Origin of the sequence: Paracoccus sp. (in: a-proteobacteria) (genome assembly GCF_030604785.1) — a bacterium.
Taxonomy (GTDB): Bacteria; Pseudomonadota; Alphaproteobacteria; order Rhodobacterales; family Rhodobacteraceae; genus Paracoccus.
The window spans coordinates 1-52,973 of sequence record NZ_JAUVVF010000023.1 but is presented as its reverse complement, the minus strand read 5'-3'; the positions used below and the strand labels follow the sequence as shown (position 1 = coordinate 52,973).

General features: G+C 69.0%; 47 protein-coding genes and 2 pseudogenes. 24 read left to right on the top strand and 25 right to left on the bottom strand.

Annotated features, from left to right (window positions below; all coding sequences use genetic code 11):
• Positions 1–1,126: pseudogene (locus tag QAR72_RS09260) on the top strand (hypothetical protein); the annotation flags it as partial.
• Positions 1,127–1,132: 6 nt separating this feature from the next.
• On the opposite strand, the gene QAR72_RS09255 reads toward QAR72_RS09260, so the two are convergent.
• Complete coding sequence (locus QAR72_RS09255; RefSeq protein WP_304617086.1) at positions 1,133–2,158, bottom strand: TraB/GumN family protein; 1,026 nt, start codon at positions 2,156–2,158, stop codon at positions 1,133–1,135.
• Positions 2,159–2,340: 182 nt separating this feature from the next.
• On the opposite strand from QAR72_RS09255, the gene groES reads away from it, so the two are divergent.
• Complete coding sequence (groES, locus tag QAR72_RS09250; protein ID WP_304617088.1) at positions 2,341–2,628, top strand: co-chaperone GroES; 288 nt, start codon at positions 2,341–2,343, stop codon at positions 2,626–2,628.
• A gap of 41 nt (positions 2,629–2,669) precedes the next feature.
• Positions 2,670–4,310, top strand: coding sequence for a chaperonin GroEL (groL, locus tag QAR72_RS09245; RefSeq protein ID WP_304617085.1), 1,641 nt, complete (start codon positions 2,670–2,672; stop codon positions 4,308–4,310).
• 116 nt (positions 4,311–4,426) lie between these two features.
• Here groL and QAR72_RS09240 read toward each other — a convergent pair whose 3' ends face one another.
• From QAR72_RS09240 to QAR72_RS09215, 6 genes are all read right to left on the bottom strand, one after another.
• Positions 4,427–4,789, bottom strand: coding sequence for a DUF5368 domain-containing protein (locus tag QAR72_RS09240; protein ID WP_304617084.1), 363 nt, complete (start codon positions 4,787–4,789; stop codon positions 4,427–4,429).
• Positions 4,790–4,799: 10 nt separating this feature from the next.
• Positions 4,800–6,152 carry an NAD(P)/FAD-dependent oxidoreductase gene (locus QAR72_RS09235; protein WP_304617083.1) on the bottom strand — a complete coding sequence of 451 codons (1,353 nt, stop codon included), beginning with the start codon at positions 6,150–6,152 and terminating at the stop codon, positions 4,800–4,802.
• A 238-nt stretch (positions 6,153–6,390) separates the two neighbouring features.
• Positions 6,391–7,914: a Ppx/GppA family phosphatase gene (locus QAR72_RS09230; RefSeq protein WP_304617082.1), complete on the bottom strand. Its 1,524-nt coding sequence runs from the start codon at positions 7,912–7,914 to the stop codon at positions 6,391–6,393.
• A gap of 27 nt (positions 7,915–7,941) precedes the next feature.
• Positions 7,942–10,107 (bottom strand): RNA degradosome polyphosphate kinase, encoded by a 2,166-nt coding sequence (locus tag QAR72_RS09225; RefSeq protein WP_304617087.1) that lies wholly within the window; start codon positions 10,105–10,107, stop codon positions 7,942–7,944.
• A 27-nt stretch (positions 10,108–10,134) separates the two neighbouring features.
• Entirely contained in the window at positions 10,135–10,839 is a 705-nt protein-coding gene (locus QAR72_RS09220; RefSeq protein WP_304617081.1) for a chromosomal replication initiator DnaA, read from the bottom strand.
• Complete coding sequence (locus tag QAR72_RS09215; protein ID WP_331497650.1) at positions 10,836–11,960, bottom strand: AI-2E family transporter; 1,125 nt, start codon at positions 11,958–11,960, stop codon at positions 10,836–10,838. The genes QAR72_RS09220 and QAR72_RS09215 overlap by 4 nt, the downstream gene beginning before the upstream one ends.
• 148 nt (positions 11,961–12,108) lie before the next feature.
• On the opposite strand from QAR72_RS09215, the gene proS reads away from it, so the two are divergent.
• Positions 12,109–13,470: a proline--tRNA ligase gene (proS, locus tag QAR72_RS09210; protein ID WP_304617079.1), complete on the top strand. Its 1,362-nt coding sequence runs from the start codon at positions 12,109–12,111 to the stop codon at positions 13,468–13,470.
• Between the two features lie 114 nt (positions 13,471–13,584).
• Positions 13,585–15,756, top strand: a complete 2,172-nt coding sequence (locus tag QAR72_RS09205) for an esterase-like activity of phytase family protein (RefSeq protein WP_304617078.1) — start codon at positions 13,585–13,587, stop codon at positions 15,754–15,756.
• Between the two features lie 46 nt (positions 15,757–15,802).
• On the opposite strand, the gene QAR72_RS09200 is transcribed toward QAR72_RS09205, so the two are convergent.
• The 7 genes from QAR72_RS09200 to QAR72_RS09170 are packed head-to-tail and all read right to left on the bottom strand — an operon-like array spanning position 15,803 to position 22,423.
• Positions 15,803–16,798, bottom strand: coding sequence for a YeiH family protein (locus QAR72_RS09200; protein WP_304617077.1), 996 nt, complete (start codon positions 16,796–16,798; stop codon positions 15,803–15,805).
• A gap of 58 nt (positions 16,799–16,856) precedes the next feature.
• Positions 16,857–17,903 carry a TRAP transporter substrate-binding protein DctP gene (gene dctP, locus QAR72_RS09195; RefSeq protein WP_304617076.1) on the bottom strand — a complete coding sequence of 349 codons (1,047 nt, stop codon included), beginning with the start codon at positions 17,901–17,903 and terminating at the stop codon, positions 16,857–16,859.
• A 30-nt stretch (positions 17,904–17,933) separates the two neighbouring features.
• Positions 17,934–19,223 (bottom strand): TRAP transporter large permease, encoded by a 1,290-nt coding sequence (locus QAR72_RS09190; protein ID WP_304617075.1) that lies wholly within the window; start codon positions 19,221–19,223, stop codon positions 17,934–17,936.
• The gene (locus QAR72_RS09185) at positions 19,223–19,825 is read right to left on the bottom strand and encodes a TRAP transporter small permease (RefSeq protein ID WP_304617074.1); all 603 of its coding nucleotides are present in this window, start codon (positions 19,823–19,825) and stop codon (positions 19,223–19,225) included. Before QAR72_RS09185 ends, QAR72_RS09190 begins: the two co-directional genes overlap by 1 nt.
• A gap of 44 nt (positions 19,826–19,869) precedes the next feature.
• Entirely contained in the window at positions 19,870–20,370 is a 501-nt protein-coding gene (locus tag QAR72_RS09180; protein WP_304617073.1) for a flavin reductase family protein, read from the bottom strand.
• Between the two features lie 5 nt (positions 20,371–20,375).
• Positions 20,376–21,266 (bottom strand): aldo/keto reductase, encoded by an 891-nt coding sequence (locus QAR72_RS09175; protein ID WP_304617072.1) that lies wholly within the window; start codon positions 21,264–21,266, stop codon positions 20,376–20,378.
• Positions 21,267–21,268: 2 nt separating this feature from the next.
• Positions 21,269–22,423, bottom strand: coding sequence for an LLM class flavin-dependent oxidoreductase (locus QAR72_RS09170; RefSeq protein ID WP_304617071.1), 1,155 nt, complete (start codon positions 22,421–22,423; stop codon positions 21,269–21,271).
• 95 nt (positions 22,424–22,518) lie between these two features.
• On the opposite strand from QAR72_RS09170, the gene QAR72_RS09165 reads away from it, so the two are divergent.
• The 8 genes and pseudogenes from QAR72_RS09165 to QAR72_RS09130 all read left to right on the top strand — a co-directional run bounded on the left by QAR72_RS09165 (position 22,519) and on the right by QAR72_RS09130 (position 29,416).
• On the top strand, positions 22,519–23,229 hold the full coding sequence (locus QAR72_RS09165) for a GntR family transcriptional regulator (RefSeq protein WP_304617070.1): 711 nt from the start codon (positions 22,519–22,521) through the stop codon (positions 23,227–23,229).
• 10 nt (positions 23,230–23,239) lie between these two features.
• The gene (locus QAR72_RS09160) at positions 23,240–24,376 is read left to right on the top strand and encodes a Gfo/Idh/MocA family protein (RefSeq protein ID WP_304617069.1); all 1,137 of its coding nucleotides are present in this window, start codon (positions 23,240–23,242) and stop codon (positions 24,374–24,376) included.
• A gap of 150 nt (positions 24,377–24,526) precedes the next feature.
• Complete coding sequence (locus QAR72_RS09155; protein WP_304617068.1) at positions 24,527–24,850, top strand: ArsR/SmtB family transcription factor; 324 nt, start codon at positions 24,527–24,529, stop codon at positions 24,848–24,850.
• Positions 24,847–25,866: an ACR3 family arsenite efflux transporter gene (arsB, locus tag QAR72_RS09150; protein WP_304617067.1), complete on the top strand. Its 1,020-nt coding sequence runs from the start codon at positions 24,847–24,849 to the stop codon at positions 25,864–25,866. Before QAR72_RS09155 ends, arsB begins: the two co-directional genes overlap by 4 nt.
• Positions 25,867–26,320: 454 nt before the next feature.
• Positions 26,321–27,073 (top strand): molybdate ABC transporter substrate-binding protein, encoded by a 753-nt coding sequence (gene modA / locus QAR72_RS09145; protein WP_304617066.1) that lies wholly within the window; start codon positions 26,321–26,323, stop codon positions 27,071–27,073.
• Positions 27,070–27,780, top strand: a complete 711-nt coding sequence (modB, locus tag QAR72_RS09140; RefSeq protein ID WP_304617065.1) for a molybdate ABC transporter permease subunit — start codon at positions 27,070–27,072, stop codon at positions 27,778–27,780. The genes modA and modB overlap by 4 nt, the downstream gene beginning before the upstream one ends.
• A pseudogene (gene modC / locus QAR72_RS09135) lies at positions 27,777–28,424 on the top strand (molybdenum ABC transporter ATP-binding protein); the annotation flags it as partial. The gene modB and the pseudogene modC, both read left to right, overlap by 4 nt.
• A 221-nt stretch (positions 28,425–28,645) precedes the next feature.
• Positions 28,646–29,416: an inositol monophosphatase family protein gene (locus tag QAR72_RS09130; RefSeq protein WP_304617064.1), complete on the top strand. Its 771-nt coding sequence runs from the start codon at positions 28,646–28,648 to the stop codon at positions 29,414–29,416.
• Here the strand turns inward: QAR72_RS09130 and QAR72_RS09125 are convergent.
• Positions 29,385–30,116 carry an FkbM family methyltransferase gene (locus QAR72_RS09125; RefSeq protein ID WP_304617063.1) on the bottom strand — a complete coding sequence of 244 codons (732 nt, stop codon included), beginning with the start codon at positions 30,114–30,116 and terminating at the stop codon, positions 29,385–29,387. The two genes, QAR72_RS09130 and QAR72_RS09125, sit on opposite strands and share 32 nt — an antisense overlap.
• Positions 30,117–30,325: 209 nt before the next feature.
• Here QAR72_RS09125 and ribA point away from each other — a divergent pair, with 209 nt between their 5' ends.
• The 5 genes from ribA to QAR72_RS09100 are packed head-to-tail and all read left to right on the top strand — an operon-like array spanning position 30,326 to position 34,453.
• Positions 30,326–31,480: a GTP cyclohydrolase II gene (ribA, locus tag QAR72_RS09120; RefSeq protein ID WP_304617062.1), complete on the top strand. Its 1,155-nt coding sequence runs from the start codon at positions 30,326–30,328 to the stop codon at positions 31,478–31,480.
• On the top strand, positions 31,477–32,418 hold the full coding sequence (locus QAR72_RS09115; protein ID WP_304617061.1) for a zinc-dependent alcohol dehydrogenase: 942 nt from the start codon (positions 31,477–31,479) through the stop codon (positions 32,416–32,418). The genes ribA and QAR72_RS09115 overlap by 4 nt, the downstream gene beginning before the upstream one ends.
• A 9-nt stretch (positions 32,419–32,427) precedes the next feature.
• Positions 32,428–32,823 (top strand): 6-pyruvoyl trahydropterin synthase family protein, encoded by a 396-nt coding sequence (locus tag QAR72_RS09110; protein ID WP_304617060.1) that lies wholly within the window; start codon positions 32,428–32,430, stop codon positions 32,821–32,823.
• Position 32,824: 1 nt separating this feature from the next.
• Positions 32,825–33,613: a class I SAM-dependent methyltransferase gene (locus QAR72_RS09105; protein ID WP_304617059.1), complete on the top strand. Its 789-nt coding sequence runs from the start codon at positions 32,825–32,827 to the stop codon at positions 33,611–33,613.
• Between the two features lie 12 nt (positions 33,614–33,625).
• On the top strand, positions 33,626–34,453 hold the full coding sequence (locus tag QAR72_RS09100; RefSeq protein ID WP_304617058.1) for a RibD family protein: 828 nt from the start codon (positions 33,626–33,628) through the stop codon (positions 34,451–34,453).
• 15 nt (positions 34,454–34,468) lie between these two features.
• Here QAR72_RS09100 and QAR72_RS09095 read toward each other — a convergent pair whose 3' ends face one another.
• The 5 genes from QAR72_RS09095 to QAR72_RS09075 form a co-directional block, all read right to left on the bottom strand.
• A complete protein-coding gene (locus QAR72_RS09095) occupies positions 34,469–36,574 on the bottom strand; it encodes a hybrid sensor histidine kinase/response regulator (RefSeq protein ID WP_304617057.1) in 2,106 nt (701 codons plus the stop codon).
• 80 nt (positions 36,575–36,654) lie between these two features.
• Positions 36,655–37,812: an RsmB/NOP family class I SAM-dependent RNA methyltransferase gene (locus QAR72_RS09090; RefSeq protein WP_304617056.1), complete on the bottom strand. Its 1,158-nt coding sequence runs from the start codon at positions 37,810–37,812 to the stop codon at positions 36,655–36,657.
• A gap of 63 nt (positions 37,813–37,875) precedes the next feature.
• Positions 37,876–38,190 carry a hypothetical protein gene (locus QAR72_RS09085; RefSeq protein ID WP_304617055.1) on the bottom strand — a complete coding sequence of 105 codons (315 nt, stop codon included), beginning with the start codon at positions 38,188–38,190 and terminating at the stop codon, positions 37,876–37,878.
• Positions 38,187–40,748, bottom strand: coding sequence for a cytochrome c oxidase subunit I (gene ctaD / locus QAR72_RS09080; protein WP_304617054.1), 2,562 nt, complete (start codon positions 40,746–40,748; stop codon positions 38,187–38,189). Before ctaD ends, QAR72_RS09085 begins: the two co-directional genes overlap by 4 nt.
• The gene (locus QAR72_RS09075; RefSeq protein ID WP_304617053.1) at positions 40,745–41,536 is read right to left on the bottom strand and encodes a cytochrome c oxidase subunit II; all 792 of its coding nucleotides are present in this window, start codon (positions 41,534–41,536) and stop codon (positions 40,745–40,747) included. The genes ctaD and QAR72_RS09075 overlap by 4 nt, the downstream gene beginning before the upstream one ends.
• Here QAR72_RS09075 and QAR72_RS09070 point away from each other — a divergent pair.
• Positions 41,477–42,007 (top strand): DUF2231 domain-containing protein, encoded by a 531-nt coding sequence (locus QAR72_RS09070; protein ID WP_304617052.1) that lies wholly within the window; start codon positions 41,477–41,479, stop codon positions 42,005–42,007. The genes QAR72_RS09075 and QAR72_RS09070 overlap by 60 nt on opposite strands.
• Before the next feature lie 8 nt (positions 42,008–42,015).
• On the opposite strand, the gene QAR72_RS09065 is transcribed toward QAR72_RS09070, so the two are convergent.
• Together QAR72_RS09065 and QAR72_RS09060 are read right to left on the bottom strand one after the other, a co-directional pair.
• Positions 42,016–42,570, bottom strand: a complete 555-nt coding sequence (locus tag QAR72_RS09065) for a CopD family protein (RefSeq protein WP_304617051.1) — start codon at positions 42,568–42,570, stop codon at positions 42,016–42,018.
• The gene (locus QAR72_RS09060; RefSeq protein WP_304617050.1) at positions 42,537–43,268 is read right to left on the bottom strand and encodes a cytochrome c oxidase assembly protein; all 732 of its coding nucleotides are present in this window, start codon (positions 43,266–43,268) and stop codon (positions 42,537–42,539) included. Before QAR72_RS09060 ends, QAR72_RS09065 begins: the two co-directional genes overlap by 34 nt.
• 171 nt (positions 43,269–43,439) lie before the next feature.
• Between QAR72_RS09060 and QAR72_RS09055 the strand changes: the two genes are divergently transcribed.
• Together QAR72_RS09055 and QAR72_RS09050 are read left to right on the top strand one after the other, a co-directional pair.
• Positions 43,440–44,825: a ferredoxin reductase family protein gene (locus QAR72_RS09055; protein ID WP_304617049.1), complete on the top strand. Its 1,386-nt coding sequence runs from the start codon at positions 43,440–43,442 to the stop codon at positions 44,823–44,825.
• A 159-nt stretch (positions 44,826–44,984) separates the two neighbouring features.
• Positions 44,985–45,803 carry a sugar phosphate isomerase/epimerase family protein gene (locus tag QAR72_RS09050; RefSeq protein ID WP_304617048.1) on the top strand — a complete coding sequence of 273 codons (819 nt, stop codon included), beginning with the start codon at positions 44,985–44,987 and terminating at the stop codon, positions 45,801–45,803.
• On the opposite strand, the gene QAR72_RS09045 is transcribed toward QAR72_RS09050, so the two are convergent.
• Genes QAR72_RS09045 through QAR72_RS09035 form a run of 3 tightly spaced genes read right to left on the bottom strand, consistent with a single transcriptional unit; the run spans position 45,804 to position 48,714 of the window.
• Complete coding sequence (locus QAR72_RS09045) at positions 45,804–47,492, bottom strand: S8 family serine peptidase (RefSeq protein WP_304617047.1); 1,689 nt, start codon at positions 47,490–47,492, stop codon at positions 45,804–45,806.
• Complete coding sequence (locus QAR72_RS09040; RefSeq protein WP_304617046.1) at positions 47,489–47,668, bottom strand: hypothetical protein; 180 nt, start codon at positions 47,666–47,668, stop codon at positions 47,489–47,491. Before QAR72_RS09040 ends, QAR72_RS09045 begins: the two co-directional genes overlap by 4 nt.
• A complete protein-coding gene (locus tag QAR72_RS09035) occupies positions 47,659–48,714 on the bottom strand; it encodes a phosphatase PAP2 family protein (protein WP_304617045.1) in 1,056 nt (351 codons plus the stop codon). The genes QAR72_RS09040 and QAR72_RS09035 overlap by 10 nt, the downstream gene beginning before the upstream one ends.
• Positions 48,715–48,849: 135 nt before the next feature.
• Here QAR72_RS09035 and QAR72_RS09030 point away from each other — a divergent pair, with 135 nt between their 5' ends.
• From QAR72_RS09030 to QAR72_RS09020, 3 genes are all read left to right on the top strand, one after another.
• Positions 48,850–50,346, top strand: coding sequence for an SARP family transcriptional regulator (locus QAR72_RS09030; protein WP_304617044.1), 1,497 nt, complete (start codon positions 48,850–48,852; stop codon positions 50,344–50,346).
• A gap of 123 nt (positions 50,347–50,469) precedes the next feature.
• On the top strand, positions 50,470–52,245 hold the full coding sequence (locus tag QAR72_RS09025) for a S8 family peptidase (protein ID WP_304617043.1): 1,776 nt from the start codon (positions 50,470–50,472) through the stop codon (positions 52,243–52,245).
• 87 nt (positions 52,246–52,332) lie between these two features.
• A partial coding sequence (locus tag QAR72_RS09020) for an MvdC/MvdD family ATP grasp protein (RefSeq protein WP_304617042.1) occupies positions 52,333–52,973 on the top strand: 641 nt, incomplete at its 3' end.

Genomic DNA, 52,973 nt, shown 5'->3' with positions numbered 1-52,973 from the left:
GGATGAAGGCAGCATCCTCGACGAAGCGCCCCGGCGCCTGACCGATGCCGAGGTCGAGGATCTGCGCCGCCAGCTTCGGGACCTGCGGACCGCCCAGGCGGGCGGCGCGGGCTTTTCTGAGGCTGAACGCGATCTGGTCTTCCAGATCGCCGATGCGCGCCCTGCGCGCAAGCCGGTCTCGGTGCGCGGTCCCAGCCAGGAGGCGGTCCGCTCGGCCGTGACCGAGGCTGTCGGCACCGATCGGCCGCAGCCTCGCAGCGGCACCGATGCCGCCCCTCCGGCCCCGACGGCGCGCAGCGCGTCCTCGGGGAACCTGGCGCGGTCCACCCGCCCGCGCGCGAAGCCGCGCAGCGGAGGGGCGACCAGCATCAGCCCCGGCGCCGTGGAACAGGCGCTCGCAGCCGCAGTGGCCTCTGATCCGGTCTCGCCGGGCGCGGTCGCGCTGACCGGCCTGACCTCGTCGCCGCTGCCCCCGCGCCGCAGCGACGCCGCGCGTCCGACCGCCATCGCCTCGACGGTGACCACCAATGCGATGGCGGCCTCGTCCGCCGCCCTTGCCGCGCCGGTCGCCGCCGCCAGCGCGGCGACTGTGCCGTCGGCCGCCGAATTGCGCGCCGCAGCCGAAGCACAGGCCGCCGAGGCCGCCTTGGCCGAACAGCGTCGCCTCGACGCCGAATTGCAGGCCCAGGCCGAGGCCCGCGCCCGCGCGCAGGCCGCCGCCGATGCCCGCGCCGAGGCCGAGGCCCGCGCTCAGGCCGAAGCCCGCGCCCGCGCCCAGGCTGAGGCCGAGGCGCGGCAGGCCGCCGCCCGCAACCAGCAATACAAGCCGCAAGAGATCGACAACGAACCCGATGTCGTCGCCTCGATCCCGCAGGGCGCCATCGGCAATGCCGCCGCGACCGCCACGGTGAAGGACGGGATCCGGCTGAACAGCACGCAGATCATCGGCACGATTGGCGCGGGTCAGGCCAGCCGCGCGCTGGTGCGCCTGTCCAACGGACGCATCCTGACGCTGCGGATCGGGGACCGCGTCAATGGCGGCACGATCACCGAAATCCGCGACAGCCGCATCCTGTATAACCGTAACGGCCAGATCCAGGCGCTTGGCGTGCTGAACGGGCAATAGGCCCGCTCAGCCGTCGAGACGGGTGATCTCGAACCCTTCGGCGGCCAGAAGGTTCAGGACGCCCTCCTCCCCCGGCAGGTGCAGCGCGCCGAAGGCCGCGACGACATGGCCACCCTGCGCCGCCGCATCACCGGCCGCATCCAGCAGGGGTTCGATCCAGGCGCGATTGCGGCGCTCCATCAGCCGGTCCTGCATCAGCTCAAGCTGCGCGTCGATGACTTCCGGATCCAGTCCGGAATTGGCATGGGCGTCATGCCGGGCGAATTCCCACAGCTTCCAGACATCGCCCTCGAAATAGCTGTCGGTCAGGGTCACGGCGTAATCGTCGGCCAAGGCTGCGGCGGGCAGGTTGGCGCGGATCATGTCCAGCTCCTGATCGGGCGAGAGGTCCTCGAACAGGGTGAAGACGGTATCCCACGGCTCGAGCGACAGGACCGGCAGGCCCCGCGTTTCGGCCTCGTCGATCAGCATGTGATCGAGGCCATGCGCCACGCCGCCCGCCTCGGTCATCTGGCGCATCATGCAGGGCGAGATGCCCAGCATCATCGAGACATACCAGGGCCGCATCCGCGAGGCCATGATGGCGGGGATGCCCCGGTCCGACAGCGCCGCGGACAGGGCCGCCCATTCCTCGGGCGACAGACGCTCCGGCAGGGTCGGGCCGGTGGGGTCGACCATCAGCGTGGGGTCGGCGGTCAGCGCCTCGGTCAGGCGCGCCTGTTCGGCAGGCCCCGATTCGACCAGCAGCGTCGTGGCGCCCTCGAATTCGGGCCGCACGAGGTCCAGCGTGGCCGCGTGGCGCGGGTCGTCGAAATGGTAGGTGCCGACCAGCACCATCTGCAGATCGTCGCGCGTCGCCCGAAAGACCAGACCGCGCCGGAACGGCACGCCCTCGGTCGCGGCCTCGATGGCGGCGATATCCTCGGCGGGCATGGTCAGGAACAGGTTCTGCCCCTCGCAGGGTGTCGCCGCCTGCGCCTGAAGGCCGGTTCCCGCCACCAAGGCCAGTGCCAAGAAGATCCTTGCCGCCATGTTCCGCCCTTTCCGATCGTTGCGGCGCAACCCTGACACGATGCCCGCCCGGATGCCAGTTCGGCGGGCGCGCTGCCCGTTGACAGAACCGCGAGATTTGCCTAGATCACCGTCATTGGCACTCGCACTCGGTGAGTGCCAACAGCGAAACACTGCAACCTGAAACATCGGAGTGTTCACCAATGGCATTCAAACCGCTGCATGACCGCGTGCTCGTCCGCCGCGTCCAGTCGGAGGAAAAGACCAAGGGCGGTCTGATCATCCCCGACAGCGCCAAGGAGAAACCGGCCGAGGGCGAAGTGATCGCCGTGGGCGAAGGCGCGCGCAAGGATTCGGGCGAACTGATCGCCCCCGCCGTCAAGACCGGCGACCGCGTGCTGTTCGGCAAGTGGTCGGGCACGGAAGTGACCGTCGACGGCGAAGAGCTGCTGATCATGAAGGAAAGCGACATCCTGGGCATCATCGCCTGATCGTCCGACCCTTCCTTCAACGATAAATTCAGGAGATTCAAATGGCTGCGAAAGAAGTCAAGTTCAGCACCGACGCCCGCGACCGGATGCTGAAAGGCGTGAACATCCTTGCCGACGCCGTGAAGGTGACGCTTGGCCCGAAAGGCCGCAACGTCGTGATCGACAAGTCCTTCGGCGCCCCGCGCATCACCAAGGACGGTGTCTCGGTCGCCAAGGAGATCGAGCTGTCCGACAAGTTCGAGAACATGGGCGCCCAGATGGTCCGCGAAGTCGCTTCGCGCACCAACGATGAGGCCGGCGACGGCACCACCACCGCCACCGTTCTGGCCCAGGCCATCGTCAAAGAGGGCATGAAGGCGGTTGCCGCCGGCATGAACCCGATGGATCTGAAGCGCGGCATCGATCTGGCGACCTCGAAAGTCGTCGAGGCCATCAAGGCTGCCGCCCGCCCGGTGAACGACAGCGACGAAGTCGCCCAGGTCGGCACCATCTCGGCCAACGGCGAAGCCCAGATCGGCCGCTTCATCGCTGATGCGATGCAGAAGGTCGGCAACGAGGGTGTCATCACCGTCGAAGAGAACAAGGGGATGGAGACCGAGGTCGAAGTCGTCGAAGGCATGCAGTTCGACCGCGGCTACCTGTCGCCCTACTTCGTGACCAACCCCGACAAGATGGTCGCGGATCTGGAAGACGCCTACATCCTGCTGCACGAGAAGAAACTCTCGTCGCTGCAGCCGATGGTTCCGCTGCTGGAAGCCGTCATCCAGTCGGGCAAGCCGCTGGTCATCGTGGCCGAGGACGTCGAGGGCGAGGCTCTGGCCACGCTGGTCGTCAACAAGCTGCGCGGCGGTCTGAAGATCGCGGCCGTCAAGGCTCCGGGCTTCGGCGATCGCCGCAAGGCCATGCTGCAGGACATCGCGATCCTGACCGGCGGTCAGGTCATCAGCGAAGACCTCGGCATGAAGCTCGAGAATGTCGGCATCGACATGCTGGGCCGCGCCAAGAAGGTCTCGATCAACAAGGACAACACCACCATCGTCGATGGCGCCGGTGAGAAGGCCGAGATCGAAGCCCGCGTGTCGCAGATCCGTCAGCAGATCGAGGAAACGACCTCGGACTACGACAAGGAAAAGCTGCAAGAGCGCGTGGCGAAGCTCGCCGGCGGCGTTGCCGTGATCCGCGTCGGCGGCATGACCGAAGTCGAAGTGAAAGAGCGCAAGGACCGCGTCGATGACGCGCTGAACGCGACCCGCGCGGCCGTTCAGGAAGGCGTCGTGGTCGGCGGCGGTGTCGCTCTGGTCCAGGGCGGCAAGGTGCTGGAAGGTCTGACCGGCGCGAACAGCGACCAGAATGCGGGTATCGCCATCGTGCGCCGCGCCCTGGAAGCCCCGATGCGCCAGATCGCCGAAAACGCCGGCGTCGACGGCGCTGTCGTGGCCGGCAAGGTCCGCGAATCGTCGGACAAGGCCTTCGGCTTCAACGCCCAGACCGAAGAATATGGCGACATGTTCAAGTTCGGCGTCATTGACCCGGCCAAGGTCGTCCGCACCGCTCTGGAAGACGCGGCCTCGGTTGCCGGTCTGCTGATCACCACCGAAGCCATGATCGCCGAGAAGCCCGAGCCCAAGGCCGCGGCTGGCGGCGGGATGCCCGACATGGGCGGCATGGGCGGCATGATGTAATCATCCCCCTGCCCCTTCGCACACGGAAAGGGCGCCCCCTCGGGCGCCCTTTTTGCATGCGGGATCAGGGGACGGGCCGGGACGGGGTTCGTCGACCCGTCAGCCTGCGAATGGCCCTATTCCGCCTGTGCCCCGCCGGGGCGACGCAGCAGCGACTGGACCGTGTAGACCAGGATCGCCATGCCGACCGCCCCCATCGCCGCCACGCCCAGCAGCACGATCACATCGACCGGCCCGCCGATGTCGCGAAGATGCGAATTCGTGACGGCCTGGGTGAACAGGACGGCGGCTACCGCGCCGAACGGCATCGACAGCTGCGCCCAGAGGAATTTCCGCACCGAAAGCGACCGGTCGCGGATCAGCACATAGAGATAGGCCAGCGTGACCATCACGGCCGCGGCCAGCATCAGCCAGAACAGGGTCGCGCCGAACATCTCCTGAAAGACGGCCAGCAGGGTCTCGAATGTCAGTTCCTTCATGGCGCCCTCCTCAGGCCTTGCCGCGCAGCATCGCGTTATAGGTGGCCTTCAGCGCCACCTCCTTCATCAGCCAGCTGATCCACAATTCCTCGAGCGGCGCGATGAGGCCCGGGAAGGACGGGACCAGATTGTCCTTGTAGTCGAACTCGACCAGCATCGCGCGGCCGACCCGCGTGATCAGCGGACAGGACGTGTAGCCGTTGAAGGTCTCGGTTCCCTCATGGCCCTCGATGGCGGCGACAAGGTGATCCTCGACCACCGGGACCTGCCACTTGACCGATGCGGCGGTCTTGCCCTTGGGCACGCCCGCGACATCGCCCAGGGCGAAAACCTCGGGATAGCGCAGATGGCGCAGGGTCTGCTGGTCGCATTCGACCCAGCCCTGATCGGTCCATTTGTCGGCCCAGGACAGGCCCGATTCCCGGATCACCTGCGGGGCGCGCATCGGCGGGATGACGTGCAGGTAATCGTAATCCATATCCACCTGCGACACGCTTTCCGCGCGCGTCACCGGATCGATGGTCGTCGCCTCGAAGCGCGCCTGCTTGCGGCCGGGCTCGATCGAGATCAGCTTGTGGCGCAGATGCGTGTCGATGCCTCGCTCGGCATAGAGCATCCGCACCTTTTCCGCCACGATCGGCACCGAGAACAGCGCCCCCTGCGGGGCGGTGTATTGAAACGAATGGCGCCCGGCGGCGGGGCCGCGGCTGGCGATGTCCTCGATCAGGAAGGTATGCTTCAGCGGCGCGCCCGCGCATTTCATCTCGGTCGCGGGGCGGGTGAAGACGCCGACGCCGCCATTCTCGATGAAATGGCTGGCGGCCTGCCAGGTGCGTGCGGCGTAATCAGGCCCGGCGTAAAGCGCGCCGATGCCGTCCCGGCCGACCATGTCCAGCGAGAAGCCGGGGATCGCGTCGTGATCCAGCACCAGACCCGGCGCCACGATGAGGAAGTCGTAATCCAGCCGCGTGCCGCCCTCGGTCTCGACGCGGCGCGCCTCGGGGTCGATGGCGGCGGCGCGCTCGGCCAGCAGCGTCACACCGCGCGGTATCCAGTCGGTCGTGCGGGAGACGGTGTAGGAGGCCGGTTTCAGCCCCGCGGCGACCAGTGACAGGCCGGGCTGGTAGTAGTGTTCGGTGCGCCCGTCGATCACGGTGATCTGCGCCCCGTCCAGACGCTGCACCAGCCGGTTGGCCAGCGCTGTCCCCGCCGCGCCCGCTCCGATGATGACGATGCGCGCATTGGTCGTCACCGAGGCGCGCGCCGGGCGCGCGGCCTGTGCGGTGGCCGCAGCAGCAAGCCCCGCAGCGGCAAGGCCGAAAAAGCCGCGGCGGCTTGACGAGAATGGGTTGGTCTTCTTCACGGCAGGATTCCCCCCAAGGTCCGCGCCCGCCAAAGCGGGCATGAGTGAATGTTCAGGAAAATGCCTGCCTCCGCCCGCCCGGTCACAGGGCCGGGACGACGGAACCAGCTTGCGGACCCTGCCCCGGGTCCGGATTTCGCGCGCCAGACATTCCTTGACCGGAATGTATACCGGTCCAAGCCGTCGCGCGACCTTGATCTATATCAATGATTGAATGTGTTTTCGGCGCCCGCCGGCGTCACGAGATGACGGTCTCGGCCCCCATCGCCTCGCCAAGCGAGCGGAAGCGGCTTCGCGCCACCTCGCCCATCAGATCGCGGCCCGTCGCGGTCAGCTTCAGCTCGATCCGCTTGCCAGGCACGTGGATCAGGCGCCCCGCATCGGCCGGGTCGTCGATGGCGAACATCGCGCCGAAGCGCATCGCCTTGCCCAGGATCTCGGCCTCGCGCAGGTGGGTCTTGTCCAGCAGATCGAAGAGCGGCGCCATGGGCGACTTCGCGCGGCTGTTCTTGTAGCGGTGCAGCAGCGCGACGCCCAGAAAGACGCGTTCGGGATGGCTGAGCGCGGCCATGTTCGCGCGGGTGACATTGTCGAAACAGGCCTCGGCCCGGTAATCGGGATGGGCGCGCCATGCCGTGTCGTGCAGCAGGCAGGCCGCGCGCATCAGCCGGTCGCGTTCGGGCGGCATGTCCGGAAACAGCGGCAGCAGGAAGTGATAGAGCTTCTTGCCGAAGCCGGGCAGCCGGGCCATCTGCTTTTCGGTGAAGCGCGCAGCCTCAAGCAGCGGATCACGGCGGCGCAGCTCGCGCGACATGTGTTCGTAAAGCAGCCCCTCGCGGATGCCGTAGCTCGAGACGTTCAGTTCCTCGGGCGCGAAGACGCGAACCAGCCGCGACAGGACGCGCCCAGCCAGCGGAACCAGTTCGATCCGCGAGGTCGAGATGCCGGTCCGCGCGCGCAAGGCCGCCAGATCGTGCTGGCCGATCCAGTCGACCGTCGCCAGCACGTCCTCGGGGGTCATGCGGTATTCGTGCAGCACAGTCATCGGGTAATTCCGGCGTTCCATGTCCAGCCGGGCGATGGCCCGCCACGAGCCGCCGACCAGATAGAGCCGCTTGTGATCGCCGCCCATCGCGGCCAGCAGTTCCGACAGGATCGCGTCGATATGGCCCTTCAGCGCGTCCTCGGACACCTGTTGCAGCCGGAACGGCCCCAGTGGCGAGGTCGCGCGCCGCCCGACCTTGCCCCCGCCCAGTTCGGCCAGCTCCATCGAGTTGCCGCCGATATCGCAGACCAGCCCATGCGCCTCGGGCCAGCCCAGCAGCACGCCCTGCGCCGACAGCCGCGCCTCTTCGGCGCCGTCGATCACGTGCAGCTTCAGCCCGGTCTCGCGTTCGACCTGTTCCTGAAAGGCCGGGCCGTCCTCGGCCTCGCGGACGGCGGCGGTGGCCACGCAGGTCAGGGGCTCGATATCCATGCTGCGCGCCAGGGCCGCGAAACGGCGCAGCGCGGACAGGCCCCGGCGGATCCCCTCGGGGTTCAGGCGGCCGGTCCGGGCCATGTCCTGCCCCAGACCCGCCATGATCTTCTCGTTGTAGAAATAGGCGGGCGAGCGGGCGGCACCGTCGAACACGACCAGCCGGATCGAGTTCGAGCCCACATCGACCACGCCCACCCGGCGCAGGGCGCGCTTGGGCAGCTTGCGGAATTTGGGGCCGAAGGGATCGACCTTGCGGCCCGATGTGGTTCTGACGCCGTTCATGCCTGTCCGTCCTTGCGCCGCAGCGCGCTATTCCGCCGAATGGGTCAGCGCCGGGACATCCCGCGCGCCTGCCGTTCCCCGCCCGGAAAGAGAAGGGTTTTCCATGAAGAACCGGTGACAGTTGAACAGATCGTCCCGGCCCTCGGGAAGATATCGCACATAGCGGCCGTCGGGTTGCAAAAGCCAGCTCTGCGCCTCGTCGGCCATGTTGGCGGCCATGACCTGGCTGACGATCTGGGCCTTCACGGTCTCGTTGTGGCATTCCAGCAGCGTCTCGACCCGGCGGTTGAGGTTGCGGTCCATCCAGTCGGCCGAACTGAAGAAGACCCGCGCCTTGGCCGAGGGCAGCCCATGCCCCGAGCCGAAGCACACGATGCGCGAATGCTCCAGATAGCGCCCGACGATGGATTTGACGCGGATATTGTCCGACAGCCCCTTGATGCCGGGGCGCAGGCCGCAGATGCCGCGCACGATCAGGCTGATCCGCACCCCCGCCTGGCTTGCCGCATAGAGCGCGTCGATCACGTCCTTTTCGATCAGCGCGTTCATCTTGGCCCAGATCTCGGCGGGACGACCCTGCCTTGCATATTCGGCCTCGCGCGCGATCAGGTCCAGAAGCCGCGATTTCAGGTCGATGGGCGCGATGGCCAGGTTTTCCAGCCCGGCGGGCTGCACATAGCCGGACAGGTAGTTGAAGACCTTGGTCGCGTCGCGGCCAAGCGCGGGATCGCAGGTGAACAGCGACAGGTCCGTGTAGATCCGCGCCGTGATCGGGTGGTAATTGCCCGTGCCGTAATGGGTATAGGTCACCAGCGCGTCACCCTCGCGCCGCACGACGGTGCTGATCTTGGCATGGGTCTTGTAGTTCACGAAACCATAAACGACATGCGCGCCCGCCCTTTCCAGCCGACGCGACTGGCGGATATTCGCCGCCTCGTCGAAGCGGGCCTTCAGCTCGACCAGCGCGGTGACGGACTTGCCGGCCTCGGCCGCCTCGCAAAGCGCGTCCACGATGGGGCTGTCGCGGCTGGTGCGGTAAAGCGTCTGCTTGATCGCCAGCACGTCCGGATCGCGCGCCGCCTGCGCAAGGAAGCGCACCACCATGTCGAAGGTCTCGTAGGGGTGGTGCAGCAGCATGTCCTTCTGGCGGATCGCGGCGAACATGTCGCCGTCATGGTCCTGCACCCGTTCCGGCACGCGCGGCGTGAACGAGGGCCACAGAAGGTCGCGGCGATTGTCCAGCACCAGTTCGCGCAGATCGGCCACGCCCAGAAGCCCCTCGACCTCGACCACCTCGTCGGGGCCGACCTCAAGCTCGTACATGATCAGGCGGCGCAGGCGGTCGGGCGCGCCCGCGGTGATCTTCAGCCGGATCACGCTGCCCCGGCGGCGGCGCTTCAAGGCGGTCTCGAATTCGCGGACCAGATCCTCGGCCTCGTCCTCGACCTCCAGATCGCTGTCGCGCAGCACGCGGAAGCTGCAATGGCCCGCATCCCGATAGCCGGGGAACAGGCTGGACAGGTGCATCAGCAGCAGGTCCTCCAGCTTCAGGAACCGCTCGCCCCCGGGCAGGGCGACAAAGCGCGGCAATTGCGCCGGGATGGGCAGCAGCGCCTGCATCTGGCGGCCATCCGTCTCGCGCGCAAGTTCGAGGGCCAGCGAAAAGCCGGTATTCGGGATGAAGGGGAACGGATGGGCCGGGTCGATCGCCAGAGGCGACAGGACCGGAAAGACGCGGGTCTCGAAATAGTCCCGCAGCCATGTCTCTTCGGCGCGCGTCAGGCGCTGGCGGGACAGGATCACGATCCCCTCGCGTTCCAGTTCGTGCCGCAGACGGTTCCAGACGCTTTGCTGCGCACCCATCAGACGCCTTGCATCGGCGTTGATCATCGCCAGCTGCTCGGCCGGGGTCAGCCCGTCATCGGACAGGCTGGAATTGCCCTCGCGCATCAATTCGCGCAGACCGGCCACGCGGACGGTGTAGAATTCGTCAAGGTTCGTCGCGCTGATCGAGACAAAGCGCAACCGCTCCAGCAGCGGGACGCGGGGGTTGCGGGCCTCGTCCAGAACGCGCCAGTTGAAGGACAGCCAGCTGAGTTCGCGGTTGAAGAACCGCGCCGGGCCTTCGGGGGGACCGCCCTCGAGGGGCTGGGCTTCGGGAAAGGGCGTTCTGAGAAAATCGGCGAGCGTCATGGTCATCACATTGCCAGGATGGCGCGATCATGCCCGCTCGGTCGAGAGATTGTCCAGCAGGTCGGCGGCGATCCGGCGGGTCACGGGGCCTTTTTCGGCCATCGCCGCGCGGTCCATCGCGGCGACCAGCCGCCGCGCCAGACCCAGATCGCGGTCCATGTGCAGGACCAGCCAGTCGATCAGCCCGGCCGAGACCGAAAGCTGCCTGTCCGCGAACAGCTTGACCAGCACGGCGGCCAGCAATGTCTCGTCCGGCGGGCCCAGATGGACCTGCGGCATCGCGTCCATCCGCGAACGCAGATCGGGCAGGACCAGCCCCCAATCGCGCGGCGCCCTGCGCGCGGTCAGCAGCAGCAGGCAGTCGCGCGGCCCGCAGAGGTTCCACAGATGGAACAGCGCCTGCTCGGCCCCCGCCGCGAAGCCGGCATGATCGGCATCCTCGACCACCACCGCCCCGCCCTCGGCCGCCAGCAGGTCGGCCGCATCGGGACGCAGGGCAGCGGCGCTGATGCGCCGGGCACCGTTCTCGGCCGCCCAGAAGGCCGCCATATGCGTCTTGCCCGCACCTTCCGGACCGATCAGCAGCATCCGCCCCTGCGGCCAAGACAGTGGCTGGTCCAGCACGCGAAGCGCGGCCTCGTTCGCGGGCGCGGCCAGGAAGTCGGCGCGCGCATGGGCCGGGGGCGTGGTCAGGTCCAGCGTCAATTGGCGCGAGGTCGAGAACAGCGTCATGCGGCCGGACCCTGCCCGCCGGGGGGCGGCGTTTCGGGCGACAGCGGCACCAGCTCGACCCGCAGGGGGGCGGCGGGTTCGGGCGCGGCGCCCTCGCCGGTATAGAGCCCGCTGACCAGGTAGCGCGATGTCAGGAAGCGCGCCAGAACCCCAAGCGCCGCCGCCATCGGCACGGCCAGGACCAGCCCGACAAAGCCGAACAGCGATCCGAAGACCGACAGCGCCAGCAGCAGCCAGACCGGGTGCAGCCCGACATGGTGGCCGACGATCTTGGGTTGCAGGTAATTGCCCTCGACAATCTGGCCGATGGCGAAGATCGCGATGACCGCCCCGATCCAGAGCGGGTCGCCCCAGAAGCTGAACAGCGCCACCCCGATCGCCGTCGCGCCCCCGATCAGCACTCCGACATAGGGGATGAAGGACAGGACCGCCGCCATGATGCCGATGAAGAACCCGAAGGGCAGCCCGACCAGCATCAGCATGAAGGCATACCACGTCCCCAGGATCAGGATCACCAACGCCTGCCCGCGCAGGAAACCGGCCAGGGCGGCGTCGATCTCGGTCGCCAATTGCCGGATGACAGGGGCGTGTTCGCGCGGCAGCAGCGTGTCGACCCGCGCGACCAGATGGTCCCAGTCCAGCAGCAGGTAGAAGGCCACGACCGGCACGATCACCAGCAGCGCGACGGTGCCCACGAATCCCCGGACAGAGCCCAGCACCCGCCCGGCCAGCGCGCCCGCCTGTTCGCGAAGCGCGGCCGCCATCTCGGACACGGTCTGCCCCGATTGACCGGCATCGGGGATCAGCGCGGGAAAGCGCGTCTCGACGAACAGGCGGGCCTGTTCGTACATCTGCGGCGCGGTCTCGATCAGCGCGCCTGCCTGGCGCAGAAGCAGCGGCACGATCAGCAGCACGACAGTGACGAAGGCCAGCACCATCACCAGCGTGATCACGACCACGGCCATGGTGCGCGACAGGCCCGCCCGCTCCAGCCGGTCAGCCAACGGGTCCAGCAGATAGGCGATGCCCGCGCCCAGGATGAAGGGCAGCACCGCCTGCCCCAGAAGCCACAGCGAGACCAGCAGGACAGTCGCCGCAAGGCCCCACCAGATCAGTTGCAATCGAACCGGAATACCCATCGCGCAAAACCCCCGCACCGCACAGGGTCTATCTGCCCGCGCACAGGCCTCATGGCAAGGCCGGGCCTTGCATCGCAGCCGCCTTTGGCCCAAGACGGCCCTGCAAACCCTGCCAGATACGAGATCGCCCATGCGTCTGTCGCGTTATTTCCTGCCCGTCCTGAAGGAAGACCCCAAGGAGGCGCAGATCGTCAGCCACCGCCTCATGCTGCGCGCGGGGATGATCAAGCAGCAGGCTGCGGGGATCTATTCCTGGCTGCCGCTTGGCCACAAGATCCTGCGCCGGATCGAAACCATCGTGCACGAGGAACAGGCCCGCGCGGGTCATATCCCGATGCTGATGCCGACGCTGCAGCCGGCCGATCTGTGGCGCGAAAGCGGGCGTTACGACGATTACGGCGAAGAGATGCTGCGCCTGAAGGACCGCCACAAGCGCGACCTGCTCTATGGTCCCACCAATGAGGAGATGATCACCGACATCTTCCGCAGCCATGTGAACAGCTACAAGGACCTGCCGCTGACGCTGTATCACATCCAGTGGAAGTTCCGCGACGAGATCCGCCCCCGTTTCGGCGTGATGCGCGGCCGCGAATTCCTGATGAAGGACGGCTACAATTTCGACCTGACCAAGGAAGACGCGCTGCACGCCTATAACCGCCATCTGGTCAGCTATCTGCGGACCTATGAGCGCATGGGCCTGCAGGCCATTCCGATGCGCGCCGATGGCGGGCCGATCGGCGGCGATTACACGCATGAATTCCTGGTTCTGGCCGAGACGGGCGAATCCGAGGTCTTCTATGACAGCGAGATCACCGACCTGACCTTTGGGGACCGCCAGATCGACTATGATAGCGTCGAGGAATGCCAGGCCGTGCTGGAGGAATTCACCAGCCGCTATGCCCGCACCGACGAGACCCATGACGAGGCGGTCTATGCCCAGGTCCCCGAGCAACGCCGTCGCAAGGCCCGCGGGATCGAAGTCGGCCAGATCTTCTATTTCGGCACCAAATATTCCGAACCGATGGGCGCCACGGTGGTCGGCCCCGACGGCGCGCGCGTGCCCGTGCACATGGGTAGCCACGGCATCGGCGTCTCGCGCCTGCTGGGCGCCATCATCGAGGCCAATCACGACGACAAGGGCATCATCTGGCCCGAGGGCGTGACCCCCTTCCATGCCGGCATCGTCAACCTGAAACAGGGCGACGCCTCGACCGACAGCGCCTGCGAGGCGCTGTATGCGGCGCTGCGCGCGCAGGGTCTGGACCCGCTCTATGACGACCGGGACGAACGGGCGGGCGCGAAATTCGCCACGATGGACCTGATCGGCCTGCCCTGGCGGATCACGGTCGGCCCGCGCGGACTGGCCGCCAACAAGGTCGAGCTGACCGACCGCCGCAGCGGCGAAAGCACCGAGGTGACCCCCGAAGAGGCCGTGGCCCGACTGGCGCGCATCTATGCCCCGGTGCTGGCGCGGGCCTTCCCGATCGCCTGACGGGCGCATGAACCCGGCCCGGCGCTGCCCTGACGGGGCGGCGCCGCGGCGTCACCGATCTGTGACAAGGCGGCACTAGGCTGATGGCTCGTTCAACAGCCGCAAGAGTGTTCCATGACCGCCCGCCTGCCCTGCCTGTGCTCGGCGCTGGCCCTTCTGGCCGCATCGCCCGCCTTGGCCGAAAGCCACTTCAACCGCATCGCCACCCTGCCCGTCACCCGCAACATGGCCGAGGGCGAGGACCTGTCCCGCGAAAGCTCGGCCGAGATCATCTCGGCCTCGGAAGACGGGATGATGCTGGTCTATACCGACAGCCCCCTAGGCGTGATCGGCCTGATCGACATCACCGATCCGCAAGCGCCCCGCGCGTTGGGCAGCATCGACATGGAGGGCGAACCGACCACCGCCGTCTTCATCGGCGCGACGGTCTTTGCGGGCGTGAACACGTCGGACAGCTTCGACAACCCCTCGGGGCGTCTGGTCGCGGTCGATCCCGCGGCCATGGCGATCACCGCCTCGTGCGAGCTGGGCGGTCAGCCCGATGCGGTGTCGCGCGCGCCCGATGGCAGCTTTCTGGCCATCGCCATCGAGAACGAGCGTGACGAGGATCTGGGCGATGGCGGCCTGCCCCAGATGCCTGCCGGCCATGTCGTCAAGCTGCCCGTCGTCGACGGCACGCCCGATTGCGACGCGATGCAGGTCATCGACCTGACGGGGCTGGCCGACATCTTCCCCGAAGACCCGGAGCCCGAATTCGTCGATGTGAACGCGGCGGGCGAGATCGTCGTCACGCTTCAGGAAAACAACCACATCGTCATTATCGGCGCCGACGGGTCGATCCTGTCGCATTTTTCGGCCGGCGAGGTCGCGCTGGAGGGCGTCGACACCCGCCGCGACGGCGCGCTGGATTTCTCGGGCAGCAAACCTGCCGCCCCGCGCGAACCCGATGCGGTCAAGTGGCTGGACGACCAGCACATCGCCTTTGCGAACGAGGGCGACTGGCAGGGCGGCACCCGCGGCTGGTCAATCTTTCACCGCGACGGCACGCCGGTCTGGGATTCGGGCGCCTCGCTGGAACATGCCGTGGTCGAGCTGGGCCATTACCCCGAACATCGCAGCCATTCCAAGGGCATCGAGCCCGAGGGGCTGGAGATCGGCACCTTTGACGATGTGCCGATGGTCTTTGTCGCGCTGGAACGCGCCTCGCTGATCGCGGTCTATGACGTGTCGGACATCGCGGCGCCAAGACTGCATCAATTGCTGCCCTCGGGGAGCAGCCCCGAGGGCGCGGTGGCGATCCCGGCGCGCGGACTTCTGGCCACGGCCAATGAACTGGATGCGCGGGCCGATGGCGGGGCGGGCAGCCATGTGATGATCTACGAATGGCAGGAGGCGCCCGCCGCCTATCCGATGATCACCTCGGCCGGCGCGGACAGCCTGATCGGCTGGGGCGCGCTGTCGGGCATGGTCGCCGATGCCACGGTTCCCGGCAGGCTTTATGCCGTGTCCGACAGCGTCTACGGGATGCAGCCTGCGATCTTCACCATCGACGCCACCCAAAGCCCGGCGCGCACCACCGACAAGATGGTGGTGACGCGGTCCGGCCAGCCCGCGCAGAAGCTGGATCTGGAAGGCATCGCGCTGGCGCCGGACGGGGGCTTCTGGCTGGCTTCGGAGGGGCGGTCGGACCGGCTGATCCCGCATGCCGTCTATCGCATCGACGCGAAGGGCGAGATCCGCGAGGAAATCGCCCTGCCCGCCGAACTGGTCGCGCACGAGATTCGCTTCGGCTTCGAGGGGATCGCCGTGCAGGACCAGACCCTGTGGCTGGCCGTGCAGCGCGAATGGCGCGACGATCCGGCGGGGATGGTCAAGCTGGTGGCCTATGACACGGCGGCCAAGAGCTGGGGCGCAGTCCATTATCCTCTGGACAGCCCGGCCGAGGGCGCGTGGATGGGCCTGTCCGAGATCACGATCCATGGCGACTGGGCCTATATCGTCGAGCGCGACAACCTGATCGGCGAGGCGGCGACGACGAAGCGGCTTTACCGCGTGGCCCTGTCGGCGCTGGACCCCGCTCCTCTGGGCGGGCCGCTGCCGGTCGTGGAGAAGCAAGAGGTGCGTGACTTCATCCCCGACCTCATGGCGCTGAACGGCTATGTGCAGGACAAGGTCGAGGGTTTCGCCATCGACGCCGCGGGCGAGGCCTGGGTCGTGACCGACAATGACGGTGCGCAGGACGCCTCGGGCGAGACGCTGTTCTGGACGATCGGCCGGATCGACTGATCCTGCGCCGAAGCGGCAGGCGGCGCGCCCGCCTGCCGCGTCTGCCTCAGACCCAGCCCATCAGGACGGGTCCGAGGATCAGCCCCGCCAGAACCAGGCTCTGCCCGATCAGCAGCGCGATGGCACCCGGCCCCACCTCGGCCAGCCGCGCCAGCGATGTCTTCATCCCCACCGCCGCCACCGCCGCGACCAGGATCGCGCGCGAGGCGACCGAGGCCGCATCGGTGATCATGTCGGGGACCAGATGCGCCGAATTCAGCCCCGCCAGAACCAGAAAGGCCAGCACGAAGCCCGGCAGGATCGGCGTCTTCGCCCGCCCCTGCCCCGACTGCCGCAGGATCAGCGCCGCGACCAGCACGACCGGCGCCAGCAGCGTCACGCGGATCAGCTTGACCACCGTGGCGGTGTCGCCGGCCTCGTCCGACAGCGAATAGCCCGCGCCCACGACCTGGGCCACATCATGGATCGTGCCGCCAAGGAACAGCCCCGCCTGATGCATGTCCAGCCCCAGCAGCGTGGCCAGCGCCGGATAGAGGATCATCGCCAGCGTGGACAGCGCCGTGACGGTGATCACCACGAAGGACAGATCGCGTTCCGTCGTGGGACGCGGCGGCAGGACCGAGGCGATGGCCATCGCCGCCGACGCGCCGCAGATCGCCACCGAACCGCCGGTAAGAAGGCCGAAGGCCCGGTCATGGCCCAGCCGCCGCATCAGCGGCACCGAGCCCAGGATCAGCGCCGCGATCGAAGCCGCGATCAGCGCGACGAAAGGCCAGCCGATCAGCGCGACCATCTCGACCGAGACGCGCAGCCCCAGAAGCGCCACGCCCAACCGCAACAGGCCCCGCGCGGCAAAGTCGATGCCGGGGGCGGCGCGGGCATCCTCGGCCATGAAATGCAGCGGCATCCCCAGCAGGATCGCCATCAGCATGACCGGCGCCCCGTAATGGGCCGACAGGAACTGCGCCGCCATTGCCACGATCACGGCCAGCGTGACACCGGGGCCCAGCAGGCGCAGCCGTTCGATATTCACAGGCTGCATGGCTGCGGCCCTTGTGAAAGGGGCCTTGCAGCCCCCTTCCTGTCATCGGGAATGGTGGTCACTGGATGTCCCTTGTCCGTTCCTCGTTCACGGCCGCCTCGGCCTCGGCCACGGCATCGCGGAACAGGGCCAGGATCTCCTCGCCGCCGCTGACGGACGAGGTGAACCATGCATAGACCGGCTCGGCCGCTTCGGCAAAGGCGGCCCTTTCCTCGGGCGTGGGGACATAGACCTCGCCGCCCGCGGCGGCAAAGGCCTCGTAGGCCGGGATCGACTTGCGCTTGGGCGAGGCGAAGGTCGCCTGTTGCAGCGCGTAGAAGCCGTCCACGACGATCTGGCGCATGTCCTCGGGCATGGCCATGAAGCTGTCGTTCGACATCCACCAATAAGCGCCCATATAGGCGTGCTGGTCCAGCGTCAGGTAGCGCAGCCCGGCCTCGGGAAAGCGCATCGACATGATGTCGGTAATGCCGTTCGCGGTCCCCTCGACCACGCGCGTCTGAAGCGAGGTGAAGAGTTCCGGCCACGGGATCGGCGTGGGCGAGGCGCCCATCGCGCGGGCCAGTTCCTGCGGCAGGTCCGCCACCACGGTCCGCATCTTCAGCCCGGCCAGATCGGCAGGCGTCTGCACGCGGCGCTGCGTATTGGCATAGCTGCGCCAGCCGCCAGTATTGCCGATGGTCATCAGCCGCAGCGTGTCGCCGCTGTCCTCAAGCGCCCGGTCGCGCAGATAGCGCATGAAATCGCCCGACAGCACCCGCTCCGCGACCCGGTCGTCGGCCATCAGATAGGGCATGTCCAGCACCTGGAAATAGGGAAACAGCCCGGCCGCCCCGTCCAGCGTCGAGATGTAGACGTCGATCGAGCCATCGGCCACGCCCTGCAGGCATTCCGCCCCGTTCGAGCAAAGCTGCGTGCCCATGTAGATCTCGACCGCGATGGCGCCGTTCGAGGCCGCCTCGACATGAGACTTGAAGACCTGCAGCCCGTCGTAATCCTCGTCCTCCTCGTTCGAGTTGGCGACGGCGCGGATCGTGTAATCCTGCGCGAAGGCGGGCGCGGCCAGCGCCAGGGCCGCCGCAAGGGCCAAGGTGGTCTTGAACATGGTGGTTTCCTCCCGGGTTGGTGTTATCGGTCAGTCCGCAAAGCCGGTCAGGCGCGGAATGGTCATGGACAGGGCGGGGAAATAGGTGATCAGGAAGATCACCGCGATTTCGACCGCAAGGAATGGCAGGATCGCGCGGGCGATGGTGGTCACGCGTTCCTTCGAGACGGCGGCCGCCACGAACAGCACCAGCCCCATCGGCGGCGTCGCCAGACCCACGGTCAGGTTGACGCACATGATGATGGCGAAATGCACGCTGTCCACGCCCATGCTTTCGAAGACGGGGGCAAGGATCGGCGCCAGGATGATGATCGCGGGCCCGGCATCAAGGAACATGCCGACCACGAACAGCAGCAGGTTGATCAGGAACAGCAGCAGCAGCGGGTTCGCCGTCAGCCCCAGGATGAAATCGGCCATGATCTGCGGCGCGTGCGACAGCGAAACGACCGTCTTGAACGACATCGCCGCCCCCACCAGCAGCAGCACCACCGCCGATGTCAGCGCCGCCCGGCCCAGCACGTCGGGCAGCTCGGCCACCCGCATCGTCCTCAGGACGAAAAGCGAGATGATCATCGCATAGACGACCGCGACGGCGGCAGCCTCGGTGGGCGTGAAGATGCCGCCGAGAATGCCGCCCAGGATGATGACCGGCGTCAGAAGCGGCCAGAACGCCCTGAGGCTGGCGCGTCCGCGCGCGGCCCAGGGCTGGCGGGCCGAGGCGATGGGGAAATCGTAGCGGTCCGCCATGATCTTGATGACGAACATCAGGCCCAGCCCGACCAACACGCCCGGCACGATGCCCGCCAGGAACAGCGCGGCCACGCTTTCGCCCATGACATAGGCGTAGATGATCATGATCCCCGAGGGCGGGATGATCGGGCCGATCACCGAACTGGCCGCCGTGATCGCGGCGGCGAAGCGGCGGGTGTAGCCCTGCTTCTCCATCGCGGGGACCAGCATAGAGCCAAGCGCCGAGGTATCGGCCACGGCAGAACCCGAAAGCCCCGCGAACAGCATCGAGCTGAGCACGTTCACATGCGCCAGCCCGCCCCGCAGATGGCCCATCAGGGCCTGCGCGAACTCGACCAGCCGCAGCGTGATGCCGCCGCGGTTCATCAGCTCGCCCGCCAGCATGAAGAACGGGATCGCCATCAGCGGAAAGCTGTCCATCCCGTTGTAGAGGTTGCGGTACAGCAAGGTCAGGTCGCGTTCCTGACCGTTCATCCACAGGATGATGCCGGGCGCGGCCAGCATGCCAAAAAAGACCGGCAGGCCCAGCATCAGGAACAGAAGGAACAGCGGCAGAAACCAGATCAGCATCAATCGACCCCCCGCGCGCCGGTCTCCATGCCGTCCCCGGTGGGGATCGGCGGCAGGTCGCGCACGCCCGCCAGCTGCGCCAGATTGCGCAGGATCAGTTCGACATTGACCATGATCAGCAGGACCAGCCCGACCGGGATCGAGGCCATCATCCAGGACCGCGGCACGCGATACCATTCCGACAGGTCCAGCGAGACCGGCACGAACAGCGAGGCGCTGGCAAAGCGCCCGCCAAGGCCCGTCACCTCACGCCAGCCGATCTGCAGCGCGACGACCAGCACGGCCAGCGAAACCAGCAGCAGCACGATGTTCAGAAGCCGCGCCAGCAGCGCGGGCAGCAGCATGGGCACGAAGTCGATCGCGACAAATCCGCCCCGGCGGAACGCCGTCGGCGCCATGAGCCCGGTCATCCACATCATGCAGAAGCGCGCGGCCTCGTCCGGCCAGGCCAGCGCGCTGTTCATGATGTAGCGCTGAAAGACCTGCAGGATCGTCACCGCGACCATGATGGCAATGGCGACGATGCCGCCCGCGCGGCCCAGCCTCAGCACTGTTTCGTTGACCCGGGACAGGGGCCGGATCACGGCCTCGAACAGGCTCATTCTTGTTCCCCCCTCTGCCGCCGCGCCTCCCCGCGCGGGGCGTTTCACTTGACCGAGATGTCGGCGATCCGCCCGCCGAAGAAGGCCAGCGGCGCGCCCTCGGTCAGCGTCGCCTGAAGCACACGGCCCACGACGATGGCGTGGTCCCCGGCCTCGTGCAGCGCAAAGCGCTGGCAGTCAAAGCGCGCCAGACAGCGGTCGAGGATCGGCACGCCCTGCCCGTTGCGCCCCGCCAGATCGCAGAGCGCGTCGCGGTTGCGCGCGACCGTCCAGGCCAGATCGGCCTGATCGGCGGCCAGGACATGGATCGCGTAATGCTGCGCGGCGGCAAAGACCGGATAGCGGGTGCTGGCGCGGGCGGGCGACCACAGGACCAGGGGCGGCTCCATCGAGACCGAGGAAAAGCTGTTGGCGGTGATCGCCACGCATTCCCCCGCCGAGCCCGTGGCGGTCACGATCGTGACGCCGGTGGCAAAGCGCCCGAACGCGTCGCGCAGCTGGCGGCCATTCTGCGGATCTGGAACGAAGCTTGCGGGATCGCTCATCTGCATCACGCGACCTCTCGGCCCAGTGCCGCTTCGTAAAGCTGGAACCACTCGGTCCGCGACAGGCTGACCTTCAGCGCATCCGCTATGGCCGCGATGCGGGGCAGCGCATTCGTGCCCATGACCGGCAGGATCCGCGCGGGATGGCGCAGCAGGAAGGCCACCGCCACCGCCGCCCGGTCCACGCCATGCGCGGCGGCAATGCGGTCCATGACTTGCGCAACCGGGCCGTCGCCCCTCATCAGGCTGCCGCCGCCCAGAGGCGACCAGGCCATGACCGGATCGCGGCGGCGCTGATGATAGGCCAGATCGCCATCGGTGAAGGCCTCGATCCGGGCCAGCGATATCTCGATCTGGTTCGTCGCCAGGGGCGTCTGCATCGCCGATTGCAGCAGTTCGACATCCCAGGGGCGGAAGTTCGAGACACCGACCGCGCGAACCTTGCCCTCGGCCACCAGCGCGTCCAGCGTGCGGCCCGTCTCGTCGTGGTCCATCATCGGATCGGGCCGGTGGATCAGCAGCAGGTCGATCCGGTCCGTGCCCATGTCGCGCAGGGACGCCTCGACCGAGGCGCGGATATGCGCTTCGGACGTGTCGTAATGCTTGCAGGGCGCGGCGGCGTGCCGGCCCATCGGCGCGACGATGCCGCATTTCGTCACGATCTCGATCCGGTCGCGCAGGCCGGGGCTGGCACGCAGAGCGTCGCCCAGGACCGCCTCGGCGGTGTAGCCGCCATAGATGTCCGCCTGGTCCATTGTGGTGATGCCCTGGGCCAGACAGGCCTCGATCTTGGCGCGCACATGGGCGGGCGAGGTGTCGGGATCATCCCCGATCCGCCACATCCCGTAGACCAGCCGCGACAGGCTGACCCCGCCCTTCAATACGATCCGTTCCATCATCAGCGCCTTTCGCCTGCGGCCAGCGGGGTCGCGGGGGCGCGCTCCGGCACGCGGCCCCAGACCCGGTTCAGCTGGCAGGTGTTCATCTGGGGCAAGACGCGGCTGCCGAAATGGCAGGCCTCGTCCTTGTGCGGATAGCCCGACAGGATGAAGGCACGGATGCCCATCTTCCGCAACTCCTCGAGCTTGGTCAGGACCTGATCGGTCGAGCCGACGATGGCCGCCCCGCAGCCCGACCGCGCGCGCCCGATGCCCGTCCAGAGATTGGGTTCGATATAGCCCTCGTCATCGGCCAGATCGCGGTTGCGCGCCTGACGGCTGACGCCGAGCGATCCGGCATCCAGAGCGCGCTCGCGGATCGCGCGGCCCTGTTCGTCGTCCAGCTGGCTGACCAGTTCGCGGGCATATTCGCGCGCCTCGGCCTCGGTGTCGCGGACGATGACATGGGCGCGGAAGCCGTAATCCAGCGTCCGGCCGTATTTCTCGGCGGCCGCATGGGCGGCGCGCATCCGGTCGGCGATGTCCTCGGTCTTTTCGGGCCACATCAGATAGACGTCGCAATGCTGGCCGCACAGATCCAGCGCGTCGGGCGAATAGCCGCCGAAATACAGCATCGGCCCGCCCTGCTGATAGGGCTTGGCGGGATCGGTGGTCAGGCCGGTGAAATTGTAGACCTCGCCCTGATAATCGATCTGCTCGCGGCTCCAGGCCTGCTTGAGGATCTCGACCACCTCGCGCGAGCGTTGATAGCGATAGGGGCTCGGCTCCTGCTGGCCGGGGAAGTCGCTGCTGATGATGTTGACCGTCAGGCGGCCTTTCAGCATGTGGTCCAGCGTGGCGATGGTGCGCGCCAGCATGATCGGCTGCATCTCGCCGCAGCGCACGGCGGCCAAGAGGTTGATGCGCTCGGTGATCGGCGCGCAGCCCGCGACGAAGGACAGCGTGTCCTGCCCGACCTGGTAGCTGGACGGGCACAGGATGTTGCCGAAGCCCTGCGCCTCGGCGGTCTTCACGATGTCGCTGCAATGATCCCACGACGATCTCAGATCGCCCTCGGGCACGCCCAGATGGCGGTAATCGTCGGAACACAGCGCCGAGAACCAGGCGACTTCGACGGCCTTCAGATCGGCCGATGTGACGGGAACGACGGGCATTCTCTCCTCCGTGAGTCGCCTGCGGTTTCCTCTTGCATAAAGCTGTCCTTGATGTAGATCAATGGTGCATCAATTTTCGCCGAGGGGGGGGAGCCATGGCGGAGAAGCAGCGCGCCGACGCCCTGCCCATCCATATGCAGATCAGCGAGATGATGATCCGCGACATCGCTGCGGGCCGGCTGGTCGACGGCCAGAAGCTGCCGCCCGAACGCCAGATGGCCGAGGCTCATGGCACGACCGTGCGCACCCTGCGCAAGGCCCTGGCGGCGCTGGCCGATCAGGGCCTGCTGGAACGGCGGCAGGGTTCGGGAAACTACATCCGCGCGGGCGGTCAGGCGGTGTCGGTCTATTCGATGTTCCGGCTTGAACATGCGCGCGGCGGAGGGGGTCTGCCGAATGCGCGCATTCTGTCGGTCGACCTGTTGCCCAAGGATGCGGCCCAGCCGGCCTATGGCGCAGCGGACGAGGCGACGCGCTTCCGCCGGCTGCGCTTTCTGGATCAGGTCCCCATCGCCGTCGAGGAGATCTGGCTGGATGCCGGCGCGGGCCGCATCCCTCGCGATCAGGTGCAGGATTCGCTTTATCTGACCTACAAGCGGGCGCTGAAGCTGTGGATCACGCGGGCCGAGGATCGCGTGGGCCTGGGCACCGTTCCCGACTGGGCGCCGGACGATTTCGGCCCCCGCCCCGGCGCGACCTGCGCCTATATCGAGCGGCTGTCCTGGGCGCAGGGCGCGCAGGCGGTCGAGTTCTCGCGCACCTGGTATGACCACGAAAAGGCGCTTTACGTCCAGCGCCTCATCTGAGGAGATCCCCATGATTATCCAGACCCCGCCCGCCGCCGACAGCCGGCTGATCACCTATGGCGTGATCGGCTGCGGCATGATGGGGCAAGAGCATCTGCGCAACATCGCCCTGCTGCCCGGCACCGCGATCGGCGCGATCTTCGAACCCGATGCCGGGATGCGGCAGGCCGCCGCGGCCCTGGCTCCGGGCGCGGCGCTCTGCGACAGCCTGGACGCGTTGCTGGAATGCCCCGACCTCGACTGCCTGCTGATCGCCAGCCCCAATTTCCGCCATGTCGAGCAGTTGCAGGCCATCGCCGCACGCCGCCCGCTGCCCGTTCTGGTCGAGAAGCCGCTGTTCACCGACCCTGCCGATCTGGCCGCGCTGGAACGCTTTGCCGCGAGCTATCCCGCCCCTGTCTGGGTGGCGATGGAGTACCGCTACATGCCCCCGGTCGCGCATCTGCTGGCGCAGGCGCAACAGGCCACGGGCGGCATCCGCATGCTGTCGATCCGCGAGCACCGCTTTCCCTTCCTGGAGAAGGTCGGCGACTGGAACCGCTTCAACCGCTATACCGGCGGCACCTTCGTCGAGAAATGCTGCCATTTCTTCGACCTGATGCGTCTGGCCGTCGGGGCGGATCCGATGCGCGTGATGGCGATGGGCGGTCAGGCGGTGAACCATCTGGACGAACGCTATCAGGGCCAGACGCCCGACATCCTGGACCACGGCTATGTCGCCGTCGAATTCCAGGGCGGCACGCGGGCGATGCTGGAACTCTGCATGTTCGCCGAAGGCGCGCGCTGGCAGGAAGAGATCAGCGCCGTCGGCCCGAAGGGCAAGATCGAGGCTTTCGTGCCCGGCCCGACCCGCTTCTGGCCCGAGGATTTGGGCGAGCCTCCCGTCGCGCAGGTCGTCGTCTCGCCCCGCGATCCCAAGGGGCCGCGCATGCTGGAAATCCCGGTCGATCCGGCGCTGCTGGAGGCGGGCGACCATAACGGCTCGACCTTCTACCAGCATCAAGGCTTTCTAGAACTGGTGCGCGGGCAGCGCAAGGCGCCCGATGTCAGCCTGTCCGACGGGCGTTGGGCGGTGCTGATGGGTCTGGCCGCGCAGCGTTCCATTGCCGAGGGCCGGATGGTCGAGATGACCGAACTGGTGGGCTGATCGCGGCCGGCAGGTCTGGTCGCGGATGCAGGCGCAGGGCCGCTGCATCCACGCCAGCCGCGTGCTTTGGCCCATGCAGGCGAAGCAACGCGCTTGCATCGGCTCGCTGACAGGTTTATCGCCAATCGACGATAAACGAAGGATCGGGTCATGGCACCTGAGGATGACGACCTTGCCGCTCTAGCCAAGGCGCTGGCCCATCCGGCCCGCATCCGCATCCTGCGGCTGCTTCTGGCCACGCCCGGCTGCATCGGCGGCGACATCGTCGACGCGGTCGGGCTGGCGCAATCGACGGTGTCCGAGCATCTGCGGCTGCTCAGGGCGGCGGGCGTCATCCATGGCGAGATCGACGGCCCGCGCATCTGCTACGCGCTGAACCCCGTCGCGCTGAAGCCGCTGGCCGCGTTCATCGAGGCCCTTGCACCGCCGCCTGGCGATGCCTGCTGCCTGCCTGCCGGAAAGGAAACGACATGAGTCTGTTCGAACGCTGGCTGAGCCTGTGGGTCGCCCTTTGCATCCTGGCGGGGCTTGCGCTCGGCACGCTGGCGCCGGACCTGTTCGAGGTTCTGGCGGGGCTGGAATATGCCTCGGTCAATCTTGTCGTGGCGGTGCTGATCTGGTCGATGGTCTATCCGATGATGATCGCGATCGACTTCGCCTCGATCCGCGACGTGGGCAAGAGACCGCGCGGGCTGGTCATCACGCTGGTGGTGAACTGGCTGGTCAAGCCCTTCACCATGGCCGCGCTGGCGGTCCTGTTCTTCAACCACGTCTTTGCCGGCCTGATCGACCCTGCCCGGGCGCCCGAATACATCGCCGGGCTGATCCTGCTGGGTGCGGCGCCCTGCACGGCGATGGTCTTCGTGTGGTCGCAGCTGACCCAGGGCGATCCGAACTACACGCTGGTGCAGGTCTCGGTGAACGACCTGATCATGATCGTGGCCTTCGCGCCCATCGTCGCCTTCCTGCTGGGCGTGACGCAGATCGAGGTGCCGTGGTCGACGCTGATCCTGTCGGTGGTTCTCTACATCGTCATCCCGCTGATCGCGGGCGCGCTGACGCGGCGGGCGCTGATCGAACGCGGCGGCGCGGCGGCCATCGAGGCCTTCACCGCGCGCATCAAGCCCTTCTCGATCATCGGCCTTCTGGCGACGGTGACGCTGCTCTTCGGGTTCCAGGGGCAGGTGATCCTGGGCCAGCCGCTGCTGATCGCGCTGATCGCGGTGCCGATCCTGCTGCAATCCTACGGCATCTTCGCGCTGGCCTATGCCTGGGCCTGGGCCTGGCGCGTCCCGCACAAGGTCGCGGCACCCTGCGCGCTGATCGGCACATCGAATTTCTTCGAGATGGCGGTGGCGGTGGCGATCGGCCTGTTCGGGCTGAATTCCGGCGCGGCCTTGGCAACGGTGGTTGGCGTTTTGGTCGAGGTGCCCGTGATGCTGTCGCTTGTCGCCTTCGCCAACCGCACCCGCGCCCGCTTTCCCGCCTGAACGGGACGCCCTGTCGGACGAGTTCTGCCACGATGACAGACGCTTGATCGCCTTGAATGCCTCGCTTGGATTGGTCACGCGCATGTCCCGGTCTGCCTCGTGTCGCAGCAAGGGACAAGGCCGGCATCAAGGATCACGGGCTCAGTTGGTCGCAGGCGACGGTGTAGGAAGCCGTATCACCAGATCTCTAGGCCGAAAGCGAGGATCAACAGCACATTTCCGGAACCAAAGCCTGACAGCCTCATGTGCCGGCCATACTGCTGGAAGCCGATGATCACGTGTTTGGAAGCTGAGGGAACGACGGGACGCAACTGAACTGGCGCCGCGCGATCTGGACCCGCCAATCCGTATAGCCGCGCATCCGCCGCAGGGCTCGTTATATCCCGTCGAAGATAACGCTTGCCTGCCCGGCCGGGGGATGCTGTGATGCGGCGGGTGACGATACGAGGCTTGGATGCGCCCCCTTCTTCTTGCCCTCGCGCTGGCCGCGGCCGCCCCCGGCGCGGCCCTGTGCGACGACGTGACGATCTTTGCCGCCTCCAGCCTGACCGAGGCCCTGGGGCAGGTCGCCGATGACTGGTCGCGCCAGACGGGCCACAAGGTCACGCTGTCCTTCGCCGGATCGGCCACGCTTGCCCGCCAGATTCGCGAGGGGGCGCCGGCGGATCTGTTCATCTCGGCCAGCAGCGACTGGATGGACGCGCTCGAATCCTCGGGGGATCTGCGAGAGGGGACGCGGCGCGACATCCTTGGCAACCGGCTGGTGCTGATCGGTCCGGCCGGCGCGGAACCTGTCACGGTCGATGCGGCGCTGGACCTGCCGGCGATGCTGGCGGGGGGCCGGCTTTCGATGGCGCAGGTCGATGCGGTCCCGGCGGGGATCTATGGTCGCGCGGCGCTGACGCATCTGGGCCTGTGGGACGCGGTCGCCCCGCTGGTCGCGCAATCGGAAAACGTGCGCGCCGCGATGACCTTCGTCGCGCGCGGCGAGGCGCCGCTTGGCATCGTCTATGCGACCGACGCCGAGGTCGATCCGGCCGTAGCGATCATCGGCACCTTCCCCGAAAACAGCCACCCGCCGATCACCTACCCCGCGGCGATCACCGCGCAGGGCGACAGCGCCGCCGCCCGCGATCTGCTGGATTACCTGTCCTCGGAGGCGGCGGCGGCGCGCTGGCGCTCCTTCGGCTTTCTCGTCGCGCCATGATCGCGCTGCCCGATCCGTGGCTTGGCCCGACGGAATGGCAGGCCGTGCGGCTGTCGATGCGCGTGGCATTCTGGGCGACGCTGCTCAGCCTGCCCTTCGGGGTGCTCACGGCCTATGCGCTGGCACGCTGGCGCTTTCCGGGGCGACAGGTGCTGAACGGGCTGGTCCATCTGCCGCTGATCCTGCCGCCGGTCGTCACGGGATACCTGCTGCTGATCGCCTTCGGGCGGCGCGGTCCCGTCGGACAGGTGCTGGAAAGCTGGTTCGGGATCGTTCTGTCCTTTCGCTGGACCGGGGCGGCGCTGGCGGCGGCGGTGATGTCCTTTCCGCTGATGGTCCGCGCCATCCGCCTGTCGATCGAGGCTGTGGATCCCAGGCTCGAAGCCGCCGCCGCGACGCTTGGCGCGCGTCCGATATGGGTCTTCCTGACCGTGACCCTTCCCCTTGCCCTGCCCGGCATCGTGGCGGGCGCGATCCTGGCCTTTGCCAAGGCGGTGGGCGAATTCGGCGCGACCATCACCTTCGTGTCGAACATTCCCGGCCAGACGCAGACCATCCCCTCGGCCATTCACGCGCTGCTGCAGGTGCCGGGGGGCGAGGATGCGGCCGGCAGGCTGGTTGTCATCGCGGTGCTGATCGCCATGGCGGCGCTGGCCCTGTCGGAGTTTCTGGGCCGCCGCGTGGCGCGGCGGGTGGCGGGCGCATGACGCTGTCGGTCCGCCTGCGCCACGCCCTGCCCGGCTTCGATCTGGATATAGACTTTCAGGTTCCGCCGGGGCTGACCGTGCTGTTCGGCCCGTCCGGCGCGGGCAAGACCACGGTGATGAACGCCGTGGCCGGCCTGCTGCGCCCCGACGAGGGGCGCGTGGCCTTGGGCGATCAGGTGCTGACGGATACGCGGACCGGCCTGCACCTGCCACCCCACCGCCGCAGGCTGGGCCATGTCTTTCAGGAGGGACGGCTGTTCCCGCATCTGTCGGTGCGCCGCAACCTGCTTTACGGGCGCCGCTTTGCGCCGCGCGGGGCCAAGGGGCCGGATCTGGAGCAGATCGTCGCGATGCTGGGTATCGGCCACCTGCTGGAGCGTCGCCCCGGCGCGCTGTCGGGGGGCGAACGCAGCCGCGTCGCGCTTGGGCGGGCGCTGCTGGCGGGGCCGCGCCTGATCCTGGCCGACGAGCCTCTGGCCGCGCTGGACGAGGCGCGCAAGGCCGAGATCCTGCCCTTTTTCGAGCGGTTGCGCGACGAGGGCTCCATCCCGATCCTCTATGTCACCCATTCGGTGGCCGAGATGCGGCGCCTCGCGACCACGGTCGTGGCGATCGAGGGCGGGCGCGTGACCCGGACCGGCCCGCCCCCGCCCGCCGACGAGGCCCAAGATTTCGAGGCGCTCTGGCAGGCGCTTGGTCCTGCCCTGGCCGAGCGCCTGCGGGACGCGCCGGATGGAAGGCTGCGCCTGCCTCTGGCCGGGCGGCAGGTGACAATCGGTCTGGACCCGCCGGCGGATCGGGGCATGGCGCAGGACCCGCGCCTGCGCTAGGGCTGCGACAGCGTTTCTGGCGGTGAGGGATGGGTATGAGCCTCGCGGATGATCTGGACCGGGCCGAACAGGCCGCGCGGGCGGCGGGTGCGGCGCTGCTGGCGCATTGGCATGACCGCGCCCGGCTGGACGTGCAGGCCAAGCGGCGGGGCGATTACGTCTCGCAGGCCGATGCCGAGGCCGAGCAGATCCTGCGCCGGCACCTTCTACGCCCCGGCGAGGGCTGGCTGGGCGAGGAAAGCGGCACCCTGCCCGGCGCCCGGCGCTGGATCGTCGATCCGCTGGACGGGACCACGAATTTCCTGCGCGGCATCGGGCACTGGGCGGTCTCGGTCGCGCTCGAGGATCAGGGCCGGCTGGTCCTTGGCGTGGTGCTGGACCCGGTCAGGGACGAGGTCTTCACCGCGCATCTGGGCGGCGGCGCGCATCTGAACGGCGAAAGGCTGGGCCCCGCCCCGCCCCAGGGCTTCGACGCCGCCCTCTTCGGCACCGGCCTGCCCTTCGGCGACATGCCGCATATCGAGGATCACGCCGCCGACCTGACCCGCGTCCTGCCGCATTCGGCGGGGGTGCGGCGAATGGGTGCGGCGGCACTGGACCTGGCCTATGTCGCGGCGGGGCGGCTGGACGGGTTCTGGGAACGCCGCCTGCGTCCCTGGGACATCGCCGCCGGGCTCGTCCTGCTGCGCGAGGCGGGCTGTCGGGTCGAGGGCTGGACCGCCGCGGACCGCCCCGAGGACAGCGGCAACGTCATCGCCGCCGCCCCGCCCCTGTTCACGGCCCTGGCCGCGGCCCTGCGGGGCTGACGAGGCGCGCATAGAGATCGCCCGATCCCGCATCGGGCGTCAGCCCGGCCAGAAAGGCGCGCGCCGAGGCGGCATCCTGCCATTCCGGCCACAGGAAATCCGCGCGTTCGCCCAGAACCGGGTTGAAGCGGTATTCGCCCAGTTCCTGCAACCGGTCGATCACGGCCAGCGTTCGGTCGCGGAAGGCGGGCAGGTATTCGACCGACAGCATCGGCAGGGGCTGGCTGAGACCGGCCAGCACGTCCAGCTCGAAGCCCTCGACATCGATCTTGACGTAATCGGGCAGGCCGTGATCCGCGATCAGCCGGTCCATCGTGGTCATCCGGACGTCTTGGCTGCGATCCCACCGCACATGGCCGAAGCCGGGCGCCACGGCCGCCTCGCCCGTGAAGGTGGCGCTGAGGGACGAGACGGTCGGATGCAGCGATGAGACCGCCATCCGCGCCACGGTCTCGGCCGGGCCGACGGCCTCGCGGCGCAGCACGATGTCGCGCGGCAGGCTGCGCGCCAGAAAGCTTGCAAAGGGTTCCTGCGGCTCGCAGGCCACGACGCACGCGCCCGCCGCCCGCATCGCCCGCGACCGGCTGCCGACATGGGCGCCGATATCGAAGGCCAGATCGCCGGGGCGCAGCAGCCGCGCATGAAAGCGGTTGCTGGCCCTGCGGCGCAGCGGATTGTAGTAGATCACAAGGGACCGCATCAGTCCCAGAGAAGCGCGCAATCCCATCATCCCGTCCCGTTCTGCCCGGCGTCGAAGCCTAGGCACGCCGGCCGCCGAGGTCCAGTGCGCCGCCCCCCTGAAAAGTCGTGTGACATTCTGCCACGCGCTGCATCCTTGTGGGGAACCGCCCCGTGGATGAACGTGTTGAAGGAAATGACCTTTACATTCATGCAGGTGGGGGCCGACGAATGAAGGCAGCGCAATCGGGGCTTCTGGCGGCAGGACGCATATCCGGCGACGAGGGGGCAAGGCCCGCCGCAACCAATCCCTTTGAACCGGATCTGGGACAGAGGATCGCCCGCGCGCTGACCGATCTGCGCCTTGGCCTGCCGCTTCTTCTGACCGACGAGGCCGGCGCGGCCGTGATCCTGCCGCTCGAGACGCTGGACCCCGGCCGCTTTGCCGCGCTTGGCTCGCCGGGCCGGCTGGTGGTGACGGCGCGGCGCGCCGAGGCCCTGCGCCAGCCCGCTTCGGGGGCCGAGGTCGCGGCCCTGCCCGTTCCGGCCGATGCGCGTCTGGACTGGCTGCTGGCCCTGGCGGACCCGTCGCGGATGCCGCCTCCGTCTGCGGCCATTCCCCAGGCCGCACTTGATGCGCCCGGGAACCTGCACCGTGCCGCGATCCGGCTGGTCAAGGCGGCCGAGCTTCTGCCCGCCGCCTTGGTCGTCACCGAACCCGCGCTGGTTTCGGCCGCGCTGCAGGGCGGGGTCGAGCCGCTTTCGGCCGATGCGGTCCTGTCGCAGATCATGATGCCGCGCGATCCGCGGCCCGTCTCGAATGCGCGGGTGCCGATGCTGGCCTCGCCCAACGGGCGGCTGCACGTCTTCCGCGAACCCGGCGGAGCCGAGCATCACGCGGTCGAGATCGGTCGGCCCGACCGCAGCCGCCCGGTGCTGGTGCGCCTGCATTCCGCCTGTTTCACCGGCGACGTGCTGGGCAGCCTGAAATGCGATTGCGGCCCGCAATTGCGCGCCGCTCTGGCCGCGATGGAGGATCACGGCGCGGGCGTGCTGCTCTACCTCAACCAGGAGGGGCGCGGCATCGGTCTGGCCAACAAGATGCGTGCCTACAGCCTGCAGGATCAGGGCCTGGACACGGTCGAGGCCAATCACCGCCTGGGCTTCGAGGATGACGAGCGCGATTTCCGCACCGGCGCGGCCTTGCTGCGGCAGATGGGCATCTCGCAGGTGCGCCTGATGACGAACAACCCCGCCAAGATCGCCCGGCTGGACTGCGACGGGATCAGAGTGGTCGAACGCGTGCCGCTGCGCGTGGGACGCGGGCCCGAGAACAGCGCCTATCTGGACACCAAGGCCCGCAAGTCGGGGCATCTTCTGGCATGACGCCGCGCGCACTCTGGTGCATCAAGCCCGGTCAGGCCGAACTGCGCCCCGCCGCGCCGGGCGAAGGGGTTGCGGTGCGCGCGCTCTTCTCGGGCATCAGCCGCGGGACCGAGCGGCTGGTCCTGTCGGGCGACGTCCCCGCGGCCGAGCGGGACCGCATGCGCGCCCCCTTTCAGGAGGGGGATTTTCCCTTTCCCGTCAAATACGGCTATGCGCTGGTCGGTCAGGCGACCGAGGGCGCGCTGGCGGGGCGCCCCGTCTTCGCGCTCTTTCCGCATCAGGACGAGTTCCGGCTGCCCGAGGACGCGCTGATCCCCCTGCCCGACGGCCTGCCGCCCGAACGCGCCGTGCTGGCCGCCAATATGGAAACCGCTCTGAACATCCTGTGGGACAGCGGCGCGGGACCGGGCGACCGGATCGCCATCGTGGGCGGCGGGCTGGTCGGGTTGCTGGTCGCCAGCCTCGCCGCGCGCCTGCCGGGGGCCGAGGTGACCGTCGTCGACCTGCAAGACCGCGCGGCGCTGGCGCGCAGCATGGGCTGCGCCTTTGCCCATCCCGACCACGCGCCGACGGGACAGGATGCGGTGATACATGCCAGCGCCTCGCAGGCAGGTCTGACGCTGGCTCTGTCGCTGGCCGGGCCGCAGGCGACAATCACCGAGGCCAGCTGGCACGGCGAATGCCAGGTCGCCCTGCCCCTTGGCGCGGCCTTTCACAGCCAGCGGCTGCGGATCATCAGCAGCCAGGTCGCCTCGATTCCGCCCGACCGGGTGCCGCGCTGGACCTATCGGCGCAGGCTGGCCAAGGCTCTGGACCTCTTGCGCGACGACAGGCTGGATGCGCTGATCTCGGGCGAGACCGCCTTTGCCGCCCTGCCTGACGCCTATGCCGCGATCCTGTCGGACCCGGCCACCCTTTGCCACCGTATCCGCTACTGAGGAGTCAGCATGTTCGCCGTCGAAGTCCGGGACCACATCATGATCGCGCATTCATTCCCCTCGCCCACGTTCGGGCCGGCGCAGGGGATGCACGGGGCGACCTTCACCGTCGATGCGGCGCTCTTCGCAAAGGAGATGGACCACGAAAGCCTGGTGGTCGATATCGGTCTCGCCACCGAGGAACTGGCACGGACGCTGGCGCCGCTGCGCTACAAGAACCTGGACGAGATCCCTGAATTCACAGGAAAAATGACGACGACCGAATTTCTGTGCAAGCATATCTTCGACCAGATGGCCGCCACCGTGCGGGCTGGCGGGCTGAAGGATGGCGGGCGCGTCTGCAAGCTGCGGATCACGCTGCATGAAAGCCACACGGCCCGCGCCTGGTTCGAGGGGGATATCTGAAATGGGCTTCTCGGCCGCCTGGCTGGCCTTGCGCGAACCGGCCGACCGGGCGGCGCGCGATCCCGGGCTGCTGTCGCGCGCGGCAACCTTGGCCGGGCCGCGGCCGGTCATCTTGGACCTCGGCTGCGGCACCGGCTCGACCCTGCGGGCGATGAGCCCGCATCTGCCCGCCCATGCGCTGTGGCGTCTGGCCGATCTGGACGCCGACCTTCTGCGCCTTGCCGCGGCCGAGGCGCCGGGCCGCGCCACCACCCACCTTCTGGACCTGCGCGATCTGGACGCGCTGCCGCTGGAGGGGGTGACGCTGGTCACGGCCTCGGCGCTGCTGGACCTGATGCCCGCCGACTGGATCGGGCGGCTCGCCGCGCGCCTCGCCGCCGCGCGCCTGCCTTTCTATGCGGTCCTTTCCTATGACGGCGTGATGGCATGGCAACCGCCCCTGCCCGACGACGACGCGATCACTCGCGCCTTCAACGACCACCAGCGCCGCGACAAGGGGCTTGGTCCCGCCCTCGGCCCCGCCGCCGCCACCCGCGTAGCCGAGATCTTCACCGAGGCAGGCTTCACGGTCGCCACCGCAGACAGCCCCTGGCGCATCGGCCCGGATCAGCAAGACCTGCACGACGCCCTGGTCCAGGGCATTGCCAGCGCCGCGGCCGAACAGGGCGCCCCCGACGCCGCCGGCTGGGTGGCCGCCCGCGCCCCCCTGTCGGCCTCGGGGCAATGCATCATCGGCCATCGGGACCTGCTGGCGACCCCGCCCGGCCTGACACATCCTGACCCCCGCTGAGGAGAGACCAACATGCACGCCATAGACGTCACGCCTCGGGTCTGGGACCGCATCCTCGCGGTGCGCAACGGCACCGCCTGCGCCTGTTGCGGCCGCTTCACCCCCGCTGAACGGGCGGCGCTGGATCTTTACGGACCGGTCGCGCGGCGCGATCTGGGGCCAGTCACGGTCGCGCAGATCGGCCAGTCGCTTGACGGGCGGGTCGCCACCAGTTCCGGGGATGCCCGCGACGTGTCCGGCCCCGAGGGGCTGGCGCATCTGCATCGCCTGCGCGCATTGGTCGACGGGGTCGTGATCGGCGTCCGCACCGCGCTTCACGACCACCCCAGGCTGACCGTGCGCCTGTGCAGCGGCCACGACCCGGCGCGCATCGTGATCGACCCCAGGGGCCGCCTGCCCGATGACGCGTTGCTGCTGCGGCCCGGAGGCGCAAGGCGGGTCATCGTCACTGCCGTCGACCGGCCCCGCGCGCCGGGGGTCGAGATCCTGCGCCTGTCTGCGGTGGACGGACGCCTCGATCCGAGGCAGATCCTCGAGGCGCTGCGCGAAATGGGCCTCGGCTCGCTGCTGATCGAAGGCGGGGGCCTCACGATCACCGGCTTTCTCGAGGCGGGGCTGCTCGACCGGTTGCAGGTCTCGGTCGCGCCGCTGATCATCGGGGCGGGGCCGCAGGGATTGACCACCCGGAACCCGGTCGACAGGCTGGCGGACGCGCTGCGGCCGGATACGCGGGTCTATGGCCTGGGCAGCGACATCGTCTTTGATTGCGGCCTCGGACCGCGTGCCGAACTGGCCCGGCGTCCGATGCACGAGCGTCAGATGATCCGCCACGCCCACTGACCCTCCGGCCCCCGCCTAGTGAAGCGCGGGGGGCGAGACGCGCAGCCTCTCCTCGACGGCGCCGATCAGTTCGGTCAGCGTGAAGGGCTTGGGCAGGAACGCGGAATTCGCCGTAGGCTCGTGTCCTTCGGCAAAGATGTCCTCGGTGTAGCCCGACATGAAGATGACGGCGGCATCCGGCCGGGTCTTGCGGGCCCGGGCGACCCAGCTGGGCCCGTCCATGCCCGGCATCACCACATCGGTCAGGAACAGATCAACGCGCAGGGCCGGATCGGCCAGGATCGTCAGCGCGGCCTCGGCGCTGTCGGCCTCGATCACCTCATAGCCCTTGAGCTTCAGCGCGCGGGCCGCGAAGGCGCGCACCGGAGCCTCGTCCTCGACCAGCAGAAGGCGCGGCTGACGCTGGCGCTCAAGCCGCGGGGCGATCAGGCTGCGGGTTTCCGTCCGGGCGGCGGGGGCAGGCGCGGCCTGGTGCTGCAGCGCGGGTAGATAGATCGTGAAGCTTGTTCCGACACCCGGCTGGCTGTCGCAGAAGATGTAGCCGCCCGTCTGCTTGACGATGCCGTAGGCGGTCGACAGCCCCAGCCCCGTCCCCTCGCCGGTGCGCTTGGTGGTGAAGAACGGCTCGAAGATCTTGGCCAGATGCTCGGGCGCGATCCCGCAGCCCCGGTCGCTGACCGTGACCCGCACGTAATCGCCGGCAGGCAGCGAGACCCGGTCGCGCTGCAGCGCCTGGTCCAGCAGGGCGTTCTCGGTCCGGATGGTGATCTCGCCGCCCGAGGGCATGGCGTCGCGGGCATTCACCACAAGGTTCATGATGACCTGCTCAAGCTGGCGCTTGTCGGCCCGGATGGGACGCAGCGCCGGATCGTGGCTGACGCCAAGCGTGATCCGCTCGCCCACCAGCCGGTTCAGAAGATGGGTCAGGTCCGCGACCGTGTCGCGCAGGTCCAGCGTCTCCATCCGCAGGGTCTGCTTGCGCGAAAAGGCCAGAAGCTGTCCGACCAGCGCCGCGGCGCGGTTGGTGTTCTGGCTGATCTGGTCCAGATCCGAGTAATCGGGGTCGCCCTTGTCGCGGCGCAGCATCAAGAGGTCGCAATGGCCGCGGATCGCGGTCAGCAGGTTGTTGAAATCATGCGCGACGCCGCCCGCAAGCTGGCCGATGGCCTGCATCTTCTGGCTCTGGACGAATTGCGCCTCGAGCGTCTTCATGGCGCTGATATCGGTCAGCACCGCCACCAGCCCGCCGCGTTCCGCCGGATCGGGGGCCAGGGCGACCTGGAAATGCCGGTCCTGACCGCCGCGCCCCTGGCCGCGCAGGCGCAGGATCTCGGTCGGATTGGCAAGGCTTCCGGCGCCGGCTTCTGTCAGCCACTGGATCAGGGGGCGGCCCGGCCCCTCGAACAGGGTCGCGAGGTTCAGCGCCTGACCGTTCGGGGCAAACCCGTCGCGCTCCAGCAGCCGGCGTGCCGCGCGGTTGGCCTGTCGCACACGACCGTCGGCGGCCACGCGCAGCATCGCGACGGGCAGGGTCTCGATGTCCTGGGCGCTGTCGTCCTGATCCAGCGCGGCCGCGATCTCGAACTGGTCGGGCGCGGCGCCGGCGGCGTGATAGGCCCAGATCTGCAGGGGCGCATCGGGCGAGCCGCTGAGCGAGAGTGCATCGCCATTGCCAAGCTCGATCTCGGCCGAGCCGAGGCGCATCGCCCGGGCGGAAAGCTGCGCCATCTCGGAGACCGCATCCGCGCGCAGCCGCGACAGGACGTCAAGGACCGACACGGCATTGCCGTCGAACATGTCGCGCGCGGCATTGTTCTGAAACAGGATACGCCCCTCCGCATCGCAGACCCAGACCGGTTCCGGTGCGGCCGCGACCTCTCCCCTGATTGCGGAGAGGGCGCGCCGCGCCCGCTGATCGCGCAGGATATGCGCAAGCGAAACCGCCCCGCCCAGAAGATACCAGGCAACCGCGATCGTCGCCACGATCACCGCCACCCGCCCCGCCAGCGCCCCCGGCATCACCAGAAGCGCCGCCGAGCCCAGCACCATCGGCAGGACCAGCAGCGGCACCGCCGACACCGCGCCCCGCGGCAGTCCAACACGTTCGTCCCAATATGCCATGCGAATCGCCCTTCTGGCCCCTCGTTCCGACCGGCTTAACCGATCAGCCCTTAAGAGAGCGTTAAGGGCGGCTTTCCGCCTCATCCATCCCCCTGCCGCAGCAGCAGCGAAAGGAAGAAGCCGTCGCCGGCCTCGAGCGGGGTCCAGAGGCGCTGTGTCGCCACGTCGAATTCTGGATTTTCCGACAGGAAGCGGCTGATCTGGCTGTCATTTTCATCATCCAGCAGCGAGCAGGTCATATAGGCCAGATGCCCGCCCTGCGCGACCATCCGGGCCACGTCGCGCAGGATTTGCGCCTGCGTCACAAGCAGCCGGTCCAGATCCTGCGGCGTCGTGCGCCAGCGCGCATCCGGGCTGCGCCGCCACGTGCCGCTGCCCGAACAGGGCACATCCGCCACGACCAGATCGAAACGCCCCGTGACCCGCGGCAGAACCGACACGCGCGCCCCCGCCCGCGCCGCACGAGCGGGCAGATCCTTGAGCCGCTGCGGGGCGGCGTCATGGGCGAAGAAGGTCGCGCCGGGTTGCCGCGCGGCCAGCGCCAGCACCTTGCCGCCCCCGCCCGCGCAGTAATCCAGAACGCGCATCCCCGGGGCCAGCGGAAGCGCCTCGCAGGCCAGTTGTGGCGACAGGTCCTGCAACTCGACCAGCCCGTCGCGATAGGCGCTGCTGGCGGCCACGCGCCTCTCGCCCTCGGTCACGCGCAAAGCCGAGGCGCCCGCGCCCGGCTCGGTCAGCACGCCGTCCGTGGCCAAGGCGGCGGCAGCGGCTTCGCGCGGGCCGCGCGCCAGGTTGGCGCGCAACCAGACCGGCGCGCGCTGCCCCATCGTTGCCGCAACCGCCTCGGCCCGGTCGCCGAGCGAGGCACGCCAGGCCGGGTGCAGCCACTCGGGCAGATCGGCCAGCGGGCCGGGGGGCGTGGCGGCATGGGCGGCTTCGGCCTCGGTCAGGGGCGCGGGGGCGTGGCCGGTGCCTGTGAACAGCGCCTGCGGATCGCGGCCCTCGGCGCGGGCAAGGCCGATCATCAGGCCACGCCCCGTCAGCCCCCCGCCCAAGGCTGCCAGCGTGTTGCGCTGCCGCAGCGCGCCAAAGACCAGATCGCGCACTGCCGCCCGATCACCCGAGCCCGCAAAACGCGAGGCGCGCGACCAGCGCAGCAGCGCGGCCTCGGCCGGGTCTCCGTCAAGGATGCGGTCCAGCACCTCGATGGCGGCGGCGATCCGGGCGCCGGGCGTCACCAGCGCCCCCAGTCACGATGTCTCATTCGGCGGCCTTCCAACCCGTTGCGAAGGCGCAGAATGCTACAGGCAGGTCGAGGTCGCAATGACCGGAAACAGCGTGAACAGGCTGGAGACCAGCCCGATCCATGCCCCCGCCACGATCAGCCAGCGCGACCGTCCCGGCGGTATGCCTCGCGGCACCACGCGCAGCACAACCACATGCAGCGCCAGCCCCACGCCCCAGGCCAGCCACATCGCCATGTGGTGCCAGTCGGTGAACAGGACCGGCACGCGCGTCCAGCCCAGATTGCAGCCCGCCCCGTGCAGCCCGTAGACGACCGAGAACAGCACCCCCCAGAGGACCGGCCCGACCAGAGCCCGCCAGAGCCAGCTCATGACAGCACCTCCTGCGCGACGATCAGCACGAGAGACACGGCCGACGTGCCCAGCCAGAACATCTGGAACAACTGCCAGATCGGTGAGGCCCCGACGCGTGTGGCGCTGACGCGGCCCTGACGGTGATCGGCAAGGCTGCGCAGCGCCAGAAGCGAAGCCACGACGCCGTGAAAGACCGCAAAGCCCAGCACCACCCCGCGCAGCGCGTCGCGGGCATGGCGTGTCGGATCGTCAAGCCCGTAGGCCAGCACAGCCAGCGCGGCCAGCGCCAGTCCGCCCGAGCCAAGCCCGACCAGCGCCCAGGTGCCGCCAATCGGTGTGGTCCGGGCGGTCTCGGCCCGGAACGAGGCGACGAGGCCCAGCGCCATCGCCGCAAGCGCCACCAGCGCGGCGATCACATTCTGCAGCGTGGCGATGCCGCTGACCGGCGCAGGCCAGTTCGGTGCCACCACGGTCAGGAAGCCCACCCCGAACATCAGCGAGGCGTAGAGCGTCCCGTCCGCCAGCAGCAGCGCCAGCGTGCCGGTGCGCGCTAGCGTGTTGCGGCGCTGAAAATGCAGCGGCAGGTCCAGATCGGGCGCGACGCGCGCGGGCGGATGGTCGCGATCCGTGCCCATGATGTCGCCCCATTTCCACGCCGCCCAGATCGTCAGCAGGATGCCGACGGGTGCCAGCCAGTAGAACCCCGAGAGCATCGCCGCAAAGAAGCTGCCGATCGCGGCAGAGGTCAGCAGGGGCAACGAGGTGCTGTGGGCCAGCACCGCCACATGGTCGGGCCTGCCGCTGCCCGGCTCGACCACCAATGTCTCGCGCCAGCCGCGCGGGGCGCCGGGCAGCAGCCCCTCGCCGCGCGCCAGAGGCAAAAGCGCATTCGCGTCCCCATGGCGCGGACCGGGCAGCGAGGCGAAGTTGTAGGACGGCGCCGGCAACGGCATCGCCCAGTCCAGCGTCGGCGCACGCCAGGGATTGCGCCAGCTGCGCCGTCCGAACAGCCATTGCATCGCCACGTCAAAGGCAAAGAGCGCAAAGCCCGCCGCCGTGATCATCCCGAAGATCGACGAGATCAGGTTCAGCCATTCCCATTCCGGATTGTCGGGATAGACCGCGATGCGGCGCGGCATCCCCAGAAGGCCGGTCAGATGCATCAGGAAAAAGGTTCCATGAAATCCGATCAGGATCAGCCAGAACGCAGCCTCGCCCAGGCCCCTCACGCGCCAGCGCCCGCAGATCAGCGGCATCCAGTAGCTCACTGCGGCCAGCATCGGAAAGACGAAGCCTCCGATCAGGACATAATGCAGATGGGCGACCACGAAATGCGTGTCATGCGCCTGCCAGTTGAAGGGCACCATGGCCAGCATCACGCCGGTCAGCCCGCCCATCACGAAGGTCGCGAAGAACCCCATGATATAGAGCATGGGCAGCCGGAACTGCACCTGCCCCATCCACATCGTGCCGATCCAGGCGAAGATCTGGATCGCCGTCGGCACCGCCACCAGCGCAGAGGCCGCCGAGAAGAAGGCCAGCGCCATATGCGGAATGCCCACGGTGAACATGTGGTGCACCCAGAGCCCGAAGGACAGAAAGACCAACCCGGCCACCGCCGCCACGATGGCGCCATAGCCCAGGATCGTGGTCCGCGACAGGATCGGGATGATCGTGGACAGGGCCCCTGCGGCGGGCAGGAAGATGATGTAGACCTCGGGATGACCGAACAGCCAGAACAGATGCGCCCAGAGCAGCGGGTCGCCGCCGCGGGCGACCTCGAAGAATGGCCAGTCGAAGGCGCGCTGCACCTCGAGCAGGATCGAACCGAGGATCAGCGGCGGAAAGCCCACCAGCATCATCACCGCCGTGCCCAGCAGATACCAACCCATGAGCGGCATCTTCGTCAGCGGCATGCCCCCCGCGCGGCAGCGCAGGATGGTCACGGTAATCTCGACCGCGGCGGCCATGGCGCTGATCTCGACGAAGGTGACGCCCAGAAGCCAGACATCCGCGTTCACGCCGGGGCTGTGGGTGCGGTCCGACAGGGGTGTATACATGAACCAGCCGTCATCGGGCGCGACCCCGAAGACCAGCGACAGCACGATCACGCTGCCGCCGAAGAAATAGCACCAGTAGCCAAGCGCGCTGAGGCGCGGAAAGGCCATGTCCCGCGCGCCCAGGATCTTGGGCAGAAGCCACAGCGCCAGCCCCTCCAGCATGGGGATGGCGAACAGGAACATCATGATCGTGCCATGCATGGTGAAGATCTGGTTGTAGAGGTCCAGATCCAGGAAGGCGCCCTGCCGCGTGGCAAGCTGGGCGCGGATCAGCATGGCCAGCACGCCTCCGATGGCGAAGAAGACGAAGGCCGTCACCATGAAGCGCAGCCCGATCGTGCCATGGTTGACCGAGGTGAAGAACCCCTTCCAGCCCGGCTCGTCGCGCCAGACATCGTCCAGTTCGCGGTGCAGCCGCAGCGCGCGGCGGGGCGGGTTCGCGGCGATGTCGAGGCTGTCGACCATCGGTTCGGACGGCGCGATGGCGCGGGGATCGGCGGGTGGCGTGAACGTCATGGAAGGATCCCTGCCTGATTGTCTGCGAAAGCCGCCATCGCCTCGGACATGTCGGGCATGGGCAGGGCGGGGTCGTAGGCGACGACGGTGAAGCGCATGAAATTGTGTCCGAAGCCGCAGAATTCGGCGCAGAGCCCCTCGTAGATGCCGGGCGCGTCGGCGCGCAGGCGATGGCGGTTCGCATGGCCCGGAACGGCATCCATCTTGCCGCCGAGCTGCGGCACCCAGAAGCTGTGGATCACATCGGCCGAGGTGATGACCACATCGAAGCTGGCCCCGGCAGGCACGAACAGCGTGTTCCGCGTGACGACCGGCACGCCGCCGGGGCCGGGCTGCGTGAACTGCCATTCCCATTGCGCGGCATGGGCCGAGACTTCCAGCGCGTCATCGGCGCGCGCCAGCATGCGCTCGCCCAGCCACAGCGAAAAGCCGACCAGCACGGTCAGGACGCTCAGCGTGAAGCCCAGGCCCCAGCCCCAGATCCAGTGCCGTTCCGAGGCCCGCCCGCCCTTGTTGCGGACCGCGAGGATCAGCATCACGCCGACCAGCAGCGTGATCAGCGTCGACCCCGCCAGCATGGCCCACCACAGGATCGCCGCGTCCCGCGCCGCCGGACCCGAGGGTTCGAGCGTGCTGAGCGGACCGTCGCAGCCTGCCAGCAGCGGAACCGCCAGCGCGGCAGCCGCCTTGTTCCCCCATGATCGCCGTCCGAACAGGAGAGACCGCCGATGCGCCAGAAACGAAGCTGGAAACAGCGCCGCCGCCTTGCCGACCCGATCGAGGAACATGTCGCCTTTGACGACACCGAGACCAAGATCGCCCTGTCCGGCCATCCGCTTCACGCGATGATGGTGGCCTTTCCCATCGCGCTGGCCTTCTCGACCCTGGGGGCGGACGCGCTCTATTGGTGGACGGGCGATGATTTCTGGCCGCGCGTCGCGCTGTGGGCCTCGGGGGCGGCCTTCGGGCTGGGCGTCGCGGCTGGCGTGACCGGCACGATCGAACTTCTGATGGTGCCGGGCATCCGCATCCGGTCGGCTAGCTGGACTCATTTCATACTCGCGGTGATGCTGCTGTCGCTCTTGGGTCTGAACTGGGGCTTCCGTCTGCCCGATCCCGAAGGCGCCGTCTTGCCCTTCGGCTTCCTGCTGTCGGCGCTGACGGGGCTGATGACGGGGATCACCGGCTGGCATGGCGGAAAGCTGGTCTTCGACTACCAGATCGGCACGCAGCGCGGGGGCCGGGGCAACGAGGACTAGGCGCCCCCTCATGACTGGCCCCCCGCCTGACCATCTGCCTGACCGCGCGGGGCCAGCATGAATTCGGGCATGAGATCGGTGGTCCAGGCCAGATCGGGCTTGGCCAGGACCAGCCACAACACCCCGACCATCAGCGGTATCCCCAAGACCAGCGCCCAGACGGGCGAAGGCAGGTGGTGCAGGCCGCGCTTCTCGGCCGAGGACAGGATCAGATGGCCGATCCAGGCATGGACCAGGCTCATCCCCGCGACCAGGGCCAGCTTGGCGATGAACCACAGATCAAAGACCTGATCGGCAAAGATCAGCCCCGTCCCCGCCGCGATGGCGATGATCGCCGCCGGGGTGGCAAAGCCGACATAGCCGTAATGGGTGATCAGCCTGAACTCGGCATAGCGCGCCTGCGTCTGTTCCGAGCCGGTCTGCCGCTGCCAGATCGCGCCGTAGAGATACAGCATCAGCGGCAGCGCGATCATCGCCGCGCACCAGGCGACCATCGCGGCGATGTGCAGAAATTTCAGCCCCGCGACGATCATGCGGCGAAACTCCGGCGCCAGCCCTGCCACAGCATCCCCGCCGCGATGGCCGCGACCGGCAGGAAGCCCGGCACCCACATGACCAGACCGGCAAGCTGCTGATCGACCAGCGGGTCGATCCCCCAGGCCACCGCGCCCTCGACATGCGGGAAATACAGGATGGCGGGCGCGAAGGTCAGGATCGCCCCCAGAAAGCCCATGACCCCGGCCAGCCCGCCGATCAGGACGGCGCGGCGCAGCGCCTCGTCCCCGGCAGGTCCTGGCGCCAGCACCGCCGACCAGAAGGCCCAGGCCGGCAGGATCATCGCCGCCTGCATCAGCCAGTAAAGCCCGTCCGACCGCCAGATCGCCTCGTAGATCGCGGGAACATGCCAGGCGACCATCACGCCCGACAGCACCGCCAGAGACAGACCCGCGGGCAGGCGGCGTGCAAGGATGGGCCAGGCCACCGCAAGCGCGGGCGCGGCCAGCGTGATCAGCAGCAGGTGATGGGCCGAGCGAACCGAGAACAGCGCCACCGTCATCGCGCAGAGCGGCGAGACGAAGGCCACGACCAGAGCCGCCACCGCGATCAGGCCCGGAACCCGCTGCGCCCGCCCCGCGCGCCACAGGATCAGGCCCGATAAGACGGCCAGTCCCGCCAGCAGCGGCGGGTCGAGGTTCCAGCTTTGCCACAGCGCGCCCGGAGCCGGGGCCGGTCCGCAATAGGGGTCAAGCCTGTCGCTCATCATGGTGCCTCGTTCTGCTGTGGCCCGATCTGCCGCGGGTGCCGCGACCGCCTGCGCCCGCCGGTCGCGCACGCGGCCGGGCGCTCCTGTCCACCGTGACAACCGCGCCCGGGCGGGTCGGTTCCCGGCCGGAACGCCGGAACCGTCGCGCGCGCCTGACGTTGGCCTGCCATGAGCCCCCGCCCTGCCCCGCCGCATCACCATGTCCGGCCTGCGGACCGCCCCGCCATCGTCCTGGCCGAGGCGACGGGCTGGGTTCTGGCGGCGGCACTGCTGCTGGCGCTGCCCTTCCTGGTCATCCTTGCCGGAGACCCACCGCGCGGCGGTGCCCTGACGCGCAATCTGGCCTATGCGCTCGGCTTCGGCGGGCTGGCGCTGGCGGGGCTGCAATTCGCGCTGACCGGCCGGCTGAAGCCGCTGCTGCGCCCCTTCGGCGCGGACATCGTGCCCGTCTTCCACCGCTTTCTCAGCTGGGCGGCCCTGGCCTTCATGCTGGGCCATTTCGGGATGCTCTATGTCTGGCATCAGGACGATCTGGGCAGCCTCAGCCCGCTTCAGGCGCAGCCGCACATGACGGCGGGCCGGGTCGGGCTGGCGGCCTTCGTGGTGCTGATCGTCAGTTCCGAATTCCGCAAGCGGCTGGGGCTGGATTACCTGTGGTGGCGCAGGCTGCATGTGGCGCTGGCGCTGATCGGGTTCGGGGCAGCCGTCTGGCACGTGCTGGGCGCGGGCTACTTCACCGCCGAGGACGGCACGCGCGGACTGTGGCTGGCGGTGACGCTGGCCTGGCTGGGGCTGATCCTCTACACGCGGCTGATCCGGCCGTGGTGGCAATCGCGCAACCCGTGGCGCGTGATCGAGATCCGGGACGAGGGTGACGGCATCCGCCTGCTGCGCCTGCGCCCCGAAGGCCGCCCCCTGCGCGACTGGCGTCCCGGCCAGTTCGCATGGCTCGCCATCGGCAATTCGCCCTATTCGCTGCGCGAACACCCTTTCACAATCGCCACCGCCCCCGACAAGGGCCACGAGATCAGCTTTGCCATCAAGGCCCTGGGCGACGACAGCCGCCGCCTGTCCGAGGCCCGCGTCGGCAGCACCGCCTGGATCGACGGCCCTTACGGCGTCTTCACCATCGACCGAGAGGCCGATGCGCCGGGCTTCGTGATGATCGCGGGCGGGGTGGGCATCACGCCGATCATCGCGAACCTGCACGCGCTGCAGGAACGCCGCGATCCGCGCCCGGTCCATCTGCTTTACGCCAATGCCGACTGGGACGGCGCGGCCTTTCGCGACGAGCTGGCCCGCATCGCGCGCGACATCGACCTGCGCGTGACCCATGTGCTGGAAACCGCGCCCGATCCGCGCCCCGAGGGCCAGCACATCGCCGAGGGCCGGATCGACGCCGATCTGATCCAGCGCGTTCTGCCGCCCGACAGCCGCGATTGGCCGCACATGATGTGCGGGCCCGCCCCGATGCTGGCGGCGCTGCGCAAGGCGCTGCGCGGACGCGGCGTGCCCGCCCACCGCATCCACAGCGAAATCTTCGAGATGGTCTGACCCATGCGCCCGCTTCTTGCCCGCATCCTGGCCCTGATCCTCGCGCTCGTGACGCTTGGCTATGCCATCGGGTTGGCCCTGCTGGTCAGCTAGCAAGGCTTGCATCCGTCGCCGCGCTGGCGGATCAATCAGCCAGCGAAAAGGCCATCGGAGCCCCAAATGAGCCTGCCCCTGCTTGGCGTTGCCCTGACCTATCCCGATTTCGACGACCTGCGCGACTGGATCTGCGGACCGGGCCGCGCGGTCGAGATCCAGGATTTCTGCGCGCTGGACGCGATCCGCGGCGTGTGCGACGACCTGATCGCCGCCTGGGCCGCGCTGCGCGACGACCTGACCGGGCCGGTGGGCATCCACGGGCCGTTCCTGGGTCTGGATATCGGCAACCCTGATGCCGAGATCCGCGCCGTCGTGCAGAAGCGTCTGCTGGAAGGGGTCGAGATCGCGCTGGCCCTGCGCGCCGACCAGATGGTCGTGCACAGCCCCTTTACCTATTGGCAGCATCTGAACCGCGAGAATTACCCCTCGATCAGGCCCGCGATCTTCGAGGCGGCGGAGGATTGTCTGGCCCCCGTCCTGGCCCGCGCGGCCGAGGGCGGCTGCCAGATCGTGCTGGAGAACATCGACGATGCCGATCCCGGCATCCGCGTCGATCTGGTCGCGGCGATCGACCATCCGCTGCTGGCCGTCTCGCTGGATACGGGCCATGCCGAGCTGGCGCATGGCCGCTATGGCGCGCCGCCGGTTGTGGATTACATCGCCGCCGCGCGGGGACGGCTGGGCCATGTGCATCTGCAGGACGCGGATGGCTATGCCGACCGGCACTGGCATCCGGGCGACGGGCGCATCCCGTGGCGGCCGGTCTTCGATGCGCTGGCCGCCCTGCCCGACACGCCGCGCCTGATCCTCGAGGTGAATGCCGACCTGCCCCGCCTGCCGCAGACGGTGGCGCGGCTGAACGCGCTTGGCCTTGCGCGCTGATCAATCCGACAGGCCGTCCCGCCAGGGCAGATCGGGCAGGCCCGCATCCGGCACGGCCGCCGCCGCTTGTCCGGCGGCCAGCGCCCGGCGCAGGGCGTCGCGGTCGGGGATGTCGGCGCCTCGGGACAGGGCGCGGGCCAGCCAGCGCGTGATCTGGGGGGCCGAAAGGCTGGTGCCGCTCAGCCGTTGCCAGGCGGCTGGCGCGATGCCGGGCAGGACCATGCCCTGCCTCGCCGCGCTGCGATCGGCGGGCGCGGTCACGTCGCCCGCGCGTCCGTCCGGCAGCAGCCCGCAATAGGGGCTGAGCCGCGCCTCGGGTCGGATCGTCGTGGCTCCGACGCGGATCTGGCGGCGCCCGCGCGCATAGGCGCTGGCCGAGCCGTTGCGGCGGATCGGCCCGGGCGCGGGGTCGGGATCGGCGCCCGGCCAGCCGCCGTCATCGTCGCGCAGCGCATGGGCGGGATCGACCAGCCGCGACTGCCGCCCCTGCGCGCGAAAGCCGGGCAGCCGGTCGTCGCGACGGATCGCCAGCGTGCAGCCTGAAGGGCCGGCCGCGACCAGATGCAGATGCCACAGGCCCGGCAGGCCCGCCCCCCTGTCGGCCTCTGCCATGTCGTCCGCAGGCAGCGTCGGCGGCAGGATCAGCGTCAGGCAGGCCCGTCTGCCACCCCGCCGCTGAAGGACCGCCCTCACCAGCCGCCTGCCCTGCCCGTCGCAGAGCCAGCCCGAACCGGTGGCCGTCAGCCCCACCTCGCCCGTCGCGCCCGAGGGCGCGGTCACGCGCAGGACCGGCGCGGCCTCGCCGGGGGCCGCCCAGATCTCGACGGCATTGGGCGTGGGATCGCCCGGCGGGATCTGCCAGCCGACGCCCTGCCCCGACATCAGATGCCCGCGCAGACGGTCCTGCCGGTTGTTTCCGGTCGGCAGGACGACATGGACCAGCCCCAGATCGTCGCCGGTCCGGTCCGCGATCGCGTCCTGAAGCCGCGTCAGCAGCAGGCTGCCATCATCCGCCCCGGCCGTCACGCCAAGCGACAGGTTCAGGACGACCGCGGGCCGCACCCGTCGCCCCGCCCGGGCGGACATCTCGCGCGCAAGCGCACGGGCGCGGGCGATCACGAAGATCACCGCGGCCTGGATGAACAAGGCCGCCACGCTGCCCGAGGTCTCGGCCAGCGCCGCGCGGGGCAGCGACACCGCCAGAACCGGATGGTCGCGCCCCGCCGGATCGTCCGGATCATGACCCGCCGCCAGCGCCGCCACCGCCGCGCCATGGCTGGACGCGGCCGCCATCGCCATGCAGCGCCCCGGCGCCATCAGCCCGGCGGCGCGATAGGCCGCCAGCGGATCGCCGGGATCGGCCAGCGCGTCGATGACGCCGCCCCGCAACTCGCGCCCAAAGGCCAGATCGGCGCGGGCCTCGGTCGCCGGGGCCTCCATCAGCCAGATCGCGGCCATGCGGCTGCGGCCCGATTCCGTGCGGAACAGCGGATGGGCAAAGGGGATCGCATGGTCGATCACCGCGACGATGACCGCCCGATCCAGGTCGGCGGGATGGGCGTCGGGATGCAGAAACGCCTCGTCGGCGGCGGGCGGCAGGTCGGGCGCCGGGATCACATCGGACGGCACCAGCCGTGGCAGATGCGCCAGCACCGGATCGAACAGGTCAAGGCTCTCATGCGCGATCATCGTCCGAACGCCGCCTCGATCAGCGCCGCAAGGGCCGCGCGCTGCGCCTCGTGCGGGCGTTCGGCCATGGCGGGATCGCGGGCCAGAAGATCCTCCAGCAGGGGCCAGACCTCATCGTCGCGGATCGCCTGATCCGGCGGGTCGGGCTGCCAGTCGAGCGCGCGGTCTACCCCCATCGTTGCCCCCAGTCCTGCCCCGCCCCCTGCCACAGGGCCGCCAGCAGAGGCGCCTCGGGCACGGCAAAGGCCTCGGTCGGGGCAAGGCAGGTCGCGTCCCGCCAGGCCCGACAGAAGGCAGGCAGATGAAAGTCACGGCTGCCCCCCGGCGCGTCGGCGCCCCATGCGCCGCCATCCAGCGTCAGGCCCGTCACCTCGGCCCCCGTCGCGCGCGCCACCAGCCAGCCCGCGACGGCCAGCCCCAGCACCGCCCCCGCCGCGCTGTCGACCGGATAATGCACGCCCGCGACCGTCCGGTTCACGGCGATCCGCGCGGCCATCCGGTCCAGCGGGCTGGCCGGGTCCGGGCCACCGGCCCCCGACAGGGCGGCCAGCATCCCGGCCAGCGCAAAGGCCTGCGCGGCATGGCCACTGGGAAAGGCCGAATGCCCCGGACAGGCGATCACCGGCTGGATGTCGGGCGACAGCACATGCGGGCGCGCCACGCCGAATCCCAGCTTGGCGCGCTGAACCATCGCCGTCGCCAGATCCTGCACCACCCCGGCCAGCAGCATCAGGCAGGGTGTCCATCCCGAGGCCAGCGGCAGGATCGAGCCGAAGAACGGCAGGATCGTCCCGGTCTGGGCCAGGATTTCGGGCATGCGCTCGGCGCGCAATTCGGCATAGCCCGCGACAAGCTGCGCCTCGGCCATGAAATCCGCATCCGAGGGGCGCACGATCCCCGCCAGTGTGCCGCCCCCTGCCGTGATCGAGAAACGGTCCAGGCCGGCCTGCACCGAAAGCCCCTCGGACAGTTCGGATACCAGCGCGGCGATGGCGAAATGCGGCTCGATCCGGCGCAGGCGGGTCAGCGGCGTCTGCCGCGCCAGGCCGGGTTCCGCAACCGCGACCGCCCCCATCGGCGCGATAGCGTCGCGCGCGACCATCAGCGCCTGCGCCAGCGTCCCGCCCCCGTCGGACGCGCCCCCGGCATGGGCGTTATGGGCATTGTGCGCGTTGTGGGCATTATGGGCGTTATGCGCGTTATGCGCATTGGCAAGCGACATCGCATCCCCCTTTCGGCACCTGCAGGTGCCCCTTGTCTCGGATCGTGCAGCCGCCTTTCGGGCCGTGCCGATTGATGGCGCCGATTCGGTTGACCTATGGTAACATATCACGGGAATTTGTTCGGAGTTTCAGCCATGCGCCTTCGGCTTCGGCTGATGGGACAGGTGCGTCTGAGTGACGAGGACGGCCGCGACCTGACCCCGCGCGGCCGCAAGGCGCGGGGCCTTCTGGTGCTGCTGGCCATGGCGCCCGACCTGCGGTTGGGCCGCGCGCAGCTTCAGGACAAACTGTGGAGCGAAAGCCCGCCCGCGCAGGGCTCGGCCAGTTTGCGTCAGGCGCTGCACGAATGCCGGCAGGCGCTTGGCCCGGCGCTGATCGGCGGCGACGGCTGGGCGGGGCTGGACCCGGCGCGCGTGACGATCGATCTGGCGCCCGTGACCGGCCCGACCGGCCAGCCCAGCGAATTCGCCGAGGGTCTGGATATCGACGATCCGGAATTCGAGGATTGGCTGCGCGACACGCGTCTGGCGCTGGAGGATCGCCCCGCCCCGGACGAGCGGCTCCAACTGGTCCTGTCCGACGCGCAGGGCGACGGCCCGCAGGCGCGGATGCTGGCCGATTGCGCCTTGTCCGAGGCCGCCGCGCGCGCCGCCGCGCTGATCCCCGCGCAGGTGATGCGCCAATCGCTGACGCGCCCCTCTGGCCCCGGCCTGCTGATCGAGGCCTTGTGCATGGCGCAGCCAAGGGGCGGGGTCGTGGTGATGATGGTGCTGCGCGATCTTCAAAGCGGGGCGCAGCTTTGGGCGCAGCATTATCCGCTGGCCCCGGGCCTGCCCGATCTGCGCCGCGCCTCGGCGGCGATGGCGCTGACCATGATCCAGACCGCCGGGCAGATCACGCGCAGGACCGGCGGGCTTTACCCTCTGGGCGATCTGTTCAGCTTTTCGCGCGCACGTCTGCTGGCCGCCGACCAGCGCCTGGCCGCAAGCCCGGGGCCGGTGCCGCAGGCCCTGCGCGCCTTTCTGCGCTATACGCTGATCATCGAGCGGCAGGGCGGCGATCCCCGCATCCTGCTGGACGAGGCCGATGCCCTGGCCCGTCAGGCCCGCGAGGCCGCGCCCTGCGATCCGGTCGTGCTGTCGGTCGCGGCGCTGATGGCCAGCTGGCGCGGACAGGTCTCGGGCGCGCTGGATCTGGCGCGCCTGGCCTGCCGGATGGCGCCGGGTCACGATCTGGCGCAACTGGCGCTGTCGCAGGCGTTGAACGATGCAGGCCGCGACAGCGAGGCTCTGGTGGCGGCGTTGCGGGCGGGCACCGGGCCGCTGGCGGTTCTGGGCCCGGCCAGCTGGCGGCTGCGCCTTGCGGTCGCGCAGATCCGCACCGGCCGCCTGGCCGAGGCCGAGGACAGCGCAAGCGCGGCCCTGGCCCATGCCCCCGATTGCCGACCCGCCCTGCGGATGCTGGCCGCGCTGCGCCATCATCGCGGCGACGAGGCGGGCGCGGTCTCGGCGCTGGAGGCGTTGCGGCGGGCCGAGCCTGATTTTAGCCTGCCCCTGATGGCCAGCCCCGATTACCCGGTGACGACGCTGCGCCGGGCCGGGCTGCTGGGGGTGACGCGCTCGGGGCTCTAGACCCGGCATTCCCGAAAAGGCGGCGGCTTTCACGCGCCGATCACGGCGCGATCACGCGCGGCTGGCACATCCCGAATCGCGGACCGGCACAACGCCCGTCCCGATCCCGAGGAGGAAGCCGCAATGACCGACAAGAAAGCCAAACCCGAAGCCGCTCCGATCAGCGTCCTGCTGGAGATGCGTGCCGATCCCGGCATGTCGCCGATCCTGGGCATGAACAGCGTCCCCGCCCTGGCCGGCGGCGCGCTGACGCTGGACCCCGAATTCGTCCCCGTCGCCATGGGCGGCGAGGCCGAGGCGATGGCGGGCCTGCCCCAGACCTACATCCTGCGCGGCACCGTCGAAAGCGAGGACCAGCTTCGCGCGCTCGAGGCCGACCCGCAGGTGCTGCGCGTCTGGAAGGACACGCCCATCGCGCCCTTCGCCCATCCGGGCCATTCGAACGATGCCGGTCCGGATCTTGACGACAACCCCGCGATGGGCGCCTGCCCCATCGGCAGCTGCGACTGCACCCCGCGCACCCCGGTCGGCACGATCGCGGATGTCGCGCGCTATCTGGGCGCCGACCAGATGTGGTCGCGCGGCTATCGCGGCGCGGGTATCGTGGTGGGGGTGCTGGATGGCGGCATCACCGCGCAGGGCCGCCCCGTCAAGGCGGGCGAGACCCCGCGCCGCATCCCCCGCGTGATCGGCGGCTGGCCCGCCGCAAGCTGGGGCACCGAGGCCAGCGCCTGGGGCGAGCATGGCAACATGTGCGCCACCGACGTCCTGGGCATGGCCCCCGAGGCGCAGATCTTCGACATGCGGATTGCGGGTTCGGGCGGCTCGACCGGCACGATCTCGCGGGCGCTCCAGGCCTTTGACTGGGCGCTGAACCATTACCGCATGCACGGCACGCCGCAGATCCTGACCAATTCCTGGGGCATCTTCCAGGAAAGCTGGGATGCCAGCTATGCCCGCGACCCCAACCACCCCTTCACCCGCAAGGTGGTCGAAGCCGTAAATGCCGGGATCATCGTCCTGTTCGCCGCCGGGAATTGCGGCGATACCTGCCCCGACGGGCGCTGCGGCCCCGACACGGGCAGCGGGCGCAGCATCTGGGGCGCGAACGGCCACGAGGCGGTGATGACCGTGGGCGCGGTCAACCTGCGCGAACAATTCGTGGGCTATTCCAGCCGCGGCCCGGCGGCGCTGTCGCCGCGCAAGCCCGATTTCTGTGCCATCACGCATTTCACGGGCTACCACGATTCGGACAGCGGCACCTCGGCCGCGACGCCGATCCTTGCGGGGATCTGCGCGCTGCTGAAACAGGTCAAGCCGGCGGCCAATACCGAGATGCTGAAGAACGCGCTGATCGCGACCTGCAAGGATATCGGCCCCGCCGGGTTCGACATCCATTCCGGCCACGGCATCGTGCAGCCTCTGGGGGCCTATGACCGGCTGACGCGGATCCTGAAGCTGCCGCATGTGGACACGACGCCCACGCGCGACATCCTGGGCACGCCGGTCGTGGTGGACCGCCACGACACACCGGTCATCGTCGACCGGATCGGCACGCCGATCCTCAAGGACCAGCTGTCGACCCCGGTCATCCTGGACCGGCCCGTCACGCTGCCCGTCCAGGACCAGCCGGGCACGCCCGTGGTGCTGGACCAGCCGCGCACCTCGCCCCTGCTGGATCGCGGCGGCACCGTCATCGCGGAGCGGATCGACCTTCCCGATCCGGGGCGGCCCTTCGTTCTGTCCACGCCCCATCAGGCGCCCGAATGGCAGGACTTCCAGCAGATGCTGGGCGCCCCTGACGAAACCCTGGCCGAGCTGACCCGTCAGATCAACGAGTTGCATGCCGTTCTCGAGTCGATGGTCGCTCAGTACCAGGCCGCGACGGGTCAGGTCTGATCCGTCGCGCGGGCCGGCCCCTGCCCTCTGCCGCCCCGATGCGGGGGCCGGCCCGACCTTCCATCACCCCATTCCCCGGAGTTCCCCATGATACTGATCATCTCGCATCCCGAAGACGTTCACGCCCGCACCGTCATCGACCATCTGGATCGGCTTGGCGCCGAGAGCCAGATCCTGAACCTTGCCCGCTTTCCCCGCGCCGCGCGGCTGGTGCTGCGCTACGAGCCGACCGGCAGCCAGCTTGGCTTCAGCGACGACGAGGGGCGGCTGATCGACCTCGACCGGGTCGGCGCAGCCTGGTGGCGTCGTCCGCAGCCGCTGGAATTTGAGCCCGGCCTTCAGGCGCAGGACTTCGCCGCCGCCGAATGCGCCGAGGCGCTGGCGGGGCTGTGGCTCGCCATGCCGTCCGCCTGGATCAACCCGCCCGTCGAGGACGAGGCCGCCAGCCGCAAGAGCTGGCAGTTGCGGCTGGCGGGCCAGCTGGGCCTGGACCCGCCCGAGACGCTGATCACCACCTGCGCCGAAAGCGCCCGCGCCTTTCTCGCGCAGCATGGCGACGTCATCTGCAAGCCCTTCGCCGGCAGCCTGCGCTACTGGCGCGAGACGCGGCGCATCGGCGACGCCGAACTGGCGCAATTGGGTCAGCTGCGCCACGCCCCCGCGATCCTGCAACGCCGGATCGAGGGGCGCGACCTGCGCGTGACGGTCGTGGGCCGCAAGATCTTTGC

Coding starts and splice junctions, on each gene's coding strand:
- QAR72_RS09255 (WP_304617086.1), bottom strand. CDS start 2,158: ATGGCGGCAAGGATCTTCTTGGCACTGGCCTTGGTGGCGGGAACCGGC.
- groES (WP_304617088.1), top strand. CDS start 2,341: ATGGCATTCAAACCGCTGCATGACCGCGTGCTCGTCCGCCGCGTCCAG.
- groL (WP_304617085.1), top strand. CDS start 2,670: ATGGCTGCGAAAGAAGTCAAGTTCAGCACCGACGCCCGCGACCGGATG.
- QAR72_RS09240 (WP_304617084.1), bottom strand. CDS start 4,789: ATGAAGGAACTGACATTCGAGACCCTGCTGGCCGTCTTTCAGGAGATG.
- QAR72_RS09230 (WP_304617082.1), bottom strand. CDS start 7,914: ATGAACGGCGTCAGAACCACATCGGGCCGCAAGGTCGATCCCTTCGGC.
- QAR72_RS09225 (WP_304617087.1), bottom strand. CDS start 10,107: ATGACGCTCGCCGATTTTCTCAGAACGCCCTTTCCCGAAGCCCAGCCC.
- QAR72_RS09220 (WP_304617081.1), bottom strand. CDS start 10,839: ATGACGCTGTTCTCGACCTCGCGCCAATTGACGCTGGACCTGACCACG.
- proS (WP_304617079.1), top strand. CDS start 12,109: ATGCGTCTGTCGCGTTATTTCCTGCCCGTCCTGAAGGAAGACCCCAAG.
- QAR72_RS09205 (WP_304617078.1), top strand. CDS start 13,585: ATGACCGCCCGCCTGCCCTGCCTGTGCTCGGCGCTGGCCCTTCTGGCC.
- QAR72_RS09200 (WP_304617077.1), bottom strand. CDS start 16,798: ATGCAGCCTGTGAATATCGAACGGCTGCGCCTGCTGGGCCCCGGTGTC.
- dctP (WP_304617076.1), bottom strand. CDS start 17,903: ATGTTCAAGACCACCTTGGCCCTTGCGGCGGCCCTGGCGCTGGCCGCG.
- QAR72_RS09190 (WP_304617075.1), bottom strand. CDS start 19,223: ATGCTGATCTGGTTTCTGCCGCTGTTCCTTCTGTTCCTGATGCTGGGC.
- QAR72_RS09185 (WP_304617074.1), bottom strand. CDS start 19,825: ATGAGCCTGTTCGAGGCCGTGATCCGGCCCCTGTCCCGGGTCAACGAA.
- QAR72_RS09180 (WP_304617073.1), bottom strand. CDS start 20,370: ATGAGCGATCCCGCAAGCTTCGTTCCAGATCCGCAGAATGGCCGCCAG.
- QAR72_RS09175 (WP_304617072.1), bottom strand. CDS start 21,266: ATGGAACGGATCGTATTGAAGGGCGGGGTCAGCCTGTCGCGGCTGGTC.
- QAR72_RS09170 (WP_304617071.1), bottom strand. CDS start 22,423: ATGCCCGTCGTTCCCGTCACATCGGCCGATCTGAAGGCCGTCGAAGTC.
- QAR72_RS09165 (WP_304617070.1), top strand. CDS start 22,519: ATGGCGGAGAAGCAGCGCGCCGACGCCCTGCCCATCCATATGCAGATC.
- QAR72_RS09160 (WP_304617069.1), top strand. CDS start 23,240: ATGATTATCCAGACCCCGCCCGCCGCCGACAGCCGGCTGATCACCTAT.
- QAR72_RS09155 (WP_304617068.1), top strand. CDS start 24,527: ATGGCACCTGAGGATGACGACCTTGCCGCTCTAGCCAAGGCGCTGGCC.
- arsB (WP_304617067.1), top strand. CDS start 24,847: ATGAGTCTGTTCGAACGCTGGCTGAGCCTGTGGGTCGCCCTTTGCATC.
- modA (WP_304617066.1), top strand. CDS start 26,321: ATGCGCCCCCTTCTTCTTGCCCTCGCGCTGGCCGCGGCCGCCCCCGGC.
- modB (WP_304617065.1), top strand. CDS start 27,070: ATGATCGCGCTGCCCGATCCGTGGCTTGGCCCGACGGAATGGCAGGCC.
- QAR72_RS09130 (WP_304617064.1), top strand. CDS start 28,646: ATGAGCCTCGCGGATGATCTGGACCGGGCCGAACAGGCCGCGCGGGCG.
- QAR72_RS09125 (WP_304617063.1), bottom strand. CDS start 30,116: ATGCGGTCCCTTGTGATCTACTACAATCCGCTGCGCCGCAGGGCCAGC.
- ribA (WP_304617062.1), top strand. CDS start 30,326: ATGAAGGCAGCGCAATCGGGGCTTCTGGCGGCAGGACGCATATCCGGC.
- QAR72_RS09115 (WP_304617061.1), top strand. CDS start 31,477: ATGACGCCGCGCGCACTCTGGTGCATCAAGCCCGGTCAGGCCGAACTG.
- QAR72_RS09110 (WP_304617060.1), top strand. CDS start 32,428: ATGTTCGCCGTCGAAGTCCGGGACCACATCATGATCGCGCATTCATTC.
- QAR72_RS09105 (WP_304617059.1), top strand. CDS start 32,825: ATGGGCTTCTCGGCCGCCTGGCTGGCCTTGCGCGAACCGGCCGACCGG.
- QAR72_RS09100 (WP_304617058.1), top strand. CDS start 33,626: ATGCACGCCATAGACGTCACGCCTCGGGTCTGGGACCGCATCCTCGCG.
- QAR72_RS09095 (WP_304617057.1), bottom strand. CDS start 36,574: ATGGCATATTGGGACGAACGTGTTGGACTGCCGCGGGGCGCGGTGTCG.
- QAR72_RS09085 (WP_304617055.1), bottom strand. CDS start 38,190: ATGAGCTGGCTCTGGCGGGCTCTGGTCGGGCCGGTCCTCTGGGGGGTG.
- ctaD (WP_304617054.1), bottom strand. CDS start 40,748: ATGACGTTCACGCCACCCGCCGATCCCCGCGCCATCGCGCCGTCCGAA.
- QAR72_RS09070 (WP_304617052.1), top strand. CDS start 41,477: ATGCGCCAGAAACGAAGCTGGAAACAGCGCCGCCGCCTTGCCGACCCG.
- QAR72_RS09075 (WP_304617053.1), bottom strand. CDS start 41,536: ATGTTCCTCGATCGGGTCGGCAAGGCGGCGGCGCTGTTTCCAGCTTCG.
- QAR72_RS09060 (WP_304617050.1), bottom strand. CDS start 43,268: ATGAGCGACAGGCTTGACCCCTATTGCGGACCGGCCCCGGCTCCGGGC.
- QAR72_RS09055 (WP_304617049.1), top strand. CDS start 43,440: ATGAGCCCCCGCCCTGCCCCGCCGCATCACCATGTCCGGCCTGCGGAC.
- QAR72_RS09050 (WP_304617048.1), top strand. CDS start 44,985: ATGAGCCTGCCCCTGCTTGGCGTTGCCCTGACCTATCCCGATTTCGAC.
- QAR72_RS09045 (WP_304617047.1), bottom strand. CDS start 47,492: ATGATCGCGCATGAGAGCCTTGACCTGTTCGATCCGGTGCTGGCGCAT.
- QAR72_RS09040 (WP_304617046.1), bottom strand. CDS start 47,668: ATGGGGGTAGACCGCGCGCTCGACTGGCAGCCCGACCCGCCGGATCAG.
- QAR72_RS09035 (WP_304617045.1), bottom strand. CDS start 48,714: ATGTCGCTTGCCAATGCGCATAACGCGCATAACGCCCATAATGCCCAC.
- QAR72_RS09030 (WP_304617044.1), top strand. CDS start 48,850: ATGCGCCTTCGGCTTCGGCTGATGGGACAGGTGCGTCTGAGTGACGAG.
- QAR72_RS09025 (WP_304617043.1), top strand. CDS start 50,470: ATGACCGACAAGAAAGCCAAACCCGAAGCCGCTCCGATCAGCGTCCTG.